The sequence below is a fragment of the Flagellimonas hadalis genome (assembly GCF_007785775.2).
GTDB lineage: Bacteria > Bacteroidota > Bacteroidia > Flavobacteriales > Flavobacteriaceae > Flagellimonas > Flagellimonas hadalis.
In genome coordinates this window covers 1-57,671 of the sequence record NZ_VNIK02000018.1, presented here as the reverse complement: position 1 = coordinate 57,671, position 57,671 = coordinate 1, and the positions used below count along the sequence as shown (strand labels likewise).

Genomic DNA, 57,671 nt, shown 5'->3' with positions numbered 1-57,671 from the left:
GGTGGATGTACGTACCCATGATGACACCATCATCGGTGGCAATACCGAAAAGTGCGATAAAACCAACCCAAACCGCAACGCTTAAATTGATCGTGTGCATTTGGAACAGATCCCGCATGTTGACCCCTGAAATGGCAAAATTCATGAACCAATCCTGACCATAGAGCCAGAGCATTATGAAACCTCCCGCAAAAGCAACAAAAACTCCGGAAAAATGGATGGAGGATGCGATGACCGTCTTGAACTGAAAAAACAGGAGCAAGAAAATCACAATCAAACTGATCGGTATGACAATGGACAGTCTTTTCACTGCCCTGATTTGGTTCTCATAACTCCCAGAAAACTTATAGCTTATTCCGGCGGGAACCGTTAATTCCCCTGCATCGATTTTTTTCTGGATGGCTTCCTGGGCATCGTTCACCACATCGACTTCCGCAAAACCGTCCCGTTTATCAAAAAGCACATAGCCCACCAAAAAGGTGTTTTCGCTCTTGATGGCCTGAGGCCCGCGGACATATTCAAAATCCACCACTTGGGATAAGGGAATTTGCGCCCCTACCGGTGTGGGAATCAAAATTTTCTTCAACGATTCCGGGTCGTCCCTCAATTCCCTCGGGTAGCGCACCCGCACGGGAAAACGTTCCCTACCTTCAACGGTGGAGGTGATTTTCATCCCACCGATCGCTGTTTCGATGCTTTGCTGCACATCTTCAATGTTCAAACCATATCGGGATATCCCGTCCCTGTTGATATTGAGGTGCAAATAAGGTTTGCCCACTATTCTATCGGCGAATACGGCTTCTGCCTTGACCGAGGGCACTTCCTTCAAGATACCTTCCAATTGCATCCCAAAATCCTCGATGGTCTTCAGATCGGGACCAAAAACCTTGATCCCCATGGGAGCGCGCATTCCGGTCTGCAACATCACCAACCGGGTTTCTATGGGCTGTAATTTGGGAGCAGAGGTTATGCCCGGGATCTTGGTGACCTTTACGATCTCATCCCAGATATCGTTGGGGGATTTGATATGAGGCCTCCAGTTTCGGAAAAACTCACCGTCCTCATCCACGATCAGGTCCTTCTCGGCAATCCCTAACTGCAAGGCCTCCTCATTGGTCAAAGTGTCTTTATGCTGGGTAATGAACCTGTCCTTTCGATCTACTTTATAACGGACCCTATGTCCGTCTTCATTCACAATGAATTCAGGTTTATAGTTGATGATGTTCTCATACATGGAAATGGGTGCAGGGTCCAGTGCGGATTCAACGCGACCGAGTTTACCGACAACCAAGTCCACTTCGGGTATGCTTCCCAAGAGCATATCCAACTGTCCAACCACCCTTTTGTTGTATTCCACCCCTGAATGCGGCATGGATGTCGGCATCAACAGGAACGAACCTTCATTGAGCGATGGCATGAACTCGGATCCTATTCCCGGGAATCTCTTGGAAGCTGCCTGCCATCCCGAGGTCTGTCTGACACTTTTCCAACCTACCGATTCAAAGCCTTTGGCCACGATTCCAAAGGTGCTATCGAACCCCAGCCAAACCAATACCCCAAAAAACAGGGTCACGAATGGGATGAGCATGAACTTTCCTTTGTTTTCCAGACACCACTTTAGGACCGGGGTATAGAAATGTACGATTCCCATCAAAGCGGCCAGGATAATGCCCACTAGGAACAACACAAAAAAGTAGTTGACCACAATACCGTTTTGGGGTCCCAAGGGCATCCATTCCTCGGTCAGGAAGAAGGAAGCGATAAAAACGGTCAGTCCCAAATTGATATAGTTGGGAAACGATTTATAGTGCTCCGGCCATTTGGGTTCCATCAAATTGTTCAACCCAATGAGTGAAATGACCAATGGCAACCACATCTGGGCATAAAATGCAAAAATAAGCCCGGTGGATATCAATAGAATGGACCAAAACCGTCGCACCCGTTTCTTGTCATAATCCACCCCCATTACAAAATGGGCCAATGCCGGAAGCACAACGATTCCCAGCACAAAGGCGCTCAACAGGGCAAAGGTCTTGGTAAAGGCCAAGGGCCTAAATAGCTTCCCTTCTGCCGATTGCATGGCAAAGACAGGCACAAAGCTCACGACGGTGGTCGCCAATGCGGTCGTAATTGCCGAGGCCACTTCCACGGTGGCCTTATATATTACCTGAATGAGTTCCTTGCCCTTGGCACCATGGTTCTCGGGCATTTCCAAATGACGGATAATGTTCTCGACGAACACGATCCCCACGTCCACCATCACCCCTATGGCAATGGCTATCCCGGAAAGGGCCACCACATTGGCATCTACCCCGGCATATTGCATGACAATAAAGGTCATTAGGACCCCGACAGGCAATAGACTGGATATGATCACAGAGGCCCTCAGGTTGAGGACAAGTACCAGTACAACGATGATGCTGATCAGTATTTCGTGGGACAGGGCATTTTCCAAAGTACCTATGGTCTCGTGGATGAGCTGTGTCCGGTCATAAAACGGGACCACGGTCAATTGGCTTTCCACACCATTGGCCAATGTCTTTTTGGGCAAACCGGGTGCGATTTCCTTGATCTTGTCCTTCACATTATTGATGACCGCCAAAGGATTGGAACCATAACGGGCGACCACGACGCCACCTACCACTTCGGCGCCCCCTTTATCGAGCACGCCCCTTCGTGTGGCCGGTCCCAAGCTGACCACCCCAATATCCTTGACCCGAACCGGGACATTGTCAAAGACGGCAACCACGGCCTTTTCTATGTCTTCCGTATTTTTGACATATCCCAAGCCCCTGACCAAATATTCTGCTTGATTGACTTCAATGGTCTTGGCGCCCACATCCCTGTTCGACTTCCGTACGGCCTCCATGACCTTGTATAAAGGAATATTATAGGCTTTCAGGGCATCTGGATTTACATCCACTTGATATTCTTGGACGAAACCACCGATCGAAGCCACTTCGGACACCCCGTCCACGGCATTCAACCCGTATTTCACATAAAAATCCTGGGCAGTCCGTATTTCGTGCAGATCCCATCCTCCTGTAGGGTTCCCATCCTTGTCCCTTCCTTCCAGGGTATACCAATATACCTGTCCCAATGCCGTGGCGTCAGGACCCAAAGTCGGGGTTACCCCATCGGGCAACAGCCCTGCGGGAAGTGAATTCAATTTTTCAAGGATCCGGGAGCGCGACCAATAAAATTCCACATCATCATTAAAAATGATATAGATACTGGAAAATCCAAAGATGGATGAACTACGGATCGTTTTCACCCCTGGAATTCCAAGTAAATAGGTCGTCATTGGATAAGAAATCTGATCCTCGATATCTTGTGGCGATCGCCCGGGCCATTGCGTGAAAACAATTTGCTGGTTTTCCCCAATATCGGGAATGGCATCCACGGGCACCGGGTCTTTTGGGAGAAAGCCCGTATTCCAATTGAAGGGGGAAGTGACAATCCCCCAGGTAACCAACGTTATTAAAACGAGAACGGTCACCAGTTTGTTCTCTAAAAAGTATTTTATGATTTTATTAAGCATATCATGAGTTTATTGTGTTGGAAATAGTGAAAATGTTCCAAAGGCAATAAATACCTAGGGCCATGCCAAAAACCATAGCACGGCCAAACGTCATCGATATGCTCTTAAATAAGGAAAGTTTGATCAAGAATCTGAATATCCTTGACCAAAAGGGGCGGAGGGTAATGTACGACAGAAACTATATTTTCCTGTAATCCCTCAAAAAGATTGATGTAACTGTACGTGAAGGCAACCAGGAACTGATGCTCCCCAACACTTAAATTTTCAACGGAAAGCAATAGATCCCCATTTCCTTGTACGGAAAGCGTTTCGTCATCGCAACACTGTTTTTTCTGCAGCTTGTGCTGGTGTGAATCCGATGGCTGCTGCATATCCATTCCACAGGATTCCGCTTTACCGAAGAAGGAAAAATCAACAAGATCTTCCCCACAATAGTGTTGTGCCACCGCAAAGGAAAAGGTGGATGCCAGCACGTTGAGTGCCATAAAACAAGATAATATTTTGAACCAAAATATTCTCATAAGCGGTTACAAAACTACAAAAATTTTAACAACCTCATTAAATTTAACACAATTTATACAAGGATTCCGCATAAAGCCCCTGCTTTTCAAAGTACCGACCATGGCACCCCATACTTTTGACCATCAATCATTTATACGACCATCGTATCTGGTCCGGGACGGTATAAAGCACATCGTGGTTCGAAGGCCCTCCTTACTGGCAACGGATGGAACCCTGACCAATAGCATTGTATTTTCAACCCGATTAAAGGTGGAACCCTTGTCTTCAATCGAACCATAACAGACCTTAAAGTTCCTCGATACCGAATCCGATCGTTGGACAGCTGACGGTCATTCCTTTCCCCACATATTGTATACCAGTATAGTATTGTGATCCTTGTGGTGGCCCAATGCCAGTACTTTTGGTAAACCTGATATTTGTCATGTTTTTTCCGAATCCCATACCTTACATTTGGAACCAAATCCTGCTGAAATCACACACAAACAGTAATCATATGGATAACTGCATAATTGATTACAGTTTGATTTTTAGCGAGTTAAACAAAATTTAGTAACTTTAGGAAGTGAAGCAAACCACATCGAAAATATTGTCCCTGTTTCTGGCCTGTTCTGTATTGATCAGTACCACTTCCTTTGCATCGAATGCCCATTTTTGCTGTAACAAGTTGGTCAGTTTTTCTGTGACCGGCAAAGCAAAACCCTGCGACCAAAAGCTTCAAAATCCCAAAAACACCTCAAGGAAGTGCTCTTTGGAACAAAAGGATTGCTGCAGCACCGATACCTATGCCAATATTGGCAAGGATGACCTGATGCTGGATTCCTTTGACCTTGATTTCGGCACACTTGTATTTCTAAATGCCTTTATTTTTTACCATATCGATCGTTTCGAAGGGCTACAGGAAAACATAATCCCTTTTAAAGACTACGATCCCCCGTGGATCGAACAGGATCTCCTTGTCCTTCATGAAACTTTCCTAATTTGATTTTTACACTGGCGGAACGTCAATGCAATCGTTCGCTCTTCACATTGGTCATGGCCACTAAATGACCTTTTTTGTCGTGTGCTATCTCCACGACGGCATATCCTGATCGATTCTCCTATCGGGTTTTGACCCGATATTATTTACGCTTAACAATAACTCAGACACCATGGATTCCAAAAAGGAATACTGGATAAAGCATATGGTCTGTAGGCGATGCCTCAAGGTCATAAGACAAGAATTGCATGACCTGGGCATTGAGGTTCTATCCCTTGAACTGGGGAAACTTACGGTAAATGCCCCGGAAATAGGGATTGCCGAAGTTGACCAAAAAGTCGTGGACGTCCTACATTCCAATGGCTTTGAAATAGCCAAAAGCGAAGAGGAAATGATCGTTGAGAAAATCAAGATAGGCTTGATTTCCTTAGTGACCAACGTCCCGATTAACCACAAAGGGAACACCTCGGACTACCTTGTCGATTTATTGCATCGCGATTACAAAGTACTGAGCAAGGTTTTTTCCAGAAATGAAAACATCACGATCGAAAAGTACTTTATCAAGCTCAAGATCGAAAAGGTAAAGGAGCTTATCCAACTGGGACAATATTCATTTTCCGATATCGCCTATATGCTCGATTACAGCAGCGTCAACCATTTGTCCGCACAGTTCAAGGAAATTATGGGGATGAGCATGACGGATTACAAAAACGGACAAATGTGGCAAAGGGATTTTCTTGACGAAATAATATAAAAATCCAGGAATATTATGAAGATGGCCTGTCAGGTCAAACAGTAGTTTTAACGCAACAACCTAACAAATAATAAAATGAAACTTACACAAAAAAAATCAATACCCATAATGCTAACGTTCCTAATGACCCTTTTGGCCCTACAGGCGACCAGAGCACAGACCCAATGGGAAGCCCCGGCCAGTGCGGACAATTTGAACAATCCCTTAAAAAATGATGCCACGGCGACAGAAAGCGGCAAACGGACCTTCAGAATGCTCTGTGTGATCTGCCACGGGGCCAAGGGTAAGGGAGACGGCATGGGCGGAGCCGGATTGACCCCAAAACCCACCGACTTGACCAGTGCCAAGGTACAGTCCCAATCGGACGGTGCCCTATTCTGGAAATTGACCAACGGTAAGCCCCCTATGGCTTCCTATGAAACCGCACTTCCCGAAAACAAGAGATGGGAATTGATCAACTATATCAGAACCTTGAAAAAATGAAAAAACTACTAATGACCCTAATTATCTTAGGGTTGGGATCTTCGGCTTTGGCCCAGACCTACAACACCTTTGAACCCAGTAAGACGCAGTTCATGCTGCGTGGTTACGGACACACCGGATTTGAATATTTGGATACCGGTGGTGAACAAGAATCCACCTTTCTAGGGGCCACATTCGCCCCTATATTCCTCTACAAGCATTCCGACAAGCTCATGTTCGAGGCCGAACTGGAGTTTGAGCTCGAAGGAAATGAATTGAAAACGGGACTGGAATATGCCGATGTGATGTATGTGCTCAACAAGCACATGACCGTAAGGGCCGGTAAATTCCTGCTTCCCTTTGGAACCTTTATGGAGCGTTTGCACCCTGCATGGATCAACCGACTTCCAAGCAGACCCCTTGGATTTGGTCACGACGGAATTGCACCGGCCTCCGATATCGGCGTCGAACTCAGGGGGGCATTCGATCTGGGCGGTCCCAAACTGAACTATGCGGTTTATGTGACCAACGGTCCGCGCATCAAAGATGGAAGTGAGGAGCCTGAAGAAGCGGGTATGCTGGATTTCGGTTATTATGAAGATGTGAACCTGGCCAAGGCCTTGGGTGGCAGGATCGGCCTACTCCCGCTCTCGGATTCATCCATGGAATGGGGGATTTCCGCCTATATGACCAACAGTACCGGTGCAGAGGACTCCGATTACAAGGATGTGGGTGCCTTTCTTTGGGCGCTGGATCTTTCCTATGTAAAATCGATCACCCCCTTACAAGGGGTTGTGGACATCAAGGCCCAGTACAACAGTTCCAATGTGGATACCGCCACCTACTATGAAATCGAAGATGGGATTTCCGAACCTTACTCCTTTGACAACCAAAGCAGCTCCTTTTATACACAATTGAGCTATCGCCCCATCATGTCGGGAAGCGACTTTATGAAACAACTTGAATTTGTGGGTCGATATTCCGATTTCAACGCACCTGAAGGAGCGGAGTGGGAAGAGAAGTCAACGCAGTACGCTTTTGGTTTGAACTATTGGCTGAGTTGGCGTTCCGTGGTCAAATTCAGCTATCAAACCACCAAGATGGAAGGTGGTCATGACAGTGATGGCACGACCCGTACCAATGGATTGTTTGTGCATTGGGCCATTGGATTTTAAAATCAAAAAAAGAAAGTGAAATGAAAACAACAACGAATTTTAAAGCAGCAATAATCCTGTCCGTCATGGCATCGATCATGGTCGCCTGCTCCTCCAATAAAAAACCCATTGCGACGGATACCGCGACCGAGGTGGCGGGGAGTGAAGTGGATTTCAAAATTGAAAAATCCGGGGCGCAGCTCTGGGGCGAGGTGTGCAACCGATGTCATATTGCCCCTTCACCCGCGGATTACAACGATACCGATTGGGAAACCATAAGCCTGCACATGCGGGTTAGGGCCAATCTGACGGAAGAGGAGATCACCAAAATCGAATCCTTTCTGAAATCAGCCAATTGACGATTAATCCTTAATTCATATACAATGAGAAATTTAGTAATTATTTTTTCTGTGATAGGGCTTTTGTCCTTGAACGGTTGCAAACAATCAACCGATGTACAAACCTTGCTTCAAAACGAGGAAACCAGAAGCGAGATCCTTAAAGATCTGGTACAAAACCATGATTATATGATGGAATTCATGGAACAGATGCAAGGGAGCGACCATGCCATGCAAATGATGCAGGGAAACAAAAAAATGATGGGCACCATGATGAAGGGACAAGGCATGCAAATGATGATGGGCGACAGCACCATAATGAACCAAATGATGGGCAACAGACAAATGATGCATTCCATGATGAACGGAATGATAAAGGATGGCGAGATGATGGGCGAAATGATGCAAATGATGCAAGACAAAGGGATGATGAGCAATGATTGTATGGAGTCGTGCATGAATATGATGAAGGAAAAGGGAATGGATATGGAAGGAATGGGAATGATGGATGATGGTACAATGAAATCAAAAGGAGATGACCATTCTGAGCACCATTAACACATAATAGGTAACGAAAAAATAAAAATCATGAAAGGACATTGGATTTGGATGGTCATCGGTTGTGGTCTCCCGCTATTGTTGATTTTTTTTGCGCCTGCATTTGGCATTACAGGGTACAATGGGCTTTTTTCCTTTATCATCGTGATGTTTTTGATACACCTTTTCATACCTCACGGTGGTCACGGGCATGGTGATCATGGAAAATCTGATAACAGTAAATACCATGATCATGACAAAGAGCAAGATTCCACTGAGACCCAAGAAGATCACCGGGGGCATCGGCACCATTAAAATATACTTTCGAAATGAAGTACAGATATCAAATTAACGGAATAAGCTGCGGTGGCTGTATCACAAGAATCAAGAAGACCTTGGAAGAACATCCTGAAGTAGAGCAAGTAGAAGTTTTTTTACAGCCTATGGGCGCAACCATTGTAACAATGAACAAGAAGCTTACGGTAGAAGAACTGCAAGGGCAACTCAACAAACTTGAGGGCTATACCATAGCAGAGATTAGTTAAAATCATAAAAACCTTCAAATTAAAAATATGTTTTACAAAGATGGATTTTTTTGGGGCATGCACCTGATCTGGTGGGCCATTTGGATTGTGGCATTGGGCTGGATTTTCTTTGCCCCAACCAGTTCCTCCTATGAAGAGATTGAGGGAGATGACCCACTAATGTTGCTCAAAATCCGCTTCGCGAAGGGCGAGATTTCCAAAGAAGAATACGAGCAATCTAAGAAACTTTTACAATCGGACAAATAGTCCGAAAACAAGTAATGTATAACCTTTAAAACTAAAACTATGCATTTTTTCGACGGACATTGGGGCGGCATGCACGTCATCTGGTGGGTCATATGGTTGATCCTCTTGATATGGATATTCTTGGTGCCATATGACATCCCTTACAGAAAATCAAAGAAGGAAGACCCACTTTCAGTTCTAAAAAAGCGCTTCGCCAATGGCGAAATCTCTAAGGAGGAATATGAAGAATCAAAAAAGATCTTGAAATCAAATTAAGGAATGTAGGGCAAATATTAATTACTAAAAAAAGTCAAAATGAAGATAAAAGTTTATAAGACAGGCATAATGGTATTGGCTACTTTACTCATTTCGGCCTGCTCACAAAAACAGGGTAGTTCTGTAAAGGATATGCTCGAGGACCACTCTCAGCAAGAAGAGGTATTGTCCGCACTTGTCGAAAATCACGATCTGGGCAAAAAATACATTGCCAACATGATGGATAACGACCATGCCATGGGAATGATGGTGGACGAACTCGTAAAAGCAGCAGCAAAGGATACCATACTAGCGAACAAATTGAGCGATATGATTACTAGATATCCTGACCTTATGCTACTGACCACCCACCATTTTATGCCGGTCATTGCTTCGGACAGCCTTTTGACCGATTCTTTTTGTGATCACACGTTAGAACACGAGGATCTCGCCAAGGCCATGCACAATAAAATGGAATACAAAAAGAGCCTTGAGCGCAACCATTGACTCCAACTTTGGTTTTTGCACATGAACAAACTCATAAATGAATAATAACAACAATAAACATTAAAACAAGAATCATGAATCGTATCAATGTAAAAAAATTCGGTTTTGCCATGGGGCTGACCGCTGCAATCCTCTACGCCGGCTGCATGATTGTTTTGGCGACAGCAGGACAAGAAGGAAGCATAACCTTTTTCAACAGCCTGCTGCACGGCTTGGACACTACCAGTATAATACGGGTAGACGTGCCAATTTGGGAGGCACTTATTGGCATTGTCCAGACATTTATCATTGCTTGGCTCACAGGTGCCCTGATTGCAGCATTTTACAACACACAGATTAAGAGTAGATAATCTGAACAAAAGATCGGAGAGACTTTTTAGGAACCGGTGTCGCATCGACCACAGGCAATTTGTTGGCGGAAAGTGCCAAAGAACTGAGCAATTGACAATAGAATCCCGGAATTGAACCTAGAGTACAACCATATAAAGTAGAATAAGTGAATAGTACTGCAAGAAATATCAAAACAATTTTCACCCAAACGGCAATATGGGGGGGCATTTTCTATTTCCTTGTCCATCCTTTTACCATGGTGCTCTATTGGTTTGAATTTAGCAATACACCATTTTCATTTTCCCTGTTTTGGGACGTCTTAAAGTCGCAGTTTTTAGAATCTTTCACTTTTGATATGAGAGGGATGAGCGTCTCGCTTACAATCCTTGGCATTTTCCTAGGGATAGTTTCCGGTCTATTTTTCATAACCCTCAGGCGAAAGAACAAGCTTATAGGCACACAACAGCAGTTGTTACTGCGTGATTTAGAAGAATTGATAGAGGCGGGTGAGAATGAACGGGTAGAATTCAAGTCATCTATTCGTTACGATTATTTTAGGAAAACCACGAACCGCGAACTGGAACTAGTCATTGCCAAGACCATCACTGGTTTTATGAATGCAAAAGGTGGAAAATTGATCATTGGCGTTGACGATGATGGCAACATTGTGGGCCTTGAAAAAGATTTCAAGACCCTAAAGCACAAGAACAAAGATGGATATGAGCGTGAAATTTTCAGGATAATTTCAACACAGTTAGGTCACGAGGCTTGTTTTAGCAATCACATTTCATTTTACAAATTAAATGGTGAAGATGTGTGCGTAATAGCTGTCGAACCTTCTAAAAAACCAATCTATGTCAGCGATACCGAAAATACAACCTTTTATGTCAGAACGGGGAATGCCACCTACCCCTTGACGGTCAAGGAAGCGGTTGATTATTTAGAAACCAGAAAATTATAATCTTATGCAATACGTTTGGTTTATATGGTCCCTTATCATACTGGCCCTTTGGGGCGTGGTCTATCTTTTGAAGAAGGATTCCCGTAAAGAAATGTTGAGGATGAGTTGGATAACCATGCCCTTTGGGCTAACCGAGCCGCTGTTCGTTCCCGAATATTGGCACCCGCCATCGCTCTTCGATTTGGCGATAAAGACCGGGTTCGATATTGAAAGCATCATTTTCTCTTTTGCCATCGGGGGTATTGGCACCGTACTTTACAATCTTATTTTCAAGCGAAGGTATGTTAAAATACCGCATACCGAGCGTAACCATTATAGACATAGGTTGCATCTATATATCCTTTTCGTACCGGCGGTCGTGTTTTTGATATTGGCCCTTTTCACTCCCATGAACCATATTTACTGTGGAATATTGGCCATGTTCTTGGGTGGAATGGCCACGTTATACTGCCGCCCAGACCTTAAGACCAAAATCTGGATAAGTGGATTTCTGTTCACGGCATTGTACTTTGTTTATTTTGGAAGTATTCTCCCGTTTTACCCCGACTACGTAACATTGTTTTGGAATCTGGAAAACCTGAGTGATATTCTAGTGGCCGGCATACCAATCGAAGAGCTTTTGTTCGCTTTCACTTTTGGCATGTATTGGTCAGGCCTCTATGAGCATTTGTATTGGAGAAAATTAATCAACCCAATTGTTTTGAATCAAAATTTTTAAGTTAAGTCTATAAATAAAAACGAAGAAGATGAAAGTATTACTCGCAATTGACGGCTCTGAATTCAGCAAAGATGCCATCGATGAACTAGCGGCAATGTCGCTGCCAAAATTAGTTAAAATACATGTTCTAAATGTTTATGAAAATCCAATGTTAACTGTACCAGGGGCTTTCCCCTTAAGTGGTATCGGCCATTATAAAGAAGAAGCCATGTCAAATGCGAAAAAATCGGCTGAAACCATCGTTAACAATGCTGCAAAGTCGTTAAAACAAAAGAACGGCAAGTTGTCGATAACGACCAATATTGTAGAAGGGTTTCCCAAAAATGCAATCTTGGAAAAGGCAACTGATTTGGAGGTGGATCTTATCGTATTGGGATCACAAGGCCATGGCGCATTCTCGCGCTTTTTGCTTGGTTCGGTCGCCCAATCCATTGCCATGCACGCGCATTGTTCTGTTTTGATTGTCAGAAAAAAACATCAAAAATAAAATATGGCCACTTACAATGTGACAGGATAAATTTTGTCCGTAGAAAAATAAAAGAGCAGATCATGGGAAATCAGAATACCTGCATATCAAAGAACAATACCGATGCCAACTGTGAAGTGATGGAGTCTGTTTGTTTGCCCAAAACATTTTTGCCGCGTATAGTGGTTGTGGGTGGTGGCTTTGCAGGGCTGGCCCTGGTAGAAGGCCTTAAAAACAAGGAGGTACAGGTCGTGCTGATAGACCGTAACAACTTCCATCAATTTCAGCCCTTGTTCTATCAAGTGGCCACCAGCGGTCTTGAACCGGACAGTATCGTATTTCCCTTCAGAAAACAGTTCAAGGGCTATGGTAATGTGAGCTTTAGGTTTGCCGAAGTGACGCAAATCGAACCCGCTTCCAACACAGTTGTAACAGACAAAGGCAAGCTCACCTACGATTATCTGGTCTTGGCCACCGGAACCAAGACCAATTTCTTCGGCATGAAAGAGGTGGAACAAAACAGTCTTGGTATGAAAGACATCAAGGACTCGCTAAACATACGTCATATGATGTTGCAAAACTTGGAGCAGGCAGCCATAACCTGTGATGATGAAGAACGCGATGCGCTGACCAATTTTGTGATTGTGGGCGGTGGCCCGGCCGGTGTCGAAATGGCAGGTGCCTTGGCGGAATTCTGTAAGTACATCCTTCCAAAAGACTATCCCGAGTATCCGAATAGCATAATGAACATCTACCTGATCGAAGCATCGGACGAACTATTAGCCTCAATGTCCAACAAAGCCTCGACAAAAACACTTCGGTATCTAAAAAATCTAAATGTGCAAGTGTTGTTGAACGAGGCCGTGAGCGGTTACGACGGTAATGTGGTATCTACCAAAAGTGGAAGGAAAATCATGGCGAAAAACCTGATTTGGACGGCAGGTGTAACAGGCCAGGTTCCAGCGGGCATCAATCAAAAACATATAATTAATGGGAACCGTCTAAAAACGGATACCCATCTAAAAGTGGAAGGCATGGATAATGTTTTTGCCATTGGGGACATTGCCGGGGTAATCACCGACGAGACCCCTAAGGGCCATCCACAGGTAGCCCAAACCGCCATTCAACAGGGCGGTCATTTGGCCAAAGTGCTATTGAACACCGTTCAATCAATGCCTTCCAAACCATTTAGGTATAAAGATAAAGGTTCATTGGCCACAGTTGGTAAAAGAAAAGCGGTCGCTGATTTAGGAAAGCTCCACTTCGGCGGGTATGCTGCCTGGCTTTTATGGTCCGTGGTTCACTTGCTTTCCATCAGCGGGTTTCGAAACAAATTTTTGGTGGGCTTCAATTGGGCCATCAGTTATTTTACCTACGAAAAAAGCAACCGGGTAATCATAAGAAGTTTCAAACGTGATGCTTATATGAAAGCCTCCTTAAAATATAGTTCCAATAATGAATGGGAAAAGGATGTAAATCCCAAAAAATCCAGCATTGATGCCTAGCCATTATTCAAATAACAGTATTATGAAATTCTTCGGCAGCTCGATCAAAAGACTGCACAACTATGGCATTGTGCTCTTTATCACTGTTGTTATTGCTATGGTGTGGGCCAACTCGCCATGGAAGGGATATTATGTCGGCCTAATGCAAACCGAATTTGCCTTTAGTGTGGGTACATTTCAGCTATCTGAGTCGCTACTGTTATGGATCAACGATGGCTTAATGGCACTATTTTTTATGCAAGTCGGTCTAGAGCTGAAACGTGAAATAATCGGTGGTAAACTGTCGTCCCCAAAGGATGCAATACTGCCCATCGGTGCAGCAATAGGTGGTATGGTGCTCCCTGCCATTATTTATTTTATGTTCAACAACTCGGGCGAGGCTTCCAATGGTTGGGGCATTCCCATGGCCACGGATATTGCATTTTCATTAGGGGTTCTGGCCCTTGTCGGAAAAAGACTTCCTTCGACCTTGAGGGTTTTTCTTATTACACTGGCTATTGTGGATGATCTAGGTGGTGTCTTGGTCATTGCCCTCTTTTATACCTCAGGTATCTCGCAGATGGATCTACTCCATGGACTATTGTTCTTCGCGGCTTTGATAATTGGTAATTATGCGGGAGTAAGAAGCACATGGTTCTATGCCATTATTGGCATCGGTGGTGTTTGGTTGACCTTCTTTTTTTCAGGGGTACATCCAACCATTGCCGGGATTCTGACCGCATTTGCCATTCCTGGTAGGGTAAAAATTAAGGAGACTACCTTTTTAGAGCGTTTAGACCGTTTACATAAGAGATTTCAAGAAACCAAGTCCATAAAGGGGACGCTTATCTCAAAAACGCAATTGGAGATATTGGAGGATATAAAGACTGCAAGTTCCGAGGCCGAAACTCCACTCCAAAAATTGGAAAGGACTTTAAACCCAATAGTGGGCTTTGTAATTCTTCCCTTGTTCGCTTTGGCAAATGCAGGAATACATCTTCATGGAGATTTGCTGAAAGTACTATCCAGCCCGGTTAGCTTGGGGATTGGTCTAGGTCTCATTTTTGGCAAGTTTATCGGTATTACTGCTTTTTCAAGACTACTCGTTGCATTTAAACTCGCCAAGCTTCCGGAAAACGTGAATTGGAAAATGATTTATGGTATAGGTTTTCTTGGCGGTATCGGTTTTACCATGTCGTTGTTTATAACCGAACTGGCTTTTACGGACGAGTCCCTAATATTTACGGCCAAGGTAAGCATCCTATTCGCTTCATTGACAGCGGGGGTAATGGGTGCTCTATTATTATACAGAAACAGAAAACAATTAAGAACAGTTAAACATAAAAGAACATGAAAAACATTGCAGTAGTAGGATACGGAGTTATCGGGAAAAGAGTGGCCGATGCCATTAATGTACAAGATGATATGAGCCTTATTGGGGTTTGTGATGTCATCAGCGATTGGCGCATACAAAATGCGGTGCGAAAAGGGTATGCAGTTTATGCGGCCACACCCGAAGCCGAAAAAGAAATGAAAGCAGCCAATATTGCCATTGAAGGAAGTATGCAAGACATTTTAGAAAAAGTAGATCTTGTAGTGGACTGTACGCCAAAGAACATCGCCGCGAAAAATGTGGAAATATACAAAGGGCAAGGGATCAAGTTTATCGTACAGGGAGGTGAAAAACACAAGACCACAGGCCACTCCTTTAGTGCCGAGAACAATTATAGCACTGCGGTAAATCTAGATGCTACCCGGGTGGTTTCCTGTAACACCACATCTATCTTAAGGACATTGACCGCTTTAAAAAAGGCAGATCTATTGGATTATGCACGGGGAACATTATTAAGAAGGGCGACCGACCCATGGGAAAGCCACTTGGGCGGCATCATGAACACCATGGTGCCGGAAAAGGACATCCCGAGCCATCAAGGTCCCGACGCGCAAAGTGTCGATCCGGATTTGGATGTCATTACTTCTGCGGTCAAAGTTCCCGAGACTTTGAGCCATATGCATTACTGGAACGTTAAGCTACGAAAAAAAGCCTCAAAGGAAGAGGTGTTGAACGCCCTCAAAACCTCAAGTAGAATCAAGTTCATTCACTATGATCAAGGCTTGGTCTCCAACAATACCATCAAAGAAATGTTTTTGGATATGGGTAGGCCTTGGGGCGATATGTACGAGGTGGCCCTATGGGAAGACATGCTCAAGGTTGTGGGCGATGAACTTTTTTATGCCTACGTGGTCGATAACCAAGCGATTGTAATCCCTGAGACCATTGATGCCATTCGGGCCCTCACGGGTATTGAGACCGATGCACACAGATCCATCGAAAAAACCAATGCAAGTTTAGGAATCGGATAAAATTTCATTATGAAAACTTATGATAACATAGTCGCGCATTTAGGGGACAAAGCATCTTTCTATTTAGATCATGTAAGCCAGAAGGTCACCAAAGATGAACTGCAGTTGCCCGATAAGAATATTGTGGACAACGTATTCGTCAATAGTAATCGAAATCAACAAGTACTCCGAAGCCTTTCGCAATTATATGGCCATGGTAATCTGGGAGGTACGGGGTATCTCAGCATTTTACCGGTAGATCAGGGAATCGAGCACAGTGCCTTATTTTCTTTTTACAAGAACCCCGATTATTTTGATCCCGAGAACATTGTAAAGCTCGCCATCGAAGCCGGTTGCAACGGTGTGGCCTCCACTTTTGGGGTGTTGGGCCTTTGTTCTCGGAAATATGCGCATAAAGTCCCCTTCATTGTCAAGATAAACCACAATGAATTATTGTCCTATCCCAACACTTATGACCAGAACCTGTTCGGAAAAGTCAGGGAAGCGTGGAACATGGGCGCGGTTGCAATCGGGGCTACCATTTATTTTGGGTCCCAGGAAAGCAATCGACAGATAAGGGAGATTGCGGAAGCCTTTGCCGAGGCCCATAGCCTTGGTATGGCCACAATTTTGTGGTGCTACACCCGCAACGATGCTTTCAAAACAGACAAAGAGGACTATCACACCGCCGCGGATTTAACGGGTCAGGCCAACCATTTAGGGGTAACGATACAGGCCGATATCATCAAACAGAAGTTGCCCACGACCAATTTTGGTTTCAAGAACCTGAAATTCGGCAAGTTTGATGATGCCATGTACGAAACACTGACCACGGAGCACCCCATAGATCTATGCCGGTTGCAGGTGGCCAATTGCTACATGGGCAAAATAGGTTTGATAAACTCAGGTGGCGGTTCACAAGGCGAGTCAGATATGTCGGATGCGGTCAGAACTGCGGTCATCAACAAAAGGGCAGGCGGAGCAGGATTGATCTTAGGGAGAAAGGCCTTTCAAAGACCTTTTAAGGACGGTGTGGAATTATTGCATGCCGTGCAGGGCGTTTACCTTGAAGAAAGAATAACAATAGCATAAGTCATCTGATAAAAGAATGCTGGATACGGAAATAAAATCATTAAAATCATTAAACCACTACCTACAAAGGTTGGTTGAGAACCGGCTTTGGCTCAAAGTTATCATTGCTTTGTTTCTTGGTGTTGGAGTAGGCCTGTTGTTAAGTCCCCAAAACGGTTGGATCACCAAAAGCACCGCCGATGTTCTGGGGAATTGGCTGGCCCTGCCGGGCATGCTCTTTTTGAAATTGGTCCAGATGATCATGATACCACTGATTGTGGCCTCCATCATCACCGGCATAGCGAGTAACGACAAGGAAAATCTGAAAAGATTGGGCGGGGGCGTACTCTTATATTTTATATCGACAACGATTATATCGGTAACCATAGGTACGGTTCTGGCCTTGATCTTTAGACCGGGAAAGTTTCTCCACCAACAGGCGGAAGTCGATCATGCAAATGCTTTGGCCAATACGGACGAAAGTACGGAACTGTCGTTTGGAATAAACGATATACCGAATGTCATTACCGATCTACTGCCTGAAAACCCATTGGCCTCGATGGTCAGTGGTGAAATGTTGAGCATTGTGATTTTTACCATTATAATCGGGGTTGCCGTATTGTCGCTGCCTGACGATTTGCTCAAACCTGTCAAGCTGCTCTTGGGTGCCGTACAGGAAATCTGCATGACCGTGGTCAAATGGGCCATGTTGTTGGTACCCATCGCAGTATTTGGTTTAATGGCGCAACTTACATCCAGTGTTGGTCTAAACTCCCTTTCAGGTTTGGGCTTTTATGTGCTCGTGGTACTGATAGGGTTATTCCTTTTGGTCGGTGTTTACCTGTTATTGGTAAGTCTATTGGGCCAGAGCAATCCGTTTAAATTTTTGAAAAAGATCACGGATGTTCAACTATTGGCATTCTCGACCACGAGTTCTGCCGCAGTAATGCCCCTTTCCTTAAAAACAGCGGAAGAAGAGCTCAAAGTGAACGGCTCCATCAGCAATTTCATTATTCCGATAGGGGCTACCGTGAACATGGATGGAACAGCACTTTACCAAACCATAACGACTTTGTTCATCGCTCAGGCTTATGGCCTTGAAATGGGCCTTCTGAATATTATTGTTGTCGTGGTCACCATAGTTGCCGCCTCCATCGGCACCCCTGCCATACCCGGTGGCGGTGTGGTGATTTTGGCTTCCGTTTTGTCAAGTGCCGGAATACCGGCTGAAGGCATTATCATAATTATAGGGGTGGAGCGCTTGCTCGGCATGTTCAGAACTGCGGTCAATGTTACCGGTGACCTAACGGCCTGTATGGTTTTCAACCGTTTTTATGGAGCAAGATCACAAGAAAGCAAAGAGGTAGATATAACTACAAATACACCATATTCCAATGTGAATGTTTAAAAACGAGATGATGTTAAAATCAATTGAGGAAATAGAACTTTCACCACGCCCAGACAAGAAATATTGGGTAAACTGCCATAGGGAATGGCGTGAGGAGATCATTTACTTTCTTATGGTTGACCGGTTTCATGATAGCAATGCACGGCACTCAAAGAATTTCGATATCCGGCACCCTGGTTTCGGGAATGAAGATCAATTGCGAAAGCCCTTTGGCGGTACTCTTAAGGGGATCATCAACAACATTGACTATATCAAAAACTTGGGCTGTACGGCCATCTGGCTAAGCCCCGTGTTTGAAAACAATCCAGAGTCCTACCATGGCTATGCCATTCAGAATTATATGGATGTGGACAAACGCTTGGGCACAAAGAAAGACTTGGAAAAACTCGTTGACAAGGCACACGGGCTTGATATACGGGTCTTTTTGGATATCGTTCTGCATCATTCTGGCGATAATTGGTCCTATCCCTTTGATTACAGCTATTATTATTTCAAAGGAGAGCGTTTTCCGTTGGGTGATTGGCGAGAAAAGGACAGACCGATACCCCTTGAACTGAGAAATCCCGAAATGTATAACCGTAAAGGGCAGATCAAGAATTTCGATGCGTATCCCGAGACCCAGGAAGGCGACTTCTTTACCTTAAAAACATTTCGGAACGATGGTTCCCCCGCCAGTGAAGACTTACAGGAGCTACTGGCCAAAATCCATTGTTACTGGATACGTGAGGTGGATGTTGATGGTTTTCGTTTGGATGCTGTCAAACATATGAAAGGGCAGGATACCAGCCGTTTTTGTTCGAGGATTCGGGAATATGCTTACTCTTTGGGCAAAAGAAACTTTTTCCTGTTCGGTGAAATTATCGGCAACGATGAAATGAGCAATCCCTATATAGGCCCTAAAGTACTGCCTGAAGACCGTAACATCTATTATGGGCTTGATTCTATCTTAGATCACCCCCTGCACAGTGTCCTGGCGGAAGTGATAAAGGGCAATTCATCACCGAACCTATTGATACGGCGCTATGAAGAACTGCGAAAGAATGCCCTTCACCGTGGCGAGTATGGCGAATTTCTGGTGACCTATATCGACGACCACGACCAGGTTGGGATGGATTTTAAGCACCGCTTTGGCCACAATGCCGCTCCCGAGCAAATTGTTGCGGGCATGGGCTTTCTCATTTGTGCCCTTGGCGCTCCATGTATTTATTACGGTACCGAACAAGGTTTTGAGGGCAACGGTACTGATGATCGGTATATCAGGGAGGGCATGTTCAATCCCGATGATAAGGAGACCAACGTATTGAACCAAGGGTCATGGCTATTCAAGAGAATTTCGTTCTTGGCACATCTTAGGCAAAGGGAAGCCATTCTAAAATTCGGTAGAATGTATTTTAGGGAAACTTCAGAAAATGGGCTCGATTTTCGGTTTCCAGATTGTGAACAATGTCTTTTGGCATTTTCAAGGATCCTTTATCAGGGCGAGATACTTGTCGTCTATAATTCTTCTCCAAAGAATACCAAAGAAGGATACGTAACCATAGATAACGCTATCAACAAAGAAAATCTTCTAATGGAATGTATCTATGGGAACAAGAAAAAAGTCAAAATCGAAAAAAACACAGCTTTAGAAACCGATCGCCTTTTCATCAAGGTAAAACTAAGACCCATGGAGTTTTTGATCTTCAAGAACAATTGGGTGTAAGAAAAAACGAGGTCGGGTTCGACATAGGATAATGAAACATGCAATGATGAAAATAGCGAAAAAGACCTTTTGGGCAGTATTGGCGATTGTGGCACTCATCATGTCGGTAGCGGGATACCAATACCTTACGGTCGCCGTAGCTCCTGAATATGATCCAGAAACCATGCCCTTGAACTATGAAATAGTGGGTTCGGGAGATAAAAACATGGTCTTGATCCATGGTCTGGCAGGTTCAAAAAACTATTGGAAAAGGGGTTTGGAACAAATTACCGGAACGCATAGACTTCTTTTGGTCGATTTGTTGGGCTTTGGCGACTCTCCCAAGCCCCAAAGCGAATATACCCTCGAAATTCAACTTACGGCCCTTGAAAAGGTCATCTCGGCAGAGGGGTTTGACAAAGGAGGGAGCCTTATTGTCGGTCATTCCATGGGAGCCATAATATCGCTGGCATTATTCGAAAAACATCCTAACTGGTTTAAGGGAGCGACCGTAATCGGCTTTCCCGTCTTTGAAAGCAGGGATCAATTTTTGGAACAGATGCCCGATGGTTCTTATTTTGATACGCTCGCCGTAGGCCGATATGGAAAATTGTTCTGTATGCTACACCCCTTATACATTGTTAAATGGTTCAAGCCCGAAAATCTGACCGATGACGTTTTTAAGGACTCAAAAAAACATACTTGGCAGAGCTATTACAATTCGTTGAACGAAGTAATTCTCAACACAAATTTATTTGTACTTGCCAAAAACATACGTGACCGGAAGATCCTCTTTATCCAAGGCACAGTCGATAAATTGGCACCCTACGTAAATGTAGAGAATTTTGCAAGTCTATTTACCAAGAGTAAGTTAATGCGTGTGGAGAATGGTGACCACCAACTCTTTCTAAAAGAGCCCTTTAAGGTTTGGAAAGCGATAAGCGATTTTTTTGATCATTAACCGCAATGAACAATATTGGAAGAAATGTAAGGACAAAATGAAAATGAAAGAACAAAAAAATCATATTGATCAACTCTACGGATTGATACACACTGATGTCGAGGGAATCGATGACCTTTTGGAACTTGCCCTGAACATTCGCTGGTCATGGAACCATGCCTCGGATAAACTATGGCAACAATTAGACCCCGAACTTTGGAAACTTACCCAAAATCCATGGGTAATCTTGCAGACCGTTTCACGCGACCGGCTTGAGGGGCATTTGAACGATCCAGAATTCCGGGCGAAAATCAAAAGCCTTTTGAATGAGAACGAAAAAGCACTATCGGCCCCGAACTGGTTTCAACAAAACTATGCCAAGACCCAGCTTAAGTGTGTTGCCTATTTCAGCATGGAGTATATGCTGAGCGAGGCACTGCCCATTTATGCAGGCGGCCTGGGCAACGTGGCCGGAGATCAGTTGAAATCGGCAAGTGACCTGGGCGTACCGGTCGTGGCCGTGGGGCTACTCTATGCCAAAGGGTATTTCCGTCAGGAAATCGACAAATTTGGCTCACAAAATGCCTTGTTCCCGCACAATGACCCAGGGCAATTGCCCGTTACGCCCTTACGCCTACCCAACGGGGAGTGGCTTCGCATAAAGGTATCGTTGCCCGGTCACCCGCTATGGCTAAGGACATGGCAGGTACAGGTAGGAAGGTCAAAGCTATATCTATTGGATAGCAACGATGCCGCCAATTTGCCCCTCCATCGTGGTATTACCGACGAGCTATATGGAGGTGGCCCCGACCATCGCATAAAACAAGAGATTGTTCTGGGTATCGGGGGCTACAAATTACTTAAGGCCCTGAATATCCAGCCAGAAGTGTGCCATATGAACGAAGGCCATGCAGCCTTTCTCGTGCTGGAACGTGCCAGCGATTTTATGAAGATGAATGGAACTTCTTTTGAACGGGCACTTGCCGTTACCCGGGCAGGCAACCTGTTTACCACCCATACAGCGGTTGCTGCCGGTTTTGATCATTTCAGTCCAATGCTAATGGAACAGTTTCTTGGCCAATACGCCAAAAACGAATTGGGTATCGATTTCAATGACCTGATGGCCTTGGGCAGGGCAGATTCCAATAATCATTGGGAGAGCTTCAACATGGCCTATCTGGCCATTCGCGGTAGCGGTGCGGTGAACGGCGTCAGTCGTTTACACGGCGAGGTTAGCAGAAATCTTTTTCGAAATCTCTTTAAGCGATGGCCGATACAAGAAATACCTGTTGGCCATGTCACCAACGGGGTTCATATGCCCTCTTGGGATTCTGAATATGCGGACAAGGTATGGACAGCAGCCTGCGGAAAAGATCGCTGGCGGGGCGAACTCGATGACCATTCGGCACATATTTCTAAGCTATCCGACGGAAAACTTTGGGAGTTTAGGAACCAATCCAGAAATCGTCTTGTCGATTTTATAAGGGAAAGGTTTGAGAGACAGGCAATAGTCTCGGGCCTACCATCTGAAGTGGTCGAAATCGCCGACCAAGTTCTTGACCCGGACACATTGACCTTGGGCTTTGCCCGCCGGTTTGTGCCTTACAAAAGACCGGATCTCTTATTGTACGATCCCGAACGTTTGGTCCGAATTCTGACCAATTCGGAACATCCGTTACAATTGGTTTTGGCCGGCAAAGCGCCCCCATTTGATGAAGCGGGAAAAGGGTTGATACAAAAGTGGGCGCAGTTCATCCAACAACATAATTTGTACAGGCATGTCCTTTTTCTAAGTGATTATGACATGCTGTTGACGGAAAATTTGGTCCAGGGCGTTGATGTATGGCTCAATACCCCGAGACGGCCCTGGGAAGCCAGTGGTACCAGTGGCATGAAAGTACTTGTAAACGGTGGCCTCAACTTATCGGAACTGGACGGTTGGTGGGCCGAGGCATTCACCCCAGAAGTGGGCTGGGCATTGGGTGATGGACAAGAACATGGTGATGACCCTGCTTTGGATGCTGCCGAGGCGATAGCTTTATATGAAATTCTGGAGCAACAAATAGTACCCGAATTTTATTCACGTAACAAAAAAGGCATCCCTGAACAGTGGGTAGGGAGAATGCGAAAAAGTATGGCGACCCTAACGCCCCGTTTTTCGACCAATCGAACGGTAAGGGAGTACACAGAACAATTTTATCTGCCTGCAGCAGAAAAATACAAGAGGCGTGCGGCAAAAAAGGGAGCTGCTGGAAAAAGGATTTTAGACACGCAAAACGAACTTATGAAAAGATGGGATACCATAAAATTCGGAAAAGTTCAGATTGAAAGTGAGCGCCATAAACATCATGTTAGAGCACCCATTTGGCTGAATGGTATTGACCCCAAGCATATTCAGGTAGAACTTTTCGCAGAAGGTGTTAACGGCAAAACGCCCGAAAGAAACACGATGAAATTTGATTGGATGGGCGAAGAAGGGGAACATAACTTTTACGCACAGGTAATTACTGACCGGCCAATTGATCACTACACGGTTCGTATTGCACCGAACTACGAAGGTGTATCCGTACCGTTGGAGAATAACTTGATATTATGGCAGCATTAAATCAAATTTCAAATAATCGGACAAATGAAAACACTGGAATATCACGAAACCATATTAAAAAAAGTCAGCTTCGACAAGAGGTTGTTGAGGATGGAACTGAAAAAGGCGGTCCGCAATACCACGTCTTTCGAACAGCCGGCCCTTCTTGAATGGTGCGGAGAGCACCTTGGCGAGGAATACAAAAAGATGGCCGCCGAATTTATGGAAAACAAGAGCTGTGCTTTTGAAGATAACGATAACCAATAAAATCACAAGTTAAAATGTACCTGCAAAACCCACTCCTTTTAACAATCAGTGCCGGACCATCAAATATTAGGTTCACAATGTATGAAATGGCAGAAAATCCCGTGAAGGAACTTTTTGGTGATATTCGTCACCTCGGATCCGGCAAAGAGGTTTTCAGGGTTACCCATGTTAAAGGCAATGAAAGGGAAAATTCACGGATATACGCTCCTGGCTTTTATCAAGCGACCGTTTTTTTAATAGGTTGGCTAAAAAACCAACCCGGCTTCGATCGTATTGGTTACATAGGACACAAGATAACATATGGATTGAACTATCCTGGGCCGAAAGTAATCGATACCGCCCTATTGAACGAACTGAAACAGATTGCCGACTATAATATTCCTAACTGTCTTTCAACTGAGATTGAGATTGTTGAAACGTTCACAATGCGATTTCCGGCATTACAGCAGGTAGCTTTTTTTGATACCAGTTTTCTGGTGAACCTGCCCAAGGCTGCCAAGATACCCCCTTTCATTCCAAGGCATTTTGAACGGGCACGCACGCACGGGCATGGCTTTCATGGGCAATCGTTTTCCCATATCATGATGGAACTTAAAAAAAGGATAGGTATTCAAAAAGCCGATGGAAGGCTCATTCTTGCACATCTTGGCAAAGAGGCCAGTATAACTGCCGTCAAGGAGGGCAAGAGCATAGATGCCGGCATGGGGTTTACACCACTGGGGGGGTTCGTCATGGGTACAAGAAGCGGAGATTTAGATCTTGGCGATTTTGCGCATTTACTGAAAAAAGAACGGATGGGGTCAAAACAGCCCAACAGCTTAACAGATGATGAGGGCGGTTCGCCAAAAATCTCCGAAACAAGTACGAATATGCTTGATTTACTTTTAAAAGAAGATGTTGACCGAAGGGCAGCGGAAGCTGTAACTTCCTTCTGCTATCAAGTAAGAAAGTGGATCGGGGCGTTTACCGCTGTCTTGGGCGGTTTGGATGTGCTGGTTTTCTCGGGTGACATCGGTGAAAATTCCCCAATAATACGATCCAGGATTTGTCAAGGACTTGACTTTTTAGGTATTGGGCTCGATGAGGGACAAAACAGAAAAAATTCATCTAAAATCTCTAAAGAGCAAAGTAAAGTGCTGGTCATGGTAATTCATGCCGATGAAGAATTGGTTATTGCAGAGAGCTTGGCCAATCAATATTTTAAAGATAAAAGTTATGATAAAGTAATTTCACCCCAAAAGAGGGGAGGGCAAAAAAGGCCAAGGGTTTCCACTCGAAAAAATATTGACAAATTCACCATATGGGATGGGTAAAAAGAATATTCCGGTTTCCCTGTTCCGGTCCGGTGCTAAATATCCGTTTGTCAGAACGAAGCGTTGAAAACCGGGCTGGGTGATTTTCTTGTAATATACCTGTAAAAAATTATGAAGAATAAGAGTATGAAGACTATTAAACACATAGGCGTATTCACATCTGGGGGCGATTCCCCGGGAATGAACGCCGCCTTGCACGGGGTGGCCAAAACGGCTGAGATGAACAACCTAAGGCTCAGCGGTTTTAAAAAAGGTTACGAAGGCCTAATCGACGGTGACCTAGTACAGTTGGATTCCAGTCAACTGAAAAAGAACGTTCACAGAGGCGGCACATTGTTGAAAACAGCAAGGAGCAAGCGGTTTTTGACGCTGGAGGGAAGACAACGAGCTATGCAAATTCTTGAAACGAACAAGGTCGATGCCCTGATTGCTATTGGTGGTGATGGCACCTTCAAAGGGCTATTGGCATTTTCAGAAATCTGTGACCTGCCGTTCTTGGGCATTCCCGGCACCATCGATAATGATCTGGCAGGTACCGATTTTACACTCGGTTTCGATTCTGCAGTGAACACCGCAATTGAAAACATTGATAAGATCAGGGATACGGCGGAGTCCCATAATCGAATATTTCTGATAGAGGTAATGGGCAGGGACTGCGGGTATATTGCCATCCATTCCGGATTGGGTACGGGTGCAGATGCCATTTTGATACCTGAAAGTGGGCATGACTTTACTCAATTGTTGGAAAAGGCGGGAAGCTACGATCGTGAAGAGGCCTTTGTTGTGATTGTTTCAGAAGGGGATGAACTAGGGGTCGAGCCGGCAGCCAAAAAGATAAAGGAAATAAACCCTGAAGTGGACTTGCGCATTGCCAAACTGGGCCATGTACAACGCGGTGGAAACGCCTCGGCATTTGATCGAATGTTGGGCATACGGCTCGGCACTGCTGCCGTAGAGGCACTTTTACATGGAAGAAAGAATGTCATGGCGGGAATCTTGAACAACCAACTGAGCCTTACCCCGTTTGACCAAGTGGTAAAGGAACATCAAGTGAACGATGAACTGCGGAGTCTCTTGAAAATTTTCGGAAGCTAAAATTACAATGAAAAGAGCGTCGACCAACATAGCGATTATTTTCTTGCTGACTGCGGCTACCATAGTCTTCGAGATAAGTCTGTCAAGACTGTTCTCGTACCTTCTTAGTTTTCATTTCGTCCTCATTATCATTGCATTTTCCATACTGGGTTTGGGTATTGGCCAGATCACGTATGCCAAATATTCCAAGATGATTAATCATTCATGGCTTTGGTGGATGGCACTACCGTCCGTCACGATGTTTCTCAGTTTTGCCCTTTTGCTCAGCCTTTCACAACTGGGCGTTTCGTCGTCCACTGATTTTGGCCTGCCCATTTTTATATTCTTGTCAACTATTCCGTTCATGGCCATCGGAATAGTCTATGCCCATATTTTTGAAACGGATAATCGGCACTTGTCAACCTTATATGCCTTAGACCTTATAGGGGCGGCCACAGGTGCACTCACCTCCGTTTTTTTGCTCAACACGTTTGGCTTGGCACAGGTGGTGGCGATTGCTATAGGGTTACTGCTGCTGGCCCTGGTAGTAGCCTTGATAGCACACAAGAACCGTTATTCAAAAATACTGGGCCCCTTAGTGCTTGGCGTTATTTTTCTAATGGGATTTGCAAAAGATGCCCTGAACTTCACTATACCCGTTGCCAAAGACCCGTCCAAGGATTTGTACCGATTGATGGCCAACCCCGCTTTTAAAAGCGAAAAAATCGAAAGCCGCTGGAGTGCTTTTGGTCAGACGGATCTTGTAAAGTTCACATATCCTGATGGTACCGTGTCCAAATCAATGTTTATAGATGCTGCTGCGGGAACCAAAGTTATCGATATCGATGAACTTGCAAAGGATACTGTTAAAATGAGAAAAGTATTATCCGGATTTCCGGCCGTATTTGCTTTGAACTTTTTAAGCGAAAAGGAAAAGGATTCGGTGCTGATAATAGGTCCCGGTGGTGGAATAGATATTGCCACAACATACTTCATGGGCTTTAAATATATCGAGGCAGCAGAGGTCAACCCTTCCTTTGTAGCATTGATGGAAAAATACAATCCCTCTACCTTCCTCGATAAGGAGAACATAAAGGTACATGTGAACGAAGGAAGAAATTTCATAATTGAGAACAAGGGAAAATTTGATGCCATCATATTGACCATTCCGGTGACCAAAAGTTCAAGGGGCACCGATTTTTATGGACTTACCGAGAACTATCTGTTCACCATGGAGGCACTTGCCGATTATTTGGATGGTTTAACGGAAGACGGGGCCATCTATTTTACGATGCACGGAAGGCAGGAGGTATATAAAATGTTGGCGAACTTTTTGGAGCTCCAGGATCGGATGGGGGTCAATCAAATAGAGGCGTTAAAAAAGGTGTATATCTATTCCGACGAAATGAACCCTGTATTGGTCATTAAAAAGAACCCTTTTGAACAAAAAACAATGGAGGAGGCACATAATACCGCACACTATTATGGATTGGACAAGGAGCCGTTTTATTTTCCGTATATCAGACAGGAAAGTTTGGACACCATCGTGCAGAACGTAAACTATCAATGGTTCATGTTCGACAAACTGTTGTACGATATCTCCAACGGATCTTATGCGTATGATGAACTTTGGAAAGCCGCTTCCATAAACTTGAGTCCGGTTTCCGATGATTCCCCCTATTTTTTTAATTACAACAATGGCCTACCCGATGCCATGACCACCCCTTTATGGCTTGGTCTGTTCATCATCGGGTGGTTCATTTTCAATCATATGAACGGATGGAAATCGGTCTCTTTTTCAGAAAGCACCTCTTTATATATACGAAGAAAATTTAGGGCCTGGGCACTCGTTTCCTTTTTGTTGGGGTTCTCATATATCCTCGTACAGGGATATCTTTTTCAGGTACTCAACTTAAAACTTTCCAATCCATCACAGTCTTTTTCATTGCTGCTTTTTACATTTTTGTTGGGCAATGGCTTGGGCAGCCTTGTGACGGGGGCTTTCAAAAAAAATCTTTCCCGAAAGCTCATCACATACACGGTCTTGGTTATTTTGGTTTCCTTACTAACCGTTTACGTACTGCTCCCTATATGGTATAAACAACTATCTGAATTCTGGATCGCCCTATTTTTGCTGCTTCCGTCTTTCTTTATAGGAATCCCTTTTCCGGTATTGCTGAAAAAGGCCTCCTCCCTGAAAGAGAAGAAAAGCATTCCCTATTTATTGGGTATATCAAGCGTGGCAGGCGTTGCCGCCTCGATCTTTGCCGTTGTCATTTCCATCCTTTACGGTTATAGATTTGTATTCCTTCTTGCCCTGTTAGGATACGGTTTGGTGATAGTGCTGGCGTACAGATCAAAAACCCTTAAAATACAGAACACATGAAAAAATGGTCCCTCTTTATTGGAAGCTATGCGGGCATCAAGGTCTTCGTCCACTGGACGTTTTGGATCATTGTCGGATGGATATTCATGATGCATTTTGAAATGGGCCATGGTTGGACAGAAGGCATAAAGGGAGCATTTTTCATCATCGTTCTCTTTGCCTGCGTTGTCCTACACGAATTTGGCCATGCGCTCGCGGCCAAAAAATATAATATCCCAACGCGTGATATTACGCTCTATCCCATTGGTGGCGTCGCCAGTCTCAATAGAATGCCGGATAAACCTGCCCAGGAACTGGTGGTGGCACTGGCCGGCCCTGTAGTAAATATTGTGATTGCCGGGACCCTTTTTGTTCTTCTCTACGTTAACGATGAACTGTTGCCAATTTCGAAAATAGACCACATGAGCGGTGAAGATTTCTGGTTTAACATCATGGCTGCGAATTTGATCCTAGCGGTCTTTAATTTGATACCAGCTTTTCCAATGGACGGTGGAAGAGTGTTGAGGGCACTATTGGCATTCAGGTTAGATAAGCTGAAAGCAACGACCATTGCCGCACGGGTAGGCCAGTTTTTAGCCATAGTATTCGTTTTTCTTGGTTTTTTCTCTAATTTCTGGTTGGTTTTTATTGGCCTGTTCATCTATCTAGGTGCCGGAGTCGAGCAAATGCACGAAAGTGGCAAATCTGCTCTGGTCGGATTTACCGTAAAGGATGTTTTGATTGCACAATATACCTGTTTATCGCCCACGGAAACCTTGGGAAACCTGGTGCAGATATTGCAAAGTACCCAAGAAGAGGTTTTTTTGGTCACAGAAAATAATCATGTGCATGGCGTGCTGACACGAAAGGACCTGATCAAGGGGCTTTCCTCATATGGCAATGATTCCTATGTATCCGATCTTATGAGAAAAGATTTTGTAACAGTAGACACAAATATGCCCCTACAGCAGGTGTACGAAAAGCTCATGTCTAACAATTCCCAGTTTGCCACGGTCTTGGATGACGGGCAGCTGAAAGGAATTGTGACCCTGAAAGGAATTAATGAAATGATAATAGTTACAAGGGAAAGAAAAAAATAATGCAAACACATCAAAACATAAGTGAGCTATTAAGCCCCTACATTCTGGGGGTACTCCTAAGCACGGGTATAGGTCTTATCCTTGGACTGGAAAGGGAATATGACAAGCTAAAGGATGAGCAGGGGTTTGCCGGTATTCGAACATTTCCGATAACGGCCATAATCGGTTTTATGTTGGGCAGTTTGAACGAGACTTATACCTCTTGGCTTGTCATTGTTAGTTTGGCGACCATTATTTTGTTCTTTGCCATCAGCCATTTGTCCATTGTGCAGAAACATTCCATGACCGGTAATACCACAAATCTCGCTTTGATTGCCACATTTATTCTTGGTGTTATGGTTTCGGGCCATTTGTACAAAGAGTCTATTGCCACGGCCGTAATTGTGGTTACGTTGTTATCGCTAAAGACCACCTTCCGCTCGTTCATAAAGAATATCACATCCGAAGAACTGTTTGCCTTTATCAAATTCTCAATCATTGCACTTTTGATATTACCGTTTCTGCCCGATAAGGATTATGGGCCAGAGGGCCTTCTGAACCCTTTTGAGATAGGGGCTATTATAGTCATTGTTTCCTTTTTGAACTTTATCGGCTACTTTTTGGTCAAATATGTTGGATCAAAAAAGGGAATCTTGTTGACGGCTATTCTGGGCGGTTTAATATCGAGTACGGCGGTAGCTTGGATCTATGCCTCCAGAAGTAAGGAGTCTCCCGAGCTTTCAAAAAAATACGCAGCGGGTATCATTATAGCATCGGCGATTATGTTCCCTAGACTTGCGGCTCTTGCCTATATTTTCAATATTGCTATCCTGAACTATCTTACAATTCCCTTTGCCCTGCTTACGGTGGTCTGTCTCGTAGCTTCCCTGCTTTTGATACGGAAGGATGACGATCAGCCGAACACCGACATCAATTTGGGAAATCCACTTAACATCTGGAATGCGATCGGTTTTGGCGGCATCTATGTGGCCATCCTGTTCTCGGTTTTTTATGGAAACAAATTTTTTGGCGAAAGTGGTCTTTATTATTCGGCATTGATAGCAGGTTTGGCCGATACCGATGCCATAACCATCAGTATGGCAAAATTTGCCTTGCAGAATGAAAAGCTGATTTTGGCATCGAATGTCATCATTGCAGCGACCCTGAGCAATATGACCGTGAAATTGGGCATTGCCTTTTTCAAAGGCTCTCAAAAAACAGGGCGACTAGTGGGCTATGCCTTTGGGGCGGTCGTCCTTCTTGGCATCCTTTATATTGTACTTAATTCTTGGATAAATTGAGATTTTAATAGCAGAAACCAAAATGAACACAACAGTATATAGCACACACAAGTTTGAAGAACATTATCTAATTCAAGCAAATAATAATAAACATCAATTAATACTACTTGATGTTCGATTGACAGAAGAAACGGCTGTTCTAGCTAAAGGTTCTAAAACAGTTAGCTTATTTACAGGTGATGATGCCTCAAAGAATGTACTAAAAAAACTAAAAGCCATTGGCGTAGAAAATATCGCATTGCGTTCGGCTGGTTTTAATCATGTTGATTTGGCAGCAGTTACCGAATTGGACATAAAAGTAGCTAGGGTTCCTGCCTATTCCCCATATGCCATTGCCGAACACACCATAGCGTTGATACTTGCATTGAACAGAAAACTGGTTAGGGCCCACAATAGGGTCAGGGATATGAATTTCTCGCTGAACGGACTCACAGGGTTCGACCTGAACGGCAAAACGGTCGGGGTATTGGGCACGGGAAAAATTGGTGCGGTCCTGGTCAAAATACTATATGGTTTTGGCTGTAAGATACTGGCATACGACCTAGAGGAGGATAAGGAATTGAAAGAAATGTATGGTGTACGATTCACTGACTGCCAAACACTCTGCAGCGAATCGGACATCATAAGCCTCCACGTTCCCTTAACCCCCGAAACGAGGCATATCATCAGTGCCGAACAAATCGAACGCATGAAAAAAGGGGTAATGCTTATCAATACGAGCAGGGGCGCGCTGGTCGATACCAAAGCGGTCATAGAGGGACTGAAATCAAGGAAAATCGGCTATTTCGGTATTGATGTGTATGAAGAGGAAGAAGGGCTGTTCTTTGAAGACCACTCCGACGAGATTTTACAAGATGATGTAATTGCCCGATTAATGACCTTTCCCAATGTCTTGATTACCAGTCACCAGGCTTTTTTGACCAATACGGCTTTGACCAACATTGCTGAAACCACCATTTATAACATTGATTGTTTCGAAAATGGAACCGTTTCAGGAAATGAAATAAAAACGAAGTGAAACAACCCATAAAATCATAGTTAAGATGAAAAACATATTGGTACCCACAGACTTTTCAGAGAACTGCAATAAGGCGGCGGAGTTTGGAATCAAGATGGCCAAGCTCTTCGAGGCAGAAATCCATTTTTTCCATTTGCTGAAAACACCGGTGGATTGGGTAAAATTGGATAAGCAAAAAGAAAAGCGATATCCGGAGACCCTCAAAAAAATTGGGGCAGCAAAAGCCTCATTACGTGCATTGGAAAAAAAGGCCGAACAAGAAAACCTGAAATGTCAGACCTTTTTGCAATTTCAGGTGGACCAGGAAAACATACTGAAACATTCTGGCCATTATGACCATGATTTCATTATTGCGGGCAGTAGTGGCACCAAGGGCATTGTACGGGAACTTTTGGGAAGCAACGTCGAACGTTTGGTAAGAAGATCTGATGTTCCGGTCATTGTGGTAAAAGAAGATGATGTAAGGTTTCCTTTCAAGGATATCGTCTTCGTTTCAGATTTTGTGGAGGATGTGGGCAATGCCTTTAAAGAGGTACTATCCATCGCAGTAAAATGCAATGCAAAAATTCACCTTTTGCGCATCAATACAGAATCGGACCGTAACAGTATTGCCCTCGGCCTAGACCCTATTCGAAAGTTTTTGGAGGGTTTTCCCAAACTCAAGAATTTCTCTATGAACGTCTATAACGAAATGACGGTGGAGACGGGCATCAACACTTATTTGAAGCAAAACAAAGCTGACCTGATCGCCATGCGCACACATGGCAATACAGGTTTTTTGAGTTTGTTCTCAAAAAGTATAGCTGAAGGGGTTGCAAACCATTCATCACTGCCGGTAATGACTATCAAAATTTGAAAAGTATAACACTATGTCCGATAGCTTAGGTCAAATACGAGAAATAGCCTTCTACAAATTATTGTTGGACAGAACGGTATTGCCCCTGGTTACCATTTTGGGAATAGGCATCCTGTATGTCGTTTTGATGTCGATGATAGACCACCCCTCTTTTCCATTCCACATAATTATCGTTGCGGCAGCACTTGGAAAGACCATTGTGATAACGGCAACTACCCTGAAACGCTTGTCAAAATTGATCAAGATCTGTCATTCATTGGAGAGATTGCTTTGGGTTTTTGGATTGATTATCATCATTAGCATTTTCTCCTATGCGACCGACTATGCTTGTCTTTTCCAATTTAACCATACCACATTTGAAGGCGTTCCTGATTATTCGAACTCGTATCTCTACAATTTGTATCACTTTTTTTATTTCAGTGTGATCACATTTTCAACGGTGGGCTACGGCGATATTGTTCCTACTTCAGACGTAGCCAGATTTGTTGTCATGCTCGAAATATTCCTAAGCTTTTTCTTGGTCGTCTTTGCTTTGGCCAATATTAAAAAAATACACATTAATGGATAAGATAACAATTATAAAAGCAAGCGGCGAGAAGGCACCTTTTCAAATGGAAAAAGTAAGGCGGTCATTGGAACGGGCCGGTGCGAATGAAATAACAATTAATGAGATTGTCAAAAATATTGAGGACATCGTTTTCGACGGAATGACCACCAAGAAGATATATCAAATGGCCTTTAAGATGTTGAAAAGGAAATCTCGGGTAAGCGCATCAAAATACAAACTCAAAAAAGCGCTGATGGAACTGGGGCCTTCAGGCTACCCCTTTGAAAAGTTTGTCGGCAAATTGCTGGAACACGAAGGATTTCAGACACAAGTCAGTAGCATCATACAGGGAAGCTGTGTGACCCATGAAGTAGATGTCATTGCCCAAAAGGATAAGAAACATTATATGATTGAATGCAAATACCATAGCGACCAAGGCAGGTTTTGCAATGTCAAGATTCCACTATATATACATTCAAGATTTTTGGATGTCGAAAAACAATGGGAAAAACAGCAAGGCCACAAAACAAAGTTTCATCAGGGTGGAGTGTACACCAACACCCGTTTTACAACTGATGCTATACAATATGGCACCTGTGTTGGGCTGATGCTTACAAGTTGGGATTATCCGGAAGGAAACGGTCTGAAAGAACGCATAGACAAATCCGGCCTACATCCCTTAACCTCTTTAACAACCTTGACGAAGGCCGAGAAATCCAAATTATTGGATAAAGGCATTGTGCTCTGCAAAGAGCTTCACGAAACACCTACTTTGCTAAATGAAATCGGAATAGATAAAACAAGGCACAAAAAGATTTTGGAGGATTCCGAAGCACTGTGCAAAAACCATTAAAAAAATAAAATCTTAAAAATAACTATCATGAAAACAGAAGAATTAAAGAAACAAAAGAGTATTGATTTAGAACCATTTTACGAAGCATTGGAAGATGACCCAAAACTGCTTGAAGAAGCCTTGGAAATACTATTGGAAATGGTAAACTTTGAACCTTCATCCATTAAAAAGTTAGCCCTTTTTATCAAAGAGGATTCGCGAAATCTTTATAATGAAATAGTAGAGTTGTACAAATCGACTCAAGACAAAAGTAACACACCTTCTTGCTGTGGTGGCCACTAAAAAAATATTATAAAAATGAAAAATAATAAAATAAACATCCATTTTTTGGGAGCGGTTGGTACAGTAACCGGTTCCAAATATTTAGTGGATACTGGAAACAAAAAAATACTGATTGACTGTGGATTGTTTCAAGGCTTAAAAGAGTTACGTCTCAAAAACTGGGAATATCTCCCTGTGAACGTTTCAGAGATTGATGTGGTTTTGCTCACACACGGCCATATGGACCACACAGGCTATCTACCAAGATTGGTCAAACAAGGATTTAATGGTTTTATTTACGGTACAAATCCAACCTTGGATATTGCCAAAATCATTCTGAACGATAGTGCTAAAATACAGGAACAGGAAGCCGAACGTGCCAATAAAGAAGGTTATTCCAAGCACAGCCCAGCAGAGCCACTATACGATTTAAAGGATGTTGAAAAAACCGTTCCACATTTTAAGGGCGTTCCGCAATCACAATGGATTCCATTGTTTGATGGCGTAAAAGCCCGTTTCCAATACAATGGACATATTTTGGGAGCAACTTATATCGATTTGGATGTACATGGAAAACGCTATGTCTTTTCAGGAGATATAGGTAGAACCCATGATTTACTGTTATACCCACCATTAAACCCGAAAAAGGCCGATGTACTGTTTATTGAATCCACTTATGGCGGAAGATTTCATCCAGAGGAAGAAGAAGCCATTCCACAGATTGAAAAACTGGTCAATGACACCCTTGATAGAGGTGGCAGTCTATTTGTCCCAAGCTTTTCGGTAGAACGTGCCCAACTTATGATGCTTATTTTTTGGAGATTGCTCAAGGAAAATAAAATACCAAAAGTGCAAATGATAATGGACAGCCCTATGGGGACTAATGTACTAGAACTATTCCACCGCACAAGGGATTGGCACAGATTAGAAGACAATGAATGTGATGAAATGTGCTCGCACTTTACCGTTGTAAGCAGTTATCGTGAAACTATGGAATTGCGGACTGATAATAAACCAAAAATTGTCATTGCCGGAAGCGGAATGCTTACTGGAGGAAGAATGCTTAACTATCTTGAAACCCAAGCTCAAAACTCCAATAATACCCTTCTATTTGTAGGTTATCAGGCCGAAGGTACACGTGGCAGGAAGTTACTGGAAGGTGACAAGGAACTCAAAGTTTATGGAAAATGGGTTCCTTTTAACATGGAAGTTGTTGAAATTGAAGGGCTTTCAGCGCATGCAGACCATAAAGAACTTTTGGGTTGGATGAGTAAGATACAGAACACGCCTGAACGGATTTTTATTGTACACGGTGAAAATGAAGGTGCAAAGGCATTGAAAAACGACATTGAGAGAACTTATAGCTGGAAAGCAGAAATACCGCAATTATACAGCATTGAAGAAATAGTATAGGCCATGGAACAACATTCAAATATTTTAAAATATAAACATCTTGGTATCTATACCCAAAACGAAAATGTGGTATATATGCGTGATGATTGCCTCGTGTGTATTTCGGAAGGGTTTGAGGCACTCACAAGGATAAGGGTTGCTAAAGTAACCCGTTCAATAGTGGCAAGCCTCAACGTCATAAATTCAGATATTCTGTTGCCCAATGAGATAGGTCTATCAGACGCTGCTGCAAAAAAACTGAATGTTTCCCCAAATGATATGCTGTATGTTTCCCATTTGGAACCTATTGAATCGTTGAGTCACGTAAGGGCAAAAATTTATAATCAAAAGCTCAATTACGATGCCTATAATCAGATCATAAAAGACATCGTGGAGGGAGATTATTCAAATATCCATCTTTCAGCATTTATCACAGCCTGTGCAGGAGACCGAATGGATATTGATGAAATATCCGACCTAACAAAAGCGATGATTGCTTCAGGAAAGCAACTAAACTGGAACAAAGAAATAGTTGTGGATAAACATTGTATTGGTGGATTGCCTGGAAACCGAACCACCCCCTTGGTAGTGGCTATAGTTGCCGCTTACGGGCTTACAATGCCCAAAACATCGTCCCGAGCCATTACATCACCAGCAGGTACGGCGGACACAATGGAAGTTCTCACCAACGTTGCGCTTTCTGCTGACGAGATAGAGAACGTAGTAAATCAAGAAGGTGGTTGTTTTGTTTGGGGCGGTACTGCCCAACTAAGTCCCGCAGATGATGTGCTCATTAAAATTGAAAAAGCATTGGATATTGACAGTGAAGGGCAGCTAATAGCTTCCGTACTATCAAAAAAAGCTGCAGCTGGTTCTACTCACGTTGTTATCGATATCCCTGTAGGTGAAACTGCCAAAGTTCGTAGTATGGAAATGGCTGAAAAGCTGAAAAATCATTTGGAAAATGTCGGTAAGGCTGTCGGCCTGAAGGTAAAAGCAATCATAACAGATGGCTCTCAACCTGTAGGCTATGGCATCGGCCCAACATTGGAAGCTATCGACATATTGAATGTGCTAAAAAATGAAGAAGATGCACCCAAAGACTTAAAGGAACGTGTTGTGCTGTTGGCTGGAGAACTGTTAGAACTTTCAGGAAAGGTCGAAAAAGAAAAAGGAATGGAAACCGCCAAAGAGGTACTTATATCTGGTAAGGCCTACGAAAAATTTCTTGCCATTTGTAAAGCCCAGGGGCGTTTTACACAACCTGTTTTGGCACCTTTTAAAACAGAAATCAGAGCGGAGACTTCGGGGATTTTGAAGCGTATTGACAATAGAAAGATAGCGAAGCTCGCAAAACTTTCAGGTGCACCCCAATCTAAATCTGCGGGAATTTCATTGAATGTCCATTTAAATGATAAAGTTGAAAAAGACGGCTTACTATACACGCTTTTTGCAGAATCACAAGGTGAGCTAAACTATGCTTTAGAATACAAAAATCGCCATAACGATATCATAACCATTAAATAAAAAACAAAATGAAAACTATATTATTCAGTCTTCCCGGAAATCAGGAACTCACCGAGTTGTTGGCTAAAAAAATGAAAGCGGAAATCGGGGAATGCAACATAAGAAAATTTCCGGACGGTGAATCCTATACACGCATACTTTCCGATGTAAAAGATAAATGTGTGGTCTTGGTATGTACCCTCCATATCCCAGATGAAAAACTGTTGCCCCTTTATTTTTTGAGTCATACGGCCAAGTCGTTGGGTGCGATGTGTACTTGTCTGGTAGCCCCCTATTTAGCCTACATGCGGCAGGACAAAGTCTTTAATGAAGGGGAAGGTGTAACTTCCAGTTTCTTTGGGCAATTGATTTCGGGTTTCGCAGATAGCATCACCACCATTGATCCCCATTTGCATCGGATACATTCGTTGGGCGAAGTATATAGCATTCCGAACAGAGTCATCCATGCCGCTGACGAAATCTCAAAATACATCAAGGAAAATATCCATAATCCGGTACTGATCGGGCCCGATTCGGAAAGCGAGCAGTGGGTTGCAGATGTGGCAAAAAAAGCGGGAGCACCTTTCACGGTCTTACAAAAGACTCGCCATGGTGACCGTGATGTTGAAGTCTCCGTGCCTGAAGTTGACAAATTTAAGGACGCGACCCCTGTTTTGGTGGACGATATCATCTCTACGGCCCGTACCATGATAGATACTACGGAGCATTTGAAGAGTACGGGAATGAAACCTGCAATATGCATTGGCATTCATGCCGTATTTTCAGGGAATGCCTATCAAGATCTCTGGGATGCCCATGTCAAGGATATCATTACCTGCAATACAATTCCACATCAGTCAAATAAAATTGATTTAAGCGATACCATAGCCAAGGAAGTAAACGAACTGATGCACCATCAATGAAAATAGGATTGCACTTTACAGTATTCATTTTTATGGTCGTTTCTGCATATGCACAGAATAAAATGTTGATCGGACAATTGTCCGATAGATGGGTGGAACGGGAAAATTTTAATAAAAATGGAGACTTTCTGAACAAGCAGACCTTTAAGGCGGGAAAGCTAAAAGAAGTCGATGGATATTATGAGGTTGAAGTGGTTGCCGAACTGTTTGACAAGGACAAAAAATCTACTGACAAATACACCATGACGTATCGCTGCAAGCCCGATGAAGCCAGTATAATGGTAATGGCCTTTCCGTTTTCGAACCCAAAATCCAAGGAAACCGAAATCAGTACGACCTCTGAAAATTTCAAGGAACTCTATGATCTGTCGAACTTGGATAGTGTCGAACTCGAAATGAGTTTCGACTCCGGATTGTTGAATTTCTTTGGTTCTAACAGCAAAATAAAAATTTATGACCGGGTGTTGGAATCCAATGGTAATGGGAAAACAATCAAATCCAAAATCAATATTAAAGCCTACGCCATTGGTATACGAATTAAACAATTGGACTATGTTGCAAGTGAAAAACTTACAAATGAGAACTTGTTATCATTCCAGAAATTTACCGAGAAAGACGGCAGCTATTTTACGATGACATACAAACCATAAATTATGAGAAACTATGACACCCTATCAGAAGCAATTAATGATTTACAGATCAGGGGATATACCTATGATTTCAACTTGAAACCAGAATGCTTGCAATGTGCCTCACTGAAAATGGAAATTCAGCCCGAAGATTTTGATGTGGATGAAACCCATCGTTTTGAAGGTATGAGCAGTACAGACGATAACAGTGTTCTTTATGCCATTTCATCAAAAGATGGTATAAAGGGGCTTTTGGTAGATGCCTATGGGGTCTATGCTGAAAATATCTCGGAAGCAATGCGAAGAAAATTACGATAAAACTGTAACCTATGATAGACTTAAATACAATTTCAACCCTTCCTCCCGCAGGTAGCTCAAAAAAACAATCCAAAAAAAGATTGTTAGGGATACGGGAAGAACTTTTTGAGCTTCAGAACAAATTTTATGCCGATGGGCGCTTTGGCTTGTTGATTATTTTGCAGGGAATGGATACTTCTGGAAAAGACGGTACGATTCGTAATGCGCTTAAGGGCATGAATCCACAGGGTGTTCATGTAAAATCATTCAAAAAGCCGACCGAAGAGGAGCTCAGGCACGACTTTCTGTGGAGGGTCTATCCGCACTTTCCCCAAAAGGGCATGATACAAGTTTTTAACCGCTCGTATTATGAAGATATCCTGGTACCCAAGGTTACCAATTCCCTCGAAGAAGAAATACTTGAACACCGTTGCAAGCTATTAAAATATATGGAACAGCATCTTAGGCAAAATAACATTCATGTACTCAAATTTTTTCTTCATATCTCCAAAGAAGAACAGAAAGAACGTATCAAAGAAAGACAGACCAAACCTTATAAACGCTGGAAATATAGTGCCGAAGACGAAAAAGCGGCCAGCCAATGGGAAGTTTACAGAGAGGCTTATAATATGTTAATGAACAACTGCAACGACCCTCAATGGCACATTATTGCAGCCGACAAACGTTGGTACCGCAACTATTGCGTTGCCAAAATAGTATTGGAACACCTTAAAAAACATAATTTAACATATCCAAATACCTAAAAATAGAACACTATGGACAATCACAAAGAGCACAAGGACAAAAAAATGGACCATTCTAAGATGGATCACTCAAAAATGGATCACAGTAACCATGACCATGCTAAGATGGACTCCTCCAAAAAGCAACACCAAAGAGAAGACCATTCTAAAATGGATCACGGAAGTGGAGACCATTCGGGCCATAACCCCGCTCACGGACAAATGGGGCACGACCACCATAAAATGATGGTCAAGGATTTTAGAAAACGGTTTTGGATATCTTTAATCGTTACCATCCCAATATTGTTCTTATCGCCAATGATACAGGAGTTTTTTGGGTATGACCTATTGCTCCCCGGAAATCCGTATATCCTATTTGCACTATCAACATTTGTCTATTTCTGGGGCGGCTGGCCATTTTTAAAGGGATTTTATAATGAAATAAAATCCAAGGGTCCGGGCATGATGGCCCTAATCTCAATGGCTATAAGTGTGGCCTATTTCTATAGTGCCGCTACAGTTTTCGGACTCCCTGGGGAGGACTTTTTCTGGGAACTGAGCACCTTGATTGTCATCATGCTGTTGGGACATTGGTTGGAAATGAAATCGGTGCTGGGCGCATCCAAGGCACTCCAACTTTTGGTCAGTATGCTGCCCGCTGAGGCCCATAAAGTTGTGGGTGATAAAATTCAAGATGTAAAACTAGAGGATTTATTAAAAGATGACATCATATTGGTTAAACCCGGCGAGAAAGTACCCGCGGATGGCATCATCACCGAAGGATCTAGCTACCTGAACGAGTCGATGCTGACAGGCGAGTCAAAACCGGTAAAAAAAGAAGTACAGGATAAGGTCATCGGAGGTTCCATAAATGGCAATAGTACCTTAAGGGTAAAGGTAGAGCATACTGGAAAGGACAGTTACCTGAACAAGGTGATCAAGATGGTCGATGAGGCACAGCGCACGAAATCGAAGATGCAGAACCTTTCAGATCGGGCGGCCAAATGGCTGACCTATATTGCATTGGCCATTGGCTTTGGGACACTCGCGGTTTGGCTGATTTTAGGTTTCCCATTTGTTTTTGCATTGGAAAGAATGGTAACGGTCATGGTCATTGCCTGTCCACACGCGCTCGGTCTTGCCATTCCGTTGGTTGTCGCCATATCTACTGCGGTATCTGCCCAAAATGGTTTATTGATCCGGAACAGAACGGCCTTTGAAGAATCCCGAAAAATATCGGCTTTATTGTTTGATAAAACAGGAACATTGACCAAAGGTGATTTTGGGGTGACCCGAATTGAATCAGTGAACGAATTGTACACCAGAGATGAAATTCTGAGGTTATCCAGTGCTCTGGAACTAAGCTCCGAACACCCCATCGCCGTGGGGATCATCAAAAAGGTCAAAGAAAAGGACATCGAGATTCCAAAGCCCAAAAACTTCAACGCCATAACGGGCAAGGGTGTAGAGGCAATCGTAGAGGGTAAGAAGGTCAAGGTAGTAAGTCCGGGATATCTTCGGGATGAAAAAATCCAAATTACCGAAGATGCCTATAGTGATGCCGCAGAGACCGTAGTTTTTGTTCTGATAGATGGAAAATTAGCAGGATATATTGCACTGGCCGATGAAATACGGCCAGAATCTGCCGATGCCATCAAAGTATTCAAAAAGAATAACATCAAAGTCTTAATGGCTACGGGCGATAATGAAAAAACCGCAAAGGCTGTGAGTGACAAACTTGGTTTGGATGGGTATTATGCCGAGGTGCTACCCCATCAAAAAGTGGAAATCGTAAAAGAGCTGGAAAGCAAAGGAGAGTTTGTGGCCATGACGGGAGATGGGGTCAATGACGCACCTGCATTGGCAAAAGCTGATGTAGGAATTGCTGTTGGTTCCGGTACCGATGTTGCCGCGGAAACCGCCGATATCATTTTGGTAAACAGTAACCCAAAAGATATCGCCAATCTGATATTGTTCGGTAAAGCCACCTATAACAAAATGATCCAGAATTTGGTGTGGGCAACAGGCTACAACGTTGTGGCCATACCGTTGGCCGCTGGGGTTTTATATTCTTCAGGATTTGTGTTGGGGCCAGCAGTAGGTGCCGTATTTATGAGCTTGAGTACCATCATTGTTGCCATAAACGCTCAATTGTTAAAAAGAAAAATCGGAAGCAACTGATGAACAGGAAAGAAAAACTCGGTAGAATATTCCTAGTTTTATTGAGTTTGTTCGTAGTGATGTTGGGCTACGGCATTTTATTGCCTACCCTCCCATATTATACCGAAAGGCTGGCTTTAAAAGACAATCTGGATACGGACCTTATCAACTTCCATATCGGAATGTTGACCAGTATTTATCCGTTGTTCCAGCTCTTGTTCGTTATCGTCTGGGGCAAGCTTTCCGATAAACACGGCCGTAAACCTATAATACTATTAGGGCTTGTAGGTTTTGTCGTGATGAACTTGCTAACCGGTCTTGCCACTTCTCTGTCGATGCTATATATAGGCCGTATCATAGGGGGCATCTTTACGTCAGCGGTCATTCCGGTCAGTAATGCCTATTTAAGTGATATTACCTCTGAAAAGCGAAGGACCAAAATAATGGCCTGGTCTGGGGTCGCTATCAGTTCCGGGGTGATATTTGGCCCTGTTCTGGGGGGATTTCTGTCGCAAACGAACCTACATTATACATACTCTTTTGGGGTGTTCCACTTAGACCGTTTTTCGGTTCCCTTTATTTTGGCCGCTCTTTTGGGCTTTGTGGTATTACTGATAATCATAAAATGGCTGAAGAATACCGAAATAAAAAAACGTATTGTTTCTGAGGCGGTCAAATTCAGTTTTTCCCTGAGTAACTATTTTATCATTTTGTTGCTCCTATCCTTTGCGATACAGTTTGTGGTTACCTTGTTCGAGACCGTGTTTTCAATTTATGGGAAGGATGAGTTGGCATTTACAACCAATCAGGTGGGTATCGGTTTTATGCTCTGTGGTTCTGCAATGGCCGTTTTGCAGCCTGTGTTCGCGACCTATGGCGAAAAAATGCTGACCTCAAAACAGCAAATAACATTAGGGTTATTAATATCCGGTGTTTCGTTAATTGTCTTCCCCTTTGTGAGCGGTGAACTATTCATTTATGGTACCATATTAATTTTCGCAGCTGGGGGAGCCATGGTGACACCAAACCTGCTTTCGGCAGTTTCTTTGATTTCCCGGGATAATACGGGAAGGAATATATCCATTCAAAGTTCCACGAACAGCATCGGACAGATTTTGGGCCCGGTATTGGGGACTTGGCTGATAGCTGGTGGGTTTTATTACCCTTTTATTATTGCCGGTGCAACCATTTTTGGTGCTATGGGACTGGTTTACTTTTTGAAGCGACCAAATAAAGGGATTGACGCGCCCTTATTGGCTGACCAGCATAAAAAACTATAGGGATGGATCATAGAAAATGTAGTAAAACAGCACTTCAAAATGCTGCTGACAATTCGAAATATGTTGAATTGGTTCGTTCGGGAGAAGACTATTTTTTAAGGCTGGAAAAGTTAATCGATAAGGCAGAAAAAGAAATCCATATACAGACCTATATTTTTGAAAACGATGATACGGGAAACCGTATAGCCTCCTGTTTGAAGAAAGCCGCTCAACGAAAGGTAAAGGTATATGTCTTATTGGACGCCTATGGTAGCGCTGCATTACCCAATAGTTTTGCCCAGGATTTGGTGCAGCATGGTATTTTACTTCGTTTTTTTTCACCTTTATTCTCTCTGAACAATTTTTATATCGGCAGGCGGATGCACCATAAAATTGTGGTCGCCGATGAAAAAATGGCATTGATAGGCGGAATCAATATTGCCGATAAATACCACGGAACGACAGGTTCGGAACCTTGGTTGGACTATGCCGTTCAGTTGAACTGCCCGGCAGCCAAGAATCTACAAATATTGTGTAGCGATTATTTTTTCAAAAAAGGGAGTTCAAAAAAAATACCACCAGTTTTACATTCGGCCGGTAGTGCACTCGTGGGTATTTTACAAAACGACTGGCTACAGCAAAAAACGGAAGTCTGTGATGCCTACACGAACGCCTTCATTCATGCCGAAAAGGAAATAGTAATCGTGGGCTCGTATTTTTTGCCTGGAAGCAGATTGGCAAAGGCTTTGAAAAAGGCCTGTAGAAGAGGAATAAGAACAACGGTGATCTTAGCGGGTATTAGCGATGTGCCGTTGGTGCGGCGGGCAACCGAACATTTGTACTCCTCCTTTTTGGACCATCATATGAGAATTTTTGAATGGAACAGATCCGTAGTACACGGTAAAGCTGCGGTGGTTGATAACAAATGGTCTACCGTAGGTTCATTTAACTTGAACAGTCTTAGTTGCTATGGCAGCATTGAAATGAACGTAGAGGTTCACTCTGTGGAATTTGCCGAAAACCTTCGGGCTGGATTTGAAATGGTTATAAGCGAGTGTAGCGAAATTACAAAGGGGAGTCTAAGACAAAGAGACGGTATACTCAATAAGTTGGGTAATTGGATTTCTTACCAAATGGTACGAACGATTATGCTTTTTCTGACCTTTCTTCCGCATTTAAGGTTTTTGAAAAATTATAGGTTATAATATGTTGGCAAGTGGTTAAATGGTTGGGCTCGTTTATCTGTCTTTACGACCCGAGCAGCAAACCATACGGCACAAGAACCTAAAATAAGGAAATATACAATCAGTGGCGGAATGCAAACTGTAACTGCGCTAGGCACCATACATATAAAACGATTAGTAATATTGAAATACATTAATAATGACAGATTTAACACCAAACGCGATCGAACGCATACTCAGGAACAATTACCTCGGCCACTTGGCCTATCTATGGCAAGGGAAGCCCCATGTGATTCCCTTTACCTATTATTTTGACCCTACGGACAATACGATCATTAGCTATACCTCGGAAGGCCATAAAATCGATGCGATGCGAGCCAACAAATCGGTTGCCGTTCAAGTCGAACAAGTGCAATCCATATCCAATTGGGAATCGGTCATGTTACAAGGTACATTCGAAGAAATTCGAGGCAGTAGTGCCAAACAAAAATTACATCTATTCACCGAAGGCGTGAAGGACATTATCCGTAGAAAAGAAAACAGAGAGGTAGGGTTCATCAATGAATTTTCCAGTAAATCATCTGCTAATGGCATTCCAGTCGTCTTTCAAATCAAAATACTAGAAATGTCGGGTAAAAGAAGAAAAAAATAAAAGATAGATTTCAAAAAGAGACCATCTTTTTGAATCATAGGATTCCGAAATGAGAAACGAAAAGATTTTAACGTGGTTAAAAAAAATTAAACAAGGCCAAAATTCGTTTAAAATTGGAATACGATTTTTAAGGTCTAAGTAATCTCTAATCTAATAATTGAAGAAAATTAAGCTCACGGCGTATTGTGGCAAAACCATTCTGGGACATTTTAATGACCCTAAAGCAATAGATCGGAACATTATATTGGATCCCGACACCAAATCTGACCTATTATCTCCTGAAAGGATTCATAACCACAAACAGAACCCAAATTCACGCAAAATTTAGAGAAATCACTCTTAACTGTTAATCACATTTGCCCTTGCTGCTTAAAATTAAGGTTATTATACTATTAAACGATCCTGGTTTGGGAGGTAAGCATAAAAAGATTGGGGCATCTACGAATCAGCTTTTAAAATTGATCAATTGCAAATGATATAATTCAATTATGAATTCAGGCCTCAGGATTCTGCATAAAGCACACAACCAACATGTTATAAAGTTCTGGATGTTTTTTTTTGAGTAAATCTGGACGTTCAAAAAAATACTCTGAAGCAACTGCAAAAAATTCAACAGCGTTTGTTCCACCATATTTTCGAATATCAGAATGGTCACTGTTTATCGCTTCCATTTCCTTATGGATCAAATTTATCCAAGGTATGGTATATTGATGCTCTAATAATCTTTCCGGAATACCATCTGCAAAATCATCAAGCTTATCTAAAAGGTGTACAAATTCGTGTATGCCGGTATTGCTTTTATCACTTTGGTTCACAAAACCATGGTATAATGCCTTTTTTGATAATATCATCTGTTTTTCAAAACGTCCGTTACCAACAATTCCACCAATATTCCGTGTTTTTGCCTTACCATTGAATTGCATGTCCGCATTGAAGTAATCGGGATATAACAAGATTCCACTTAAATTGGTATAATGCCACTCTTCAAATCCAAAAACAGGTATAATTGCACTTGCCGCAATCAAAACCTTATCAAGATCTTGTAATTCCAATCGCACACCTTCAATGTAGACTTCACTTAGAAATTCCATCATTCTGCGTTGAAATAGCATTTGCTTGTTTCCAGGAAGATTTCGGTAGTAAACCACATAAGCCATTGCCAGCTCATGCCAGTGACCAGGAAAAGGCCGAGGTTTACGCCGTTGCGACTTTCTATAGTTATAAACAAAAAATAGAAGAATAACTATTAATACAAAAACATAAATCATATTTGTGTTACTTCAGTAAAGTGAATCTCTTATTGAAGATTCCCAATTTAAAGATCTTCAAAAACTCCTTTTTGTGCGACAGGTCTAGAATCTCCAACGGGGTATATCCAAACCAGTACAATGCCGCGATGATACTTCCCGCACTGGATCCGGAAACATCTTCCGGAAATATCCCGTGGTCGTTAAGGGCCTGAAGGACCCCTATATGGGCAGCTCCCCTTGCACCTCCTCCTGACAAAGCAATTCCAATCAATGGCATCTTTTAAATTGTTTTTACTCCTTCAACAATTTAAGTATAATTGGAAGTACCACCAATAACAATGGCAATGCGAAGACCAACCCTCCGATGACGGCAATCGCCAAGGGCTGGTGCAACTGGGCCCCTGCTCCGATACCCAGGGCCAAGGGGATCAAGGCCATGATTGCGGCAGTGGCTGTCATTAATTTGGGCCGCAATCGTTGCGCTATGGAATATTCGATCTTTTGTGGGTGTGATAACGAAACATCACATTCTTGGTACTGTTGATAGGTAAAAATGGCATTCTCCCCGATAATCCCAACTATCATAATGATACCTGTGTAACTTCCTACATTCAAAGGTGTTCCTGTCAATAATAGACTCAACAGACAACCTGCAACCCCTAAAATGGCAATGAATATGATGGCAAGAGCAATCTTGATCTTTCTGAACAGAAACAATATGACGGTAAAGACCAACAGTACCGCGGCAATCAAAATGAGCATCAATTCCTTAAAAGCCTGTTGTTGTTGCTGGTATTCCCCTCCATATTCAATATGATACCCCGGGGGAAGGCTGATCTTCGTGGACAGATTGTTTCGGATATCGGTCAAGGTAGACCCAAGGTCCCTGTTGTTCAAGCGAGCCGTAACGACCCCTATGGATTTTTGGTTTTCCCGATTGATCTCTGCCACTCCCTTCCCTATTTCAATTTTCGCCACTTTTTGTAAGGGTACAATATCCCCACTGGGCAATTGCAGGGTCATTTGTTGGATATCGGAAACCGAATTGGTGTTGGTGCCGGGAAATACCAACCGGATATTCACTACCTGCTCCCTTTCAATTATACTACTGATGACCACCCCTTGGATCTGGGTTTCCAGTTGCTCGATATTGGCGAACTGGTTGTTCTCGATCTTGGTCAACAAGGTCAAGCGCTTGGTCATTTGGGAGAGTCGCTGTATATCCCTTTGGATGGAAGTGAGTTGTTCGAACTGCTGGTCGTCCAATGGTTCCTCCATATTGATCACGTTCTCGATCTTTGCCTGTATAATGGCCAAGGGGGTCTGCATCTCATGGGATACATCCTCCGTATATTGTTTCAGGTTCCGATAATCCGAACGGACCTTATTGGTCAAGATCTTGATCTCTGAATTCAATTCGGAGAACTCCAGGATTCCACTGTCCATCAGGGCGATGGGAGCATCGGAGCTGAGCGAAAACCGTTTCATTTGCTCCAGGTTGTGGAAAAAAGGGGTCCACAGTTTTTGGTTCCTCGAACGATTCACATAAAACAGGAACAGGAATACCAAAAGGATGATCACCAAATAGGAAATGACCACGGCGATCAGGATATTCTCCGATTCCACCACAAGTGCGCGGACCGTGATCCTATAATTTTCACCATTGATGGCGGAGAAGGTGGACAGTTCCCTGAACTCTTCCATTTCATCTTGTGAGGGATCATAGATGATGGTATCCTTTAGCACCTCATTGCCCAACCGGGATACCTTTTGGATCTCGACCACCGGGGACAATTGAAAAGGCTCCGGATTTTCGATCAGGGAACTTTCGATCCGTGCCTCTGTCGAACGGAGCTCTTCCTCCACTTCAGACTGGAGCAGGTTCCTCAGATAGAAATAAAGGGCCACCGTACTGACCAACATCAACAGGGCACTGATCCCCAAAAAAGTTTTGGAGGTCTTTCTGATCAATCGTATTTTTTTCAAGGTATCCCCCATAGATCACTCTTCCACGAACTTATACCCACTTCCGTAGGCCGTTTTGATATACTTGGCCCCTGCTTCGGTCAATTTTTTGCGCAGGTTGTTGATATGGACATAAATAAAATCAAAATTATCCGCAAGATCGCTATGATCCCCCCATAAATGTTCGGCGATGATCTCTTTGGAAAGCACCCGTCCCTTATTGGTGACAAAAAAAAGCAAGAGATCGAATTCCTTACGGGTCAAGGAAAGGGCTTGCTCATTGACATAAGCGGTCCTAGAGCGCGTATCAATGGAAATCTCGTGGAACTCCAAACGGTCATTGCCCCCAAACTTGCCCCTTCTCAAAACCGCCTTTATCCTCGAATTGAGTTCGGCCAAATGAAAGGGTTTGGTCAAATAGTCATCGGCACCCAGATCCAATCCTTCCAGTTTATCGTCCAAGGAATTGTTGGCGGAGATGATGATGGTCGGGGTCTCCGAACGGTTGCGCTTCAACAGTTTTAGGATATCCAATCCACTACCGGTGATCAGGTTGATGTCCAGGACCAACAGATCATATTCATAGAGGTCAATCTTATAGAGGGCCTCGTGGTAGTCTGAAGCCATTTCACAGACATTGCCATCCCTTTCCAAATAGGTGGCAATGGATTTCTGGAGTTCGGTCTCGTCTTCTGCAATAAGGATCTTCATACCATAAATTTATGGTATAAAAATAGATCTCAAATCTTTAGGAATTCTAAAGTCGCCATCTACACTTCCAGCAATGGATCAGGTTGTTGCGACTGATGTCCCTTTCATTCCTTCACTAACAAACTATCCATGACTTGAATCGGACGGTTGGATGACAATGATATGCTGATGTGCCAATGCTTTTAATACAGCTGGAAGCCAGTTCCATTTTTCCTGAGGTGTACCATTCCTATTTCATTTCCTTTCTTGGCCAACACTATAACCTTTGTTATGGCAAAATTTTGTTTTCATGTTAAATTATATACCCTATAAGGGATTCCACTTCTCTTTATCGATAGGTCAATAGTTGAGCTCCAACCTTCTGCCTCCACGGCTTTCCAAGAGAATCAGTCTTAGATGCTCCTTATGGGATAGGACAAATTTGGGTAGCACAAGTACAAATCGTTGGGAAGTCCCGGTTTTAATAATTTTGGGTCGTTCAAAGATATAGTGGGGTTCCAACCTGGTTTCTTGATACGAGGATCTCCGTTTCAAGCTGCCATTTATCCTTAGGGCCTCAAGGGTGCCTACTTCAAAATCAATGCCTGATCGGTTGCGCACCTCTACAACCATAAATACTTGAGCGTTTCGGTAGACCAACCTTTTCAACAGCAATCGGATTCCCTTTCTTCGCACCGATGCCAAGGCACCATTCCCATCACTTGATGGCAATCCCCTTAAAAGAGGAAATCGAGCTGTGTGGGAAGCCAAGGAATCCCCTTTTTTACCAGGTAATGGCTGTACTGGACCAATGCTATGCGCCTTGTCCACAAAAAAATGGGTTTGGGCAACGTTTTCCCTATAGGCCACCTTAAATTCATATGCTTGTCCGTCCATGGTGACCACCAAAAGGTTGGTAATGGTGTTGGCTGTGGACTGCAATAGCCCAAAATATTGAGCTTCTTCCCGGTTATAGGTAAAGATCGCTTTAGTGTTTCCCGTTATAGCCTGTTTGATGGGACTGGGAAAAAAGAGGGCCACGTTCATTTGTGAATTGGCTTGGATGGTGTCCAAAACCTTTTGGCCCGATACGGTGTGCCCATAGGCCATTAGCATTACTGCAATGATGACGTTTAGTGTTCTCATGATCTAGGTATTAAGAAAAATTGATAATGGTCGGAAATCTGAACTTTAACGGTACGTTGATCACGCTGAAATATGCGTTTGATCCCATTGAACTGGGGCACACCCGGCACATTGATCTCTCCAAGGCCCTCATCCAAAGACCGATCCACCACTTCACCCCGCAGATGGTTCTTCACATAAATCCCTTCCTGCCCATCCTGGGCATCATAGGCTTGCATATCCATAAGGGTTGTCCCCAATCGGGTAAGTTCCACCATCACCCGGTTGGGCCTTATCTTTACAAAGCCATAGAGGCGGGTACCTCCTGGCATCCTTTTCCCATCCACAACATAGTCATGGGCGAGTCGCAAGTCCAATCGTTGTCCATCCCGAAGGGTCTGGTCCCCATCCACATACACCTTGGCCACAGCAGTAGTTGGTAAATTTCCATCGGAACGGTTCCTTTTTGGATTGGAGGCAAAGAACAGTTGATGTACCAATCCTAGCTCCGTTTCCGTCCTTGGGGAACCCATTGTCAACTTTTCATCGTCTACCTTTACCTTCTTTACAGTCCCCAACTTGGGCATTACACCTGCATCCGATACAGAATTTTTTTTTGCAGTAAAGGCATTGATATCATAGACGCTGTCTATGATACGCTGCTTTTCATATTCCATATAATCGGGATTGAAATACCCTTTATCATCCACCATGTGGTCGGGATACACTTGGGGTGCCGTGGATTGTTTTTCCACCTTGATGGCTTCCACGGCTTCCAGTTTGGTTTCAAACTCCACCGAAGTGTCCTCCAGATCCGGCATGGGGATCCTCCCTACATCAAGGCTTTCCTTTTTTGGCTTACCAAAAGTGACGATGCTATATATGGTGATAAAGAGTACCATACATGCCAGTACCAGCACAAAAACTATTTTATTCTTCTGTGTTTTCATGAGTTTCTAGTTTACGAAGTGAGTTTTCAAAAAAATCAGTGATCAACAATCCATGAGGATTATGGGGAAAATTCCGTTCCACCTGGATCAAATGTCCCGAGGTCACCAGTTCATAGGTATCGGTGACGGTTCCCCGATTGATCCGTATATGCAATTGGGTCCTAAACGCAAAGGAAGACCCATCCCAATCCAGCTCTGTATCGATTCGGATGACCTCTTGCACAAGGGAATATTGCAACAACCGGTTATAGAAACCGTCTGCCTTTTTCTGTTGAAAGACAGCACCAACGGAGGCATTGCCCAACCAAAGGGCCCTTTCCATGTTCTTCTCATAACTGCCGGCATCCACCCCATAAAACCACCTATGAAACTGTTCCAAATGGGCCAGGGCCTCCACTTCCAGATGATCCCGTTGTTCGGCCCAGGAAAGCGGTATGACCTCCCCTTCCCCATTGACCACGAAGGCCCCGTTCAACGATTCACGGTATATCCTGCCCACTAGGACCATAGCAACCATACAGACCAAAACCGAGGCGATAACCACGGCAAGAACCACAAAACGGTTGAGCCGCAGCACATGAACAATACTTTTAAAAGGTGTTTTCATAGACTTCAATTTAACCGGTGAACAATCGAAGGGTAAAACTGGTCGCCCTTCGGTACAATTTAAATTTGAGCAAGACAATAAAGCCAATGGTCCCGAGTTCAATGATCGGGGCAAAGAATTCACTCCCAAAATCAAAACCAAAGAGGTTCCCCCAGAAGTTGGTACTGATCTCCGTATAAAGGTTGTTGACGAAGACATTGACCAAAAAGAAGGCGGGCACCAGCATATATACAGCTGCATACAACTTAAAAAACTGATAGGCCAAGGGCCTGAATTTCTCAAAGACGGCCAAACTGATGACCAAGGGAAAAAAGGCCTGTAGGATTCCCAACAGGAAATACCGCTCCGCAAGGAACAAAGGATAGATGAACAGGTCCATCAACCAAAGAATGACCCCGATGATAAAGGCCAAGACCTTCAAACCGTACAAAGGGGTCACCAGGGCCTCATACAACAGTGCCATGGCCTTTTTGGCGGCTTCCAAGGCACCCACATCCCGTTCCAGATCTACATCCTGCAGCTGCAATGGGAGGAGTGCCGGAGCCGTGTCCCGGTATTGGACCTCAATGGCCACCAAAATGCCATCGAAGACTCCCAATACCTCTGTGGAGAAAATGACCAGCAGCACCACCAAAAAATTCTTGGCCAGTTCCGTTGGGGTCAATCCCCAGGTATGGCCATCGATGGTGGCGATGCCCTCATTGTATTTCTTCAATATATTTATCAAAAAGAACAGGACGGCCAAGGTCTTCATCCCCACAATGGTATATTGGGAGAAATCACTGTCCTTGATGGTCTGAAAGACCGCATCCACATATTCCAATCCTATGCCCAAAAAGTATCCCGTCATCAGTATTCCGTTTCCCGATTATTGATAATATCCTGCATCCTCCGAAAGGAGATGATCTCTCGATAGCGACGGGTCTTGACCTCAAGCTCGGCCACCATTTCCTGGGACTGGACTTTCTTTTCCATCAAAATGGCGGTACGCTCCGCATCGGTCATCTTCAAAAAATCACTAGACAAGATCTGGTATACAAAATCCAGGTCATCAATGGCCGTATCCATGATCTGCTCAAAGGCTTTGGATACCTGTTCCACTTCCCCCGCCTTGATATAGGGGGAGTTCAGAATATCACGAAGATCGTTCTGTACCGTTCGAAATAAAATCTCGTTGTTACGCGCCAATTCCCGCACCGCTTTCAATTGTTTAATGGTATTGTTGACCTTGACGATGTTATCCTTCTGTTCCTTCAAGAACTCCACGGTCTTCAATAGCTCGGCAGTTTGTTTGGCAGACTCCACCAAGGATTTGGTCATGCTGATAAAGTTCGTATTGTCATACACCGGCATCCCCTGGCAGGCAGCACCTGCAGGCAATAACAGGGCCAAGGACAGCGCCAACATCCATAACCGGGGATTTCTCCATAAGGTTTGTTTCCAATCTATTCTCATATCATTTTCTTTTGTTGATTTATAAATTCGGTAATGGCTTGCTCCATATCATGGGTTTGTTCATAGAGCAGCATAATGTGTTCGTTTTCAATGCCATCGGTCAGATAGGCCGCATAGACCTCTTGGGGCACCTCCAAGCGAAAGACATTACTCTCCTTCCCGATCTTGATAAAGATTTCGGTGTATTTGCGTTCCCCTGTCAGATTGTTTCTAAGGGACTTCAATTGATTGAGATCATGGTTGGAGAGGTTCAATCGCCTTGCCAGTTCATCATAGCCCTTTTCGTTCCGTAAACTGTACACGACCTGCGTATTCTCCAGGATACTTGCCGAAGTGGCATTTTCCGGTAATTGGTTGATGGATTGCAGGATGATCCCAATGGAACCGTTCTGTTTTCGGATGGCCTGGTAATAGAACTCCACACTCTCCAGGACATTGGGTAACTTCAACTGTTTGGCAAACTCATCGAAAAGGATAATGCCCCTTTCCGAACGGTTTCGCCAAATGGTCCGTTGGATGGCCGACTTGATCAATTTGAGCATTACGGACAGGATTTCCTTATTGTCCCGCACCTCGTCCAACTCAAAGACGATCAAGCGATTGTCCTCTATTTTATAGGTCTGATCTTCTGCCACATGGAACAGAAAACTATACAGTCCTCCATCCACATATTCGGAAAGGATGTGCAAAAATCCATAAACATTGAAATCGGATTCCTGAACCCTTGTATCCTCTATCAGGGTATCCTTGTGTTTGTCCACGAACTGATATAGGGAAGCCAGGGAATGCCCATCCCTGACCGTATCATAGTAGTGCAACAACACTTTTTTCAAGGCCACTTCCTTGGATTTGGTCACCTGGTTTTCGGCCAAGAGCTCCAAAAGAAACAGGGCCAGATCTTCCAAGCGTTCAGGGGTCAAATCGGACTGCTCTGAAATATAAAAGGGATTGATGCCCAGATTCTTCCCCTGTTCGTATCGCAGGATGACATGATCATCGGGATACAATTGGGCAAATTTGGCATAGGAACCCCCTAGATCGATAATGACCAATCGTACATCGGCCTCAAAGTATTGACGTAGGATATTATTGGCCAAGAAGGACTTTCCTTCCCCTGTCGGGGCAAAAATGGCAAAATTTCGGGCCTTGATACGCCGTTTACCCTCGTCCCACACATCCTTGACCACAGGAATATTGTTCTGTCTATCATTAAAAACGATTCCTGATTCATCAGAGCGATAATTGGTATTGTTGATATACAGACAAAGAGCGGCCTTCAGGTCCATCACAAAAAGATCTTCATTGGAAAAGTTGGAAGCATGACTGGGATAAGAGTTCAATAAATAATGTTTGCGCTCCTCCCCATGGGGATGATAGGGTCGTATATCCAGTTCCTTCAATGTGGCCTTAATGCTAGAAGCAATGCGCTTCAACACGCCAACCTCCGTATGCCAAAAAACAATATTCACATGGCCACGAACGATCCGTGCGGTATCATCCCCATTGATCCGATCCAAGATATGTTGGACCTTGTTGCGAACCACTTTGTTCTGGGAGCCAAAATTGGAGCTCTTGGAGAGTTCCTCAATTTTTTTGTCCAATAGTTTACGCCATTGATGGGTATCGTCCAGATAAAGGATTTGGTTGATGATATGGTTTTCCCCCAACTCCAATCCCAGACCGTCCAAAAAACCCTTATGAAAGCTGAACCCGTCCGAACTGAATTTGCCGTTGGGCACACTGCTCTGAACCGTTTCTCCGAAACAACCTTCATTAGTGAAGGCCATCACATCGAAATAATGGTCACCAATTTCTATGGGGCCTTTTCCGAGCTGGATATCCGTATCAAAACCTTGATTGAACCCATTGAAATAATCCTGGGTATGCTGTAATATTGCTTCAGGTTCCATGGGAACCATGGACACGCTTTTGGAGTTGTTGACATAGGATACCGCATCGTTGATGGCGGTCACAAATTCAGCTACCTGCACATCCAGTTTCCGGTGCAACCCTTTTTCCACTTTTCGAAAGGGATTGACATATTTAGTGGCATTAAGGGCCTTCTCAAGAGGAAGTACAAAGAAGAGATAACTCTGATGGTCCAAATGTTCCCTACCCAAAAAATAATCATGGGTGGCCTTGGCCAGAAAGGTATCCCTTGGAAGATTCTTAGCATCATAACCTTTCTTTTGGTATACATCCTGTTTATGGATAACCGTACCCACCGGCAAGGATTTAAAGGCTTGGAACCACATCCTGTGAAGCTCCTCAAAATCCGTTTCAGAAAGGGAATATATCTCCGGCAGTTCCACCTGATAACACAATACCACATTCCCATTGCTCCCAAAGACCACATGGTTCTGGATATCCAGGATTGGGTGAAATGCATTGAAATTCAGTTTAGACATAGTCAAGGAGGTTTAACTGTTTTAGGCTTATGGTCTTGGGAAAGGTTTGCACTACCTTCAATTGGAAAGGTTTCTTCACCCACTGCAACAATGCCCCATAGAGCAGGGCATTGAAGAGCAGTAGGCCCACGATGACACTAAAATGAAACGAAAAAATGATGATCAAAAGCGAACAGATGATAGACGCCATCATCAGGGCAAACAGGGAAATGGTCAGCCCCATGATCATGGCCCGCTTTCGTATATTCCGATAGACCTCATACTGTTTCATCAGACCACGATTCCAATGAGATAGGTAAAGATGCCCACCACGGCACCGGCAATCAGCACAAAGACCAAGACCCGGGTAATACCCCTTTTTAGGTCAGCGTTCTCCCCAAAGAAATGTCCGGCATTAAAAAGGAAACCTACCAAAAAGATGACCCCAAGGATGATAGGAAATATGGCCCGAATGGTATCTGAAATATCATTGACCGAATCCTCGATGCCACCGATCTGGGCCAAAAGGGCACTGGAGGTAAAAAGCAATACTAAGGTGATGAAGAAAGATTTTCGCATATCGTAAACGTTTAAGGGTTAGACGATTAATGATATGTGAAAAGTACAGGAATATTCGATTCAAATAACTGAATATCAGATATTTGTGAATATAATAAAAATTGGTTTTGAATGGATTTTGTTAATGCCAATTGGCATCAAATTTCATTAAAAACTAAAATGTGAATGTTGAAAAGTTAAAACTTCATTTAAAAGTAAATGACCTTTTATTCTAAAAATAAGATTTGGAATATTGCTTTCAACACATAATTCCATTTTAATCAATAAATATAAGGATGCAGCCCTATGGTTTTTGGTAGTTTCTACAACTACATTAAAATACCATTTATTTGCAGCTGATAAGATCATAAAAATTACGCAATATTCTTTGTTTTATTTCTTTGGGATTAATGTCGTTTTTCGAGTGACAAATTCCATCCAAAATACTATCAACCATTAAAGGTGTGAATTTTTTTGAGCCCAATGAAGTAAATGGGCCATCAGATTCTATAAGCAAACGATTGATAGGAATTCTATCAATAATTTTTTGTCCATTTTTGGATTTTGTCATTTGGTAGTTTATAGAAAAATAATATCCTAGCGAGATTGCCCTTTCTAGGTTTTTTAAAGAACCGGAATACCAATGTAAAATAACTTTCCCAGGAAATTCATTGCCAAAGATATCAAGCAAATCAGTTTCTGCACGTCGACTATGAACGGTCAATATTTTATCTCCAAAAGCGGCACAGGACGAAACAATTTTTTCAAAAACAAGGATTTGCTTTTTATAGTCAGAGGGTGTTTTATTATAATTATCCAACCCGACTTCACCAATATATTTAGTTTTACTAAGTAATGATATAAATTGGTCAATCTCTTTATACCTTTCAGAAACTAGCTCAGGATGAAGCCCAAGAGCTGGTCTAATATATTTGCTATTTTTTGTTATGTTCTCGGTATAAAAATAAACTTGAGGGCTATTTGTAACCGCAATGGTATAAATTTCATGCTTTTCTATTTGACGTACAATATCAATAGGATTAGCCATTAAATCAAGGTGAAAATGAGTATCATGGTACTTCATTTTAAAAATTCATTTACTTCTTTCATACCACGTAGATAAACATCTATATATTTATCCAGTTCTTGTCTATTCTCAAAAGGTATAGGTGGAAACGCCGGACATAGTATACCACCTTCGCC

60 protein-coding genes (1 of these 60 running past the window's edge) are annotated in these 57,671 nt (G+C 43.4%); 44 read left to right on the top strand and 16 right to left on the bottom strand.

The features are described from left to right. Together FOT42_RS17380 and FOT42_RS17375 are read right to left on the bottom strand one after the other, a co-directional pair. A protein-coding gene (locus FOT42_RS17380) for an efflux RND transporter permease subunit (RefSeq protein ID WP_036385877.1) crosses the window boundary here: on the bottom strand, positions 1-3,541 show its 5' portion. The gene continues 296 nt to the left of window position 1, outside the view; only the first 3,541 of its 3,837 coding nucleotides appear in the window; it begins with the start codon at positions 3,539-3,541; the stop codon falls past the left edge of the window. A 104-nt stretch (positions 3,542-3,645) separates the two neighbouring features. Further along, a complete protein-coding gene (locus tag FOT42_RS17375; RefSeq protein WP_036385878.1) occupies positions 3,646-4,062 on the bottom strand; it encodes an HYC_CC_PP family protein in 417 nt (138 codons plus the stop codon). A 563-nt stretch (positions 4,063-4,625) separates the two neighbouring features. Between FOT42_RS17375 and FOT42_RS17370 the strand changes: the two genes are divergently transcribed. The 26 genes from FOT42_RS17370 (at position 4,626) to FOT42_RS17245 (ending at position 26,477) form a co-directional block, all read left to right on the top strand. Next, complete coding sequence (locus tag FOT42_RS17370; protein ID WP_036385880.1) at positions 4,626-5,045, top strand: HYC_CC_PP family protein; 420 nt, start codon at positions 4,626-4,628, stop codon at positions 5,043-5,045. Between the two features lie 166 nt (positions 5,046-5,211). Further along, positions 5,212-5,793, top strand: coding sequence for a helix-turn-helix domain-containing protein (locus tag FOT42_RS17365; RefSeq protein ID WP_036385881.1), 582 nt, complete (start codon positions 5,212-5,214; stop codon positions 5,791-5,793). 108 nt (positions 5,794-5,901) lie between these two features. Beyond that, complete coding sequence (locus tag FOT42_RS17360) at positions 5,902-6,276, top strand: c-type cytochrome (protein ID WP_226789941.1); 375 nt, start codon at positions 5,902-5,904, stop codon at positions 6,274-6,276. Continuing rightward, complete coding sequence (locus FOT42_RS17355; RefSeq protein ID WP_151891735.1) at positions 6,273-7,430, top strand: hypothetical protein; 1,158 nt, start codon at positions 6,273-6,275, stop codon at positions 7,428-7,430. The genes FOT42_RS17360 and FOT42_RS17355 overlap by 4 nt, the downstream gene beginning before the upstream one ends. 20 nt (positions 7,431-7,450) lie before the next feature. Next, positions 7,451-7,768, top strand: a complete 318-nt coding sequence (locus FOT42_RS17350) for a hypothetical protein (RefSeq protein WP_147378303.1) — start codon at positions 7,451-7,453, stop codon at positions 7,766-7,768. A 24-nt stretch (positions 7,769-7,792) separates the two neighbouring features. Next, positions 7,793-8,305 carry a hypothetical protein gene (locus tag FOT42_RS17345; RefSeq protein ID WP_036378936.1) on the top strand — a complete coding sequence of 171 codons (513 nt, stop codon included), beginning with the start codon at positions 7,793-7,795 and terminating at the stop codon, positions 8,303-8,305. Positions 8,306-8,335: 30 nt separating this feature from the next. Continuing rightward, complete coding sequence (locus FOT42_RS17340; protein WP_081894146.1) at positions 8,336-8,599, top strand: hypothetical protein; 264 nt, start codon at positions 8,336-8,338, stop codon at positions 8,597-8,599. 14 nt (positions 8,600-8,613) lie between these two features. Further along, positions 8,614-8,829, top strand: a complete 216-nt coding sequence (locus tag FOT42_RS17335; protein WP_036385886.1) for a heavy-metal-associated domain-containing protein — start codon at positions 8,614-8,616, stop codon at positions 8,827-8,829. Between the two features lie 27 nt (positions 8,830-8,856). Then, positions 8,857-9,075, top strand: a complete 219-nt coding sequence (locus tag FOT42_RS17330; RefSeq protein ID WP_036385889.1) for an SHOCT domain-containing protein — start codon at positions 8,857-8,859, stop codon at positions 9,073-9,075. Positions 9,076-9,114: 39 nt separating this feature from the next. After that, a complete protein-coding gene (locus tag FOT42_RS17325) occupies positions 9,115-9,330 on the top strand; it encodes an SHOCT domain-containing protein (RefSeq protein WP_036385890.1) in 216 nt (71 codons plus the stop codon). A 39-nt stretch (positions 9,331-9,369) separates the two neighbouring features. Further along, positions 9,370-9,816, top strand: a complete 447-nt coding sequence (locus tag FOT42_RS17320) for a hypothetical protein (protein WP_036385892.1) — start codon at positions 9,370-9,372, stop codon at positions 9,814-9,816. 74 nt (positions 9,817-9,890) lie between these two features. Beyond that, positions 9,891-10,166 (top strand): DUF5676 family membrane protein, encoded by a 276-nt coding sequence (locus FOT42_RS17315; protein ID WP_036378938.1) that lies wholly within the window; start codon positions 9,891-9,893, stop codon positions 10,164-10,166. A 146-nt stretch (positions 10,167-10,312) separates the two neighbouring features. Continuing rightward, positions 10,313-11,107 (top strand): AlbA family DNA-binding domain-containing protein, encoded by a 795-nt coding sequence (locus tag FOT42_RS17310; protein WP_051947114.1) that lies wholly within the window; start codon positions 10,313-10,315, stop codon positions 11,105-11,107. 4 nt (positions 11,108-11,111) lie between these two features. After that, on the top strand, positions 11,112-11,825 hold the full coding sequence (locus tag FOT42_RS17305; RefSeq protein ID WP_036378939.1) for a lycopene cyclase domain-containing protein: 714 nt from the start codon (positions 11,112-11,114) through the stop codon (positions 11,823-11,825). Between the two features lie 28 nt (positions 11,826-11,853). Then, a complete protein-coding gene (locus FOT42_RS17300; protein ID WP_036378941.1) occupies positions 11,854-12,312 on the top strand; it encodes a universal stress protein in 459 nt (152 codons plus the stop codon). Positions 12,313-12,431: 119 nt separating this feature from the next. Continuing rightward, positions 12,432-13,796: an NAD(P)/FAD-dependent oxidoreductase gene (locus tag FOT42_RS17295; protein ID WP_051947539.1), complete on the top strand. Its 1,365-nt coding sequence runs from the start codon at positions 12,432-12,434 to the stop codon at positions 13,794-13,796. 22 nt (positions 13,797-13,818) lie between these two features. Further along, on the top strand, positions 13,819-15,129 hold the full coding sequence (gene nhaA, locus FOT42_RS17290; protein ID WP_226789940.1) for a Na+/H+ antiporter NhaA: 1,311 nt from the start codon (positions 13,819-13,821) through the stop codon (positions 15,127-15,129). After that, positions 15,126-16,139: a type II glyceraldehyde-3-phosphate dehydrogenase gene (locus FOT42_RS17285; RefSeq protein WP_036378943.1), complete on the top strand. Its 1,014-nt coding sequence runs from the start codon at positions 15,126-15,128 to the stop codon at positions 16,137-16,139. Before nhaA ends, FOT42_RS17285 begins: the two co-directional genes overlap by 4 nt. Positions 16,140-16,148: 9 nt before the next feature. Further along, on the top strand, positions 16,149-17,210 hold the full coding sequence (locus tag FOT42_RS17280; protein ID WP_036378945.1) for a class I fructose-bisphosphate aldolase: 1,062 nt from the start codon (positions 16,149-16,151) through the stop codon (positions 17,208-17,210). Positions 17,211-17,226: 16 nt separating this feature from the next. After that, positions 17,227-18,597 (top strand): dicarboxylate/amino acid:cation symporter, encoded by a 1,371-nt coding sequence (locus tag FOT42_RS17275; protein WP_036378947.1) that lies wholly within the window; start codon positions 17,227-17,229, stop codon positions 18,595-18,597. A 10-nt stretch (positions 18,598-18,607) separates the two neighbouring features. Further along, positions 18,608-20,299 carry an alpha-amylase family glycosyl hydrolase gene (locus tag FOT42_RS17270; protein WP_036385900.1) on the top strand — a complete coding sequence of 564 codons (1,692 nt, stop codon included), beginning with the start codon at positions 18,608-18,610 and terminating at the stop codon, positions 20,297-20,299. Between the two features lie 46 nt (positions 20,300-20,345). Then, the gene (locus FOT42_RS17265) at positions 20,346-21,239 is read left to right on the top strand and encodes an alpha/beta fold hydrolase (RefSeq protein WP_036385904.1); all 894 of its coding nucleotides are present in this window, start codon (positions 20,346-20,348) and stop codon (positions 21,237-21,239) included. A 43-nt stretch (positions 21,240-21,282) separates the two neighbouring features. Continuing rightward, the gene (glgP, locus tag FOT42_RS17260) at positions 21,283-23,823 is read left to right on the top strand and encodes an alpha-glucan family phosphorylase (protein WP_036385906.1); all 2,541 of its coding nucleotides are present in this window, start codon (positions 21,283-21,285) and stop codon (positions 23,821-23,823) included. A gap of 24 nt (positions 23,824-23,847) precedes the next feature. Continuing rightward, positions 23,848-24,069, top strand: a complete 222-nt coding sequence (locus FOT42_RS17255) for a hypothetical protein (RefSeq protein WP_036378951.1) — start codon at positions 23,848-23,850, stop codon at positions 24,067-24,069. 14 nt (positions 24,070-24,083) lie between these two features. After that, entirely contained in the window at positions 24,084-25,382 is a 1,299-nt protein-coding gene (locus tag FOT42_RS17250; RefSeq protein WP_051947116.1) for an acetate/propionate family kinase, read from the top strand. A 126-nt stretch (positions 25,383-25,508) separates the two neighbouring features. Further along, positions 25,509-26,477: a 6-phosphofructokinase gene (locus FOT42_RS17245; RefSeq protein WP_036385910.1), complete on the top strand. Its 969-nt coding sequence runs from the start codon at positions 25,509-25,511 to the stop codon at positions 26,475-26,477. A gap of 198 nt (positions 26,478-26,675) precedes the next feature. Here the strand turns inward: FOT42_RS17245 and FOT42_RS18365 are convergent, their stop codons facing one another. Beyond that, positions 26,676-26,822 carry a hypothetical protein gene (locus FOT42_RS18365; protein ID WP_226789939.1) on the bottom strand — a complete coding sequence of 49 codons (147 nt, stop codon included), beginning with the start codon at positions 26,820-26,822 and terminating at the stop codon, positions 26,676-26,678. Between FOT42_RS18365 and FOT42_RS17240 the strand changes: the two genes are divergently transcribed. The 18 genes from FOT42_RS17240 to FOT42_RS17155 all read left to right on the top strand — a co-directional run bounded on the left by FOT42_RS17240 (position 26,821) and on the right by FOT42_RS17155 (position 45,481). Then, complete coding sequence (locus FOT42_RS17240; protein WP_226789938.1) at positions 26,821-28,842, top strand: MFS transporter; 2,022 nt, start codon at positions 26,821-26,823, stop codon at positions 28,840-28,842. The two genes, FOT42_RS18365 and FOT42_RS17240, sit on opposite strands and share 2 nt — an antisense overlap. Continuing rightward, entirely contained in the window at positions 28,839-29,921 is a 1,083-nt protein-coding gene (locus tag FOT42_RS17235; protein WP_036378954.1) for a site-2 protease family protein, read from the top strand. Before FOT42_RS17240 ends, FOT42_RS17235 begins: the two co-directional genes overlap by 4 nt. After that, complete coding sequence (locus tag FOT42_RS17230; protein ID WP_036378956.1) at positions 29,921-31,201, top strand: MgtC/SapB family protein; 1,281 nt, start codon at positions 29,921-29,923, stop codon at positions 31,199-31,201. The genes FOT42_RS17235 and FOT42_RS17230 overlap by 1 nt, the downstream gene beginning before the upstream one ends. Positions 31,202-31,223: 22 nt before the next feature. After that, positions 31,224-32,219 carry a 2-hydroxyacid dehydrogenase gene (locus FOT42_RS17225; protein ID WP_119647140.1) on the top strand — a complete coding sequence of 332 codons (996 nt, stop codon included), beginning with the start codon at positions 31,224-31,226 and terminating at the stop codon, positions 32,217-32,219. 25 nt (positions 32,220-32,244) lie between these two features. Beyond that, positions 32,245-33,075: a universal stress protein gene (locus FOT42_RS17220; RefSeq protein ID WP_036378961.1), complete on the top strand. Its 831-nt coding sequence runs from the start codon at positions 32,245-32,247 to the stop codon at positions 33,073-33,075. Positions 33,076-33,088: 13 nt separating this feature from the next. After that, on the top strand, positions 33,089-33,643 hold the full coding sequence (locus tag FOT42_RS17215) for a potassium channel family protein (RefSeq protein WP_051947117.1): 555 nt from the start codon (positions 33,089-33,091) through the stop codon (positions 33,641-33,643). Then, positions 33,636-34,475: an ATP cone domain-containing protein gene (locus FOT42_RS17210; protein WP_036378964.1), complete on the top strand. Its 840-nt coding sequence runs from the start codon at positions 33,636-33,638 to the stop codon at positions 34,473-34,475. The genes FOT42_RS17215 and FOT42_RS17210 overlap by 8 nt, the downstream gene beginning before the upstream one ends. 27 nt (positions 34,476-34,502) lie before the next feature. Continuing rightward, complete coding sequence (locus FOT42_RS17205) at positions 34,503-34,757, top strand: hypothetical protein (RefSeq protein WP_136565982.1); 255 nt, start codon at positions 34,503-34,505, stop codon at positions 34,755-34,757. 15 nt (positions 34,758-34,772) lie between these two features. Then, entirely contained in the window at positions 34,773-36,149 is a 1,377-nt protein-coding gene (locus tag FOT42_RS17200) for an MBL fold metallo-hydrolase RNA specificity domain-containing protein (RefSeq protein ID WP_036378967.1), read from the top strand. Positions 36,150-36,152: 3 nt separating this feature from the next. Further along, a complete protein-coding gene (locus tag FOT42_RS17195; protein WP_036378969.1) occupies positions 36,153-37,655 on the top strand; it encodes a thymidine phosphorylase family protein in 1,503 nt (500 codons plus the stop codon). Positions 37,656-37,663: 8 nt separating this feature from the next. Continuing rightward, positions 37,664-38,557, top strand: a complete 894-nt coding sequence (locus FOT42_RS17190; RefSeq protein WP_151891732.1) for a ribose-phosphate pyrophosphokinase — start codon at positions 37,664-37,666, stop codon at positions 38,555-38,557. Further along, positions 38,554-39,207, top strand: a complete 654-nt coding sequence (locus FOT42_RS17185) for a hypothetical protein (RefSeq protein ID WP_151891731.1) — start codon at positions 38,554-38,556, stop codon at positions 39,205-39,207. The genes FOT42_RS17190 and FOT42_RS17185 overlap by 4 nt, the downstream gene beginning before the upstream one ends. 3 nt (positions 39,208-39,210) lie before the next feature. Then, positions 39,211-39,504 (top strand): hypothetical protein, encoded by a 294-nt coding sequence (locus FOT42_RS17180; RefSeq protein WP_036378974.1) that lies wholly within the window; start codon positions 39,211-39,213, stop codon positions 39,502-39,504. Positions 39,505-39,515: 11 nt separating this feature from the next. After that, the gene (locus tag FOT42_RS17175) at positions 39,516-40,247 is read left to right on the top strand and encodes a PPK2 family polyphosphate kinase (RefSeq protein WP_036378977.1); all 732 of its coding nucleotides are present in this window, start codon (positions 39,516-39,518) and stop codon (positions 40,245-40,247) included. Between the two features lie 12 nt (positions 40,248-40,259). Beyond that, positions 40,260-42,407 (top strand): copper-translocating P-type ATPase, encoded by a 2,148-nt coding sequence (locus tag FOT42_RS17170; RefSeq protein ID WP_136565980.1) that lies wholly within the window; start codon positions 40,260-40,262, stop codon positions 42,405-42,407. Beyond that, positions 42,407-43,666, top strand: a complete 1,260-nt coding sequence (locus tag FOT42_RS17165; protein ID WP_151891730.1) for an MFS transporter — start codon at positions 42,407-42,409, stop codon at positions 43,664-43,666. Before FOT42_RS17170 ends, FOT42_RS17165 begins: the two co-directional genes overlap by 1 nt. Before the next feature lie 2 nt (positions 43,667-43,668). Beyond that, entirely contained in the window at positions 43,669-44,850 is a 1,182-nt protein-coding gene (locus tag FOT42_RS17160; RefSeq protein WP_151891729.1) for a phospholipase D-like domain-containing protein, read from the top strand. 178 nt (positions 44,851-45,028) lie between these two features. After that, the gene (locus FOT42_RS17155; RefSeq protein WP_036378982.1) at positions 45,029-45,481 is read left to right on the top strand and encodes a pyridoxamine 5'-phosphate oxidase family protein; all 453 of its coding nucleotides are present in this window, start codon (positions 45,029-45,031) and stop codon (positions 45,479-45,481) included. A gap of 494 nt (positions 45,482-45,975) precedes the next feature. Here FOT42_RS17155 and FOT42_RS17150 read toward each other — a convergent pair whose 3' ends face one another. The 13 genes from FOT42_RS17150 to qatD form a co-directional block, all read right to left on the bottom strand. Then, positions 45,976-46,749, bottom strand: a complete 774-nt coding sequence (locus tag FOT42_RS17150) for a M90 family metallopeptidase (RefSeq protein WP_036378992.1) — start codon at positions 46,747-46,749, stop codon at positions 45,976-45,978. 7 nt (positions 46,750-46,756) lie between these two features. Continuing rightward, the gene (locus tag FOT42_RS17145) at positions 46,757-47,008 is read right to left on the bottom strand and encodes a patatin-like phospholipase family protein (RefSeq protein ID WP_081894152.1); all 252 of its coding nucleotides are present in this window, start codon (positions 47,006-47,008) and stop codon (positions 46,757-46,759) included. A gap of 14 nt (positions 47,009-47,022) precedes the next feature. After that, positions 47,023-48,702, bottom strand: a complete 1,680-nt coding sequence (locus FOT42_RS17140; protein ID WP_226789937.1) for an efflux RND transporter permease subunit — start codon at positions 48,700-48,702, stop codon at positions 47,023-47,025. A gap of 30 nt (positions 48,703-48,732) precedes the next feature. Then, positions 48,733-49,407: a response regulator transcription factor gene (locus tag FOT42_RS17135; protein WP_036378998.1), complete on the bottom strand. Its 675-nt coding sequence runs from the start codon at positions 49,405-49,407 to the stop codon at positions 48,733-48,735. A 339-nt stretch (positions 49,408-49,746) separates the two neighbouring features. Next, entirely contained in the window at positions 49,747-50,532 is a 786-nt protein-coding gene (locus FOT42_RS17130) for a DUF4138 domain-containing protein (protein WP_151891728.1), read from the bottom strand. Beyond that, on the bottom strand, positions 50,529-51,461 hold the full coding sequence (traM, locus tag FOT42_RS17125) for a conjugative transposon protein TraM (protein WP_036379001.1): 933 nt from the start codon (positions 51,459-51,461) through the stop codon (positions 50,529-50,531). Before traM ends, FOT42_RS17130 begins: the two co-directional genes overlap by 4 nt. Further along, positions 51,442-52,068: a conjugal transfer protein TraK gene (locus tag FOT42_RS17120; protein ID WP_036379002.1), complete on the bottom strand. Its 627-nt coding sequence runs from the start codon at positions 52,066-52,068 to the stop codon at positions 51,442-51,444. Before FOT42_RS17120 ends, traM begins: the two co-directional genes overlap by 20 nt. 10 nt (positions 52,069-52,078) lie before the next feature. After that, a complete protein-coding gene (locus FOT42_RS17115; RefSeq protein ID WP_151891727.1) occupies positions 52,079-52,918 on the bottom strand; it encodes a hypothetical protein in 840 nt (279 codons plus the stop codon). After that, positions 52,918-53,523, bottom strand: a complete 606-nt coding sequence (locus FOT42_RS17110) for a conjugal transfer protein (protein WP_151891726.1) — start codon at positions 53,521-53,523, stop codon at positions 52,918-52,920. The genes FOT42_RS17115 and FOT42_RS17110 overlap by 1 nt, the downstream gene beginning before the upstream one ends. Further along, on the bottom strand, positions 53,520-55,931 hold the full coding sequence (locus tag FOT42_RS17105) for a TraG family conjugative transposon ATPase (RefSeq protein WP_151891725.1): 2,412 nt from the start codon (positions 55,929-55,931) through the stop codon (positions 53,520-53,522). The genes FOT42_RS17110 and FOT42_RS17105 overlap by 4 nt, the downstream gene beginning before the upstream one ends. Then, complete coding sequence (locus FOT42_RS17100; RefSeq protein WP_151891724.1) at positions 55,924-56,202, bottom strand: hypothetical protein; 279 nt, start codon at positions 56,200-56,202, stop codon at positions 55,924-55,926. The genes FOT42_RS17105 and FOT42_RS17100 overlap by 8 nt, the downstream gene beginning before the upstream one ends. Beyond that, on the bottom strand, positions 56,202-56,489 hold the full coding sequence (locus FOT42_RS17095; protein WP_108246708.1) for a hypothetical protein: 288 nt from the start codon (positions 56,487-56,489) through the stop codon (positions 56,202-56,204). The genes FOT42_RS17100 and FOT42_RS17095 overlap by 1 nt, the downstream gene beginning before the upstream one ends. Positions 56,490-56,814: 325 nt before the next feature. After that, positions 56,815-57,552 carry a Qat anti-phage system TatD family nuclease QatD gene (gene qatD / locus FOT42_RS17090; protein ID WP_151891723.1) on the bottom strand — a complete coding sequence of 246 codons (738 nt, stop codon included), beginning with the start codon at positions 57,550-57,552 and terminating at the stop codon, positions 56,815-56,817. Positions 57,553-57,671 lie beyond the last annotated feature (119 nt).

Bases quoted from the DNA above. Each gene is read 5' to 3' on its own strand.
- FOT42_RS17375 (WP_036385878.1), bottom strand. From the start codon at position 4,062: ATGAGAATATTTTGGTTCAAAATATTATCTTGTTTTATGGCACTCAAC.
- FOT42_RS17365 (WP_036385881.1), top strand. From the start codon at position 5,212: ATGGATTCCAAAAAGGAATACTGGATAAAGCATATGGTCTGTAGGCGA.
- FOT42_RS17360 (WP_226789941.1), top strand. From the start codon at position 5,902: ATGCTAACGTTCCTAATGACCCTTTTGGCCCTACAGGCGACCAGAGCA.
- FOT42_RS17355 (WP_151891735.1), top strand. From the start codon at position 6,273: ATGAAAAAACTACTAATGACCCTAATTATCTTAGGGTTGGGATCTTCG.
- FOT42_RS17350 (WP_147378303.1), top strand. From the start codon at position 7,451: ATGAAAACAACAACGAATTTTAAAGCAGCAATAATCCTGTCCGTCATG.
- FOT42_RS17345 (WP_036378936.1), top strand. From the start codon at position 7,793: ATGAGAAATTTAGTAATTATTTTTTCTGTGATAGGGCTTTTGTCCTTG.
- FOT42_RS17340 (WP_081894146.1), top strand. From the start codon at position 8,336: ATGAAAGGACATTGGATTTGGATGGTCATCGGTTGTGGTCTCCCGCTA.
- FOT42_RS17335 (WP_036385886.1), top strand. From the start codon at position 8,614: ATGAAGTACAGATATCAAATTAACGGAATAAGCTGCGGTGGCTGTATC.
- FOT42_RS17330 (WP_036385889.1), top strand. From the start codon at position 8,857: ATGTTTTACAAAGATGGATTTTTTTGGGGCATGCACCTGATCTGGTGG.
- FOT42_RS17325 (WP_036385890.1), top strand. From the start codon at position 9,115: ATGCATTTTTTCGACGGACATTGGGGCGGCATGCACGTCATCTGGTGG.
- FOT42_RS17320 (WP_036385892.1), top strand. From the start codon at position 9,370: ATGAAGATAAAAGTTTATAAGACAGGCATAATGGTATTGGCTACTTTA.
- FOT42_RS17315 (WP_036378938.1), top strand. From the start codon at position 9,891: ATGAATCGTATCAATGTAAAAAAATTCGGTTTTGCCATGGGGCTGACC.
- FOT42_RS17305 (WP_036378939.1), top strand. From the start codon at position 11,112: ATGCAATACGTTTGGTTTATATGGTCCCTTATCATACTGGCCCTTTGG.
- FOT42_RS17300 (WP_036378941.1), top strand. From the start codon at position 11,854: ATGAAAGTATTACTCGCAATTGACGGCTCTGAATTCAGCAAAGATGCC.
- FOT42_RS17295 (WP_051947539.1), top strand. From the start codon at position 12,432: ATGGAGTCTGTTTGTTTGCCCAAAACATTTTTGCCGCGTATAGTGGTT.
- nhaA (WP_226789940.1), top strand. From the start codon at position 13,819: ATGAAATTCTTCGGCAGCTCGATCAAAAGACTGCACAACTATGGCATT.
- FOT42_RS17285 (WP_036378943.1), top strand. From the start codon at position 15,126: ATGAAAAACATTGCAGTAGTAGGATACGGAGTTATCGGGAAAAGAGTG.
- FOT42_RS17280 (WP_036378945.1), top strand. From the start codon at position 16,149: ATGAAAACTTATGATAACATAGTCGCGCATTTAGGGGACAAAGCATCT.
- FOT42_RS17275 (WP_036378947.1), top strand. From the start codon at position 17,227: ATGCTGGATACGGAAATAAAATCATTAAAATCATTAAACCACTACCTA.
- FOT42_RS17270 (WP_036385900.1), top strand. From the start codon at position 18,608: ATGTTAAAATCAATTGAGGAAATAGAACTTTCACCACGCCCAGACAAG.
- FOT42_RS17265 (WP_036385904.1), top strand. From the start codon at position 20,346: ATGAAAATAGCGAAAAAGACCTTTTGGGCAGTATTGGCGATTGTGGCA.
- glgP (WP_036385906.1), top strand. From the start codon at position 21,283: ATGAAAGAACAAAAAAATCATATTGATCAACTCTACGGATTGATACAC.
- FOT42_RS17255 (WP_036378951.1), top strand. From the start codon at position 23,848: ATGAAAACACTGGAATATCACGAAACCATATTAAAAAAAGTCAGCTTC.
- FOT42_RS17250 (WP_051947116.1), top strand. From the start codon at position 24,084: ATGTACCTGCAAAACCCACTCCTTTTAACAATCAGTGCCGGACCATCA.
- FOT42_RS17245 (WP_036385910.1), top strand. From the start codon at position 25,509: ATGAAGACTATTAAACACATAGGCGTATTCACATCTGGGGGCGATTCC.
- FOT42_RS17240 (WP_226789938.1), top strand. From the start codon at position 26,821: ATGGCCATCGGAATAGTCTATGCCCATATTTTTGAAACGGATAATCGG.
- FOT42_RS18365 (WP_226789939.1), bottom strand. From the start codon at position 26,822: ATGAACGGAATAGTTGACAAGAATATAAAAATGGGCAGGCCAAAATCA.
- FOT42_RS17235 (WP_036378954.1), top strand. From the start codon at position 28,839: ATGAAAAAATGGTCCCTCTTTATTGGAAGCTATGCGGGCATCAAGGTC.
- FOT42_RS17230 (WP_036378956.1), top strand. From the start codon at position 29,921: ATGCAAACACATCAAAACATAAGTGAGCTATTAAGCCCCTACATTCTG.
- FOT42_RS17225 (WP_119647140.1), top strand. From the start codon at position 31,224: ATGAACACAACAGTATATAGCACACACAAGTTTGAAGAACATTATCTA.
- FOT42_RS17220 (WP_036378961.1), top strand. From the start codon at position 32,245: ATGAAAAACATATTGGTACCCACAGACTTTTCAGAGAACTGCAATAAG.
- FOT42_RS17215 (WP_051947117.1), top strand. From the start codon at position 33,089: ATGTCCGATAGCTTAGGTCAAATACGAGAAATAGCCTTCTACAAATTA.
- FOT42_RS17210 (WP_036378964.1), top strand. From the start codon at position 33,636: ATGGATAAGATAACAATTATAAAAGCAAGCGGCGAGAAGGCACCTTTT.
- FOT42_RS17205 (WP_136565982.1), top strand. From the start codon at position 34,503: ATGAAAACAGAAGAATTAAAGAAACAAAAGAGTATTGATTTAGAACCA.
- FOT42_RS17200 (WP_036378967.1), top strand. From the start codon at position 34,773: ATGAAAAATAATAAAATAAACATCCATTTTTTGGGAGCGGTTGGTACA.
- FOT42_RS17195 (WP_036378969.1), top strand. From the start codon at position 36,153: ATGGAACAACATTCAAATATTTTAAAATATAAACATCTTGGTATCTAT.
- FOT42_RS17190 (WP_151891732.1), top strand. From the start codon at position 37,664: ATGAAAACTATATTATTCAGTCTTCCCGGAAATCAGGAACTCACCGAG.
- FOT42_RS17185 (WP_151891731.1), top strand. From the start codon at position 38,554: ATGAAAATAGGATTGCACTTTACAGTATTCATTTTTATGGTCGTTTCT.
- FOT42_RS17180 (WP_036378974.1), top strand. From the start codon at position 39,211: ATGAGAAACTATGACACCCTATCAGAAGCAATTAATGATTTACAGATC.
- FOT42_RS17175 (WP_036378977.1), top strand. From the start codon at position 39,516: ATGATAGACTTAAATACAATTTCAACCCTTCCTCCCGCAGGTAGCTCA.
- FOT42_RS17170 (WP_136565980.1), top strand. From the start codon at position 40,260: ATGGACAATCACAAAGAGCACAAGGACAAAAAAATGGACCATTCTAAG.
- FOT42_RS17165 (WP_151891730.1), top strand. From the start codon at position 42,407: ATGAACAGGAAAGAAAAACTCGGTAGAATATTCCTAGTTTTATTGAGT.
- FOT42_RS17160 (WP_151891729.1), top strand. From the start codon at position 43,669: ATGGATCATAGAAAATGTAGTAAAACAGCACTTCAAAATGCTGCTGAC.
- FOT42_RS17155 (WP_036378982.1), top strand. From the start codon at position 45,029: ATGACAGATTTAACACCAAACGCGATCGAACGCATACTCAGGAACAAT.
- FOT42_RS17150 (WP_036378992.1), bottom strand. From the start codon at position 46,749: ATGATTTATGTTTTTGTATTAATAGTTATTCTTCTATTTTTTGTTTAT.
- FOT42_RS17145 (WP_081894152.1), bottom strand. From the start codon at position 47,008: ATGCCATTGATTGGAATTGCTTTGTCAGGAGGAGGTGCAAGGGGAGCT.
- FOT42_RS17135 (WP_036378998.1), bottom strand. From the start codon at position 49,407: ATGAAGATCCTTATTGCAGAAGACGAGACCGAACTCCAGAAATCCATT.
- FOT42_RS17130 (WP_151891728.1), bottom strand. From the start codon at position 50,532: ATGAGAACACTAAACGTCATCATTGCAGTAATGCTAATGGCCTATGGG.
- traM (WP_036379001.1), bottom strand. From the start codon at position 51,461: ATGAAAACACAGAAGAATAAAATAGTTTTTGTGCTGGTACTGGCATGT.
- FOT42_RS17120 (WP_036379002.1), bottom strand. From the start codon at position 52,068: ATGAAAACACCTTTTAAAAGTATTGTTCATGTGCTGCGGCTCAACCGT.
- FOT42_RS17115 (WP_151891727.1), bottom strand. From the start codon at position 52,918: ATGACGGGATACTTTTTGGGCATAGGATTGGAATATGTGGATGCGGTC.
- FOT42_RS17110 (WP_151891726.1), bottom strand. From the start codon at position 53,523: ATGAGAATAGATTGGAAACAAACCTTATGGAGAAATCCCCGGTTATGG.
- FOT42_RS17105 (WP_151891725.1), bottom strand. From the start codon at position 55,931: ATGTCTAAACTGAATTTCAATGCATTTCACCCAATCCTGGATATCCAG.
- FOT42_RS17100 (WP_151891724.1), bottom strand. From the start codon at position 56,202: ATGAAACAGTATGAGGTCTATCGGAATATACGAAAGCGGGCCATGATC.
- FOT42_RS17095 (WP_108246708.1), bottom strand. From the start codon at position 56,489: ATGCGAAAATCTTTCTTCATCACCTTAGTATTGCTTTTTACCTCCAGT.
- qatD (WP_151891723.1), bottom strand. From the start codon at position 57,552: ATGAAGTACCATGATACTCATTTTCACCTTGATTTAATGGCTAATCCT.